This is a genomic window from Streptomyces sp. DH10 (genome assembly GCF_029813805.1).
GTDB classification, from domain to species: Bacteria; Actinomycetota; Actinomycetes; order Streptomycetales; family Streptomycetaceae; genus Streptomyces; species Streptomyces coeruleofuscus.
In genome coordinates this window covers 1-57,671 of the sequence record NZ_JARVKU010000009.1, presented here as the reverse complement: position 1 = coordinate 57,671, position 57,671 = coordinate 1, and the positions used below count along the sequence as shown (strand labels likewise).

Here is a 57,671-nt window from a genome sequence, read left to right as displayed (position 1 = left end):
CACTGGCGCACTCCGCGGCGAACCGCCCGTCCTGACCCTTCGCACCGCCCGAGCGGGTGCGGGACCCGTGCCCTGTCCGGCAGCCGGCCCTCCCGCCGGCCGTCGGTGGTCCGACAAGACAAGGAGCCCCGCCGTGACTTACACCGAGGCATCGATGGACGCCCTGCGGCACGCGGGTGACGAACTCGCCGATGCCACCGTCGCCGCCCTCTTCGAGCGCGGCCAGGTGGGCACGTTCAACACCCTGATGCGCTACGTCTCCACCGCCGGCGCTCCCCTGCCGGCCGGGCTGCCCGACGTCGCCCGGGAGTACCTGGAGGCCACGGCCGCTCCGCCCTCCTGGGTCGGCTGGGCGGAGATGGAAAAGGCCCGGCTGTTCTTCATCGACAACAACGTGCACATCTCCACCGCGCTGTCGTTCGCCTCCATGCCCGCCTGCTACGTCGTCCCGCACGTGGCGAAGCTGTTGTCGGCCACCCACGGACTGAAGTACCCGTCCAAACGGATGGCGGAGACGGGTCAGTTCACCGTCTACCTGATGCAGCCCGACGCCTTCGAGGCCGGCAGCCGCTTCATCCCCGCCGCCCAGAAGGTGCGCCTCCTGCACGCCTCCATCCGCCACCACCTCGAGCGGGAGGACCGGTGGGACACCACCGCGCTGGGCACGCCGATCTGCCAGGAGGACATGATCGGCGGGCAGATGTTCTTCTCCCTGCTCGTCCTGGACAGCCTGCACCGCCTCGGCATCCACATGTCCCAGGAAGGCGCCGAAGCCTACTACTACGCCTGGCGCGTGGTCGGTGCCATGCTCGGCGTCGACCAGGACGCCGTCCCCGAGACGCTGGAGGAGGCCCGTACCTTCCTCGACCTGTACATGGTCCGGCACATGGGGCCCTCCGAGGAGGGTGCGCACCTGACCCGGCAGCTCATCGACCTCTACGAGGACGTGGTGCCCGGCACCTTCTTCGACCCGATCGTCTCCGCTCTCATCCGCCACCTCGTCGGCGACACCTGCGCCGACTGGCTCGACGTGCCGCAGACCCCGTGGGACACCGTCGTCAAGGCCGTACCCCACCTCCTCGGTGTTCTCGAAACCATCGAAGACCGCTCCCCGTTCGGCGCCTGGGCCCTGGACCGCCTCGGCCACCTCACCACCGTCCTGGAGCTGTCCTCCCTGACCCGAGGACGCGTCATGCACTACGCCATCCCCGAACAGCTCAAGAAGGACTACGGCATCTCCAGCACGGCACACCGCGGCCACCGATGGACACCACCGGCCGCCACGGTCTCCTGATCGCCGCTCCGCCGCTGTCCCGCGCCTACAGGGAGCAGTTGTTCGCGAGGGTCACGGGGTTCGTCCCGGCGGGCAGGGCGACCGTGCGGGAGGCGGGCGGCCGTGGGCCGGACCCGAGCCACACCTCCAGCGCCGTGAAGGCCCTACGGTGGCACGGCGTCAGCGGACGGAGCCGGTCCGGGTACGTGTCGGCCAGGGCGTCGGTGTGGGTGCCGCCCTCGATGCGGTAGTAGCGGTGCAGGTGGCCGCGGCCGGACTGGCCCACCATGCGGGCGTAGACGTCAGAGTCCCGGCTGATCGGAAGCAGGACGTCCAGGGTGCCGTGCAGGGTGATCAGCGGCTTGCCGATCCGCCCGGTCAGTCCGATCTTCTTCACGGCCCTTTTGACCTCGGCGGGACGGGACGCGTAGTCGTAGTCGGCGTCGCAGGCCGGTGTGCCCGTCGCACAGAAGGGCGTGCCCGCCTCGGTCGGCCCGTCGAAGCCGGGATCCAGTTCCTCGCGGTAGATGCGCTGGGTCAGATCCCAGTAGACCTTGTGGTGGTACGGCCAGAGGAACTCGGACCCGGCCGGGAAGCCGGCGGCGTGCAGGGCTTGGCGCGCCTTGCCGGCTCCCTCGCCCCCGGCCGCGTACACGGGGTGGTTGCGCAGCGCCTCGGGCAGGAAGTCCAGCAGGGTGGGGCCGCCGGAGCGCCACAGGGTGCCCTCCCAGTCGACTCCCCCGTCGTAGAGCTCGGGGTGGTTCTCCAGCTGCCAGCGCACCAGGTATCCGCCGTTGGACATGCCGGTCACCAGAGTGCGTGACGGAGGCCGGTCGTAGCGCCGGGCGACCGTCGCCCGGGCGGCTCGGGTGAGCTCGGTGAGACGGGCGTTCCACTCGGCGACGGCGTCGCCCGGCGTCCTGCCGTCCCGGTAGAAGGCGAGGCCGGTGTTGCCCTTGTCGGTGGCGGCGTAGGCGTAGCCGCGGGACAGCACCCAGTCGGCGACGGCCCGGTCGTTGGCGTACTGCTCGCGGTTGCCGGGGGTGCCCGCGACCACCAGACCGCCGTTCCACCGGTCGGGCAGGCGGACGACGAACTGGGCGTCGTGCCCCCAGCCGTGGTTGGTGTTGGTGGTGGACGTGTCGGGGAAGTAGCCGTCGATCTGGATGCCGGGGACCCCGCTGGGGACGGTCAGGTCCTTCGGCGTCAGCCCTGCCCAGTCGGCCGGGTCGGTGTGTCCCGAGGCGATCGTGCCGGCCGTGGTCAACTCGTCCAGGCAGACGGCCTGCTGGTGCCGGGCTCCCGGCACGCGCACCTCGGCCAGGCGTTCGCAGTGGCCGCCCGGGTTGGCCGGTGCCGGCATGGCGGGCGCGGAGGTGAGTGTGAGGGCGGCCAGGGCGAGGGCCGCTGGAGCGCTTCGCCGCCAGGAGCGCGGCAGGGAACGGACGGTGGGACGCATGGGGTGCCTCCGCGACGGCGTACAAGGACGCGCCGGAGGCTATGACGCTTGTTCGCCGCGACATATGGGCCCGGGGACCACCATCCGCCGCTTGGCGGTGGCTGCCGACACCACCGGGTCGGCTGGGCCGGGCGAGGCCTCGTCCGGTGGCCTCCGGCCTTACCGACCCCTCACGAACGGGGCCATGTAGCGCCGTCACACTGCTCGTCGCCAAGCGTGGCCGTCCCACCCATGCCAACGCCGGCGGGCGCACCCCGATGATGCTCGCCACGCCGGTCGCCGGGCCCCCGTCCGGCGTCGGCGACACGAAGCATTCCTCCCCCACATCAGGAGGCATTCGTCATGGGACAGTCGCACCCTCCGTTCCGCCGCACGAGGAGCCGCGGCCTCCTCGGAGGCATCCGCCGCTGGGTCACCGCCGCCGCGGGGGCGCTGGCCCTCACCGGTGGCCTGATCACCGCGAGCCCCCCGGCATCCGCCGCGGGTCTGACCCAGGTCACCGGCTTCGGCACCAACCCCGGCAACCTGTCCATGTACGCCTACGCGCCCGAAGCGCTGCCGGCCGACGCCCCGCTCGTGATCGCCCTGCACGGCTGCACGCAGAACGCGAGTGACTACTACGCGCACTCCGGCTGGCCGAAGTTCGCCGACACCTACGGTTTCGCCCTGGTCTTCCCCCAGACGAGCAGCGCCAACAACGCCAACTCCTGCTTCAACTGGTTCGAACCGGGCGACAGTGCGCGCGGTCAGGGCGAGGCACTGTCGATCAAGCAGATGGTCGACAAAGCCGTCTCCCTGTACGGCAGCGACACCCGGCGGGTCCACATCACCGGCTTGTCCGCCGGCGGCGCCATGACCGCGAACATGCTCGCCGCCTACCCGGACGTCTTCGCGGGCGGCGCCATCGCCTCCGGACTGCCCGCGAGTTGCGCGAACAGCGTGGCCGCGGCCTACACCTGTATGTACAGCCCGCCGGACAGGAGCCCTTCCTCATGGGGGGACCTGGTGCGTTCCGCCGCTCCGGCCGGCACGACCTCCTGGCCGCGCGTCGCGATCTGGCAGGGCACCGCCGACACCACCGTCAAGCCCGCCAACGCCACGGAGTTGCGCGACCAGTGGACGAACGTCTGGGGCATCGGCCAGACACCGTCCCGGACCGAGACCCTGGGCGGGGGCACCACACGGAGCGTCTACGACGACGCCTCCGGCAGGCCCGCCGTCGAGATCTACTCCGTCTCCGGGATGGGGCACGGGCTGGCCGTCGACCCGGGCAACGGCCCCGAACAGTGCGGCAGTACGGGCACCTACTACCTCGACACCGTCTGCTCCAGCTACCACACCGCCCGCTTCTGGGGGCTCCACGACGACGACAGCACCGGCTCCCTGCCCGCGCCCACAGGGCTGACGGTCACCGGGACCACCGACACCACCGTCTCCCTGAGCTGGAAGGCGGTCGCCGGCGCGGCCTCGTACATCGTCCACCGCGGCGGCGCCAAGGTGGGCACCACGACGTCGCCCGCCTACACCGACACCGGCCTGGCGACGGGCACGACGTACACCTACACCGCGGCGGCCGTGGACCCGGCGGGCGCGGCAGGCGTCGTCTCGTCACCCGCGACCGCGACCACCACCGGGTTCACGCCCACGTGCCATACGGACAGCAACTACGACCACACGGTCGCCGGACGCGCCTACCAGAGCGGCGGTCACACCTACGCCAAGGGCTCCGGTCAGGCGATGGGGCTGTGGAACACGTTCACCACCAGCACCATCAAGCAGACCGCGCCCGCCTACTACGTGATCGCCGACTCCGGCTGCCCGGCCTGAGCCTGCCCGCCTCGAACTCGTCGGGTCAGGAGCTGCGGTAGATCTTCTCTTCTCGCAGCAGTTCCTCCAGTTCCTCGTCCGAGAGCGGGTGAAGCGTGTTCAGGAGACGACGCAGCCCGGGTTCGCCGAGGGTCTGGCTGGTCACCTCGACCTCCGCCTTCCGGTGCCGGCGGACGAGGGTGACGGCGTGCTCGCCACTGGGGAGGGCGCGGACCACGCGCATCTCACCGCGCGCGTCCACCGTGCAGGTCATGCCCTTCTCCCGGTGGCCGGGGCACCGGGGCGTGGGTGTGAGCGGCGAGCGCACCGTGAGCGCCGCGTAGGAGAACACGTCCTCCCGGACACCGCGGTACTCGACGCTGAACGAGGCGGGTCCGGCCTCGGCGCGAGACACCCGCATCCCGGGCGGCGTAGCGCCCAGGTACAGCACTTCCGCATGCTCCCGGTACCGCACGACCTCCGCTTCGCGCTGGCGCTGCTGGGCCTGCGCCGGCCCCACGAAACCTCCGTAGACCACCCCGGCCGCCAGCACGGTCACCGCCCCCAGCCGCACCCACCGGTTCGGCACGAAGAACGCCGCGGCCACGGCGTACGGCACCCCCGTCAGCGCGATCCGGGTTCTGGCGCCGCCCAGGTCGACGCCTCCGTCGTAGGCGGCCAGACCCGCCAGAACGCCCAGCGTGCCGAGGACGAAGACCGACGCCGCCCAGCCGAGCCGCTGCGGCACGGAGCCGCACAGCGGCACCAGGGTCCGCACGGGTGCGGCCGTTGTGGCCAGCAGACCCACCGTCAGCGGCACGCCCAGCAGGAGCACCGGCGCCGTCGCCCCTTCCCCGCCACCCCAGGCCGCCATCACCAGCCCGAAGCCGAGCACCGGCACCGCGGCCGCCATCATCGCCCAGACCAGGAGGAGGTGCAGTGCCGTCAGGGCCCGTCTGCCACTCGTCATGCCGGGGATCTTGTCAGCCGGAGCCCGGGGGTACATGAGTACGCGTACTCATCACCGGTCGAGCGGCCGGGGCCGCTCGCCGTGGACGATTTCAAGGGCACCCGAGTGGTGCCGCACGCGTCAGTCCACGATCACCTCGGCACGCGCCGCCGGGGCCCGCCCGGCCCGTACGTCGCCGAAGTTCCCCTCGACCTCCGCCTTTTCCGCGGCGTTCGGATACGGGTTCGTGCACGCGGTGCCCGCGCTCGAACCGGACATCAGGCTCGAGCACGGTCCGGGCTTGCGATCGGGCAGCCCCAGGATGTGGCCGAGCTCGTGGGCGGAGATACGCACCGTGTTGTAGCCCTGGTTCACGGCCTGACGCCCGATGTACACGGTTCCGTTGCCCAGGGTCGTGGGCAGGGCGCGCGGCCAGCCGTTGTCCGCCAGTACCCGTATGTTCGCGCGTTGCCCGGCCGCGGCCGGCCGCAGCTCGACGGCGTCGACACTCTCGTTCCAGATCGCCGCGCCCCGGTCGACGGCGCTTCTGAACTCCGCGGAGCCGCCGGCGTCGTAGGTGAGGACACTGGCGGCCAGGGGGGCCGCCGTTTGCGGGGCGGCAACCGCGGCCTGGCCACCGGTCAGGGACAAGGACACCAGACAGGCAGCGGCCAGGCCGCCGCTCAGCATGCGGACGTGCATGATCGACCTCCTTGTGGGGGAAGGACAGTCGTGCAGTCGTGCTCATGACATTCTCTGGAGCCTTGCCCAACCTCGGGCGAAATGAATCCGTCAGTCAGGCGCTGGCGTGGCGACGCCAGGCCGTCCTCCGCGGGGCGGCATGGTGCACGGGCTCACCCGAACAGGCTGCCTGCTGACGCCACAGCCACAGGGACGTCATGGACAGCAGGGCGGCGAAGACCACCAGGAGGACGACCGATACCCACATCTGCCGGCTTCCGGGGTCGTCCCATCCCGCCGATGCGGCCACCACACCCCACAGGACCGAACCCCCGGCGTAGAAGGTGCGCATCCTGCGCAGCTGCCGCAGGGCTCGGACGGACTCAGCGTGATCATTTTCCGGTGCCATGCCGACGCAGGTACCCCGGTACGCGCACTCCATCACGGGATCATTCAGTGCGCCGGGGACGTGGATGGTCGGGAGTCCAGGTCAGATCGCCCGGCGCCTTATACGGAAGGGGCAGCTTGATGAAGCGAGGACGTACCGAGAACGGACTGCGCTGGATAGCCGACACCTACGACACCGGCTTCACGCTCACACTCAGCGAGGGGCTCTCGCCGTACGAGCTGCTGCGCGGCATCGGCGCCGAGGAGCACCGCCTCGTCCCGCTTTCCCGCTCCGCGGCGTACGAGCTGCTGCTCCGGAGCGAGGACGACCACATCAGTGACCTGGACTTTCTGGACTGGGAGGACGAAGCGGCGGTCACCCGGCTGACGCGCGCGGGCTTTCTGCCTGTTCCGCCGGACGTCATCGTCAGGGCCGGCTCGGTCGCGGGCTGGGCGTACGCGCTGGAGCAATTCAGCTCCTACACGGGGAACCACCTTGCCGCGCTGTCCGAGCGGGGACGCGCCTTCTGCGTGCATCGCAACGCGAAGGGCTTCAGCAGCGTCGACTATGCCGTCCGCGGCGCAACGGTGACATCCTTCGAGCCTGGCCTGCCGCATCTCACGAACGGGATACCGGCCGAAGAGGCGCTCGGCTTTGTTCCTGGTGACGACGAGGTGGCCGATGTGGCGTTCCTTCGATTCCTGGAGCGCGAGCTCGACATCTACCTCCCTTGGGAGGAGACCGAGGCGGAGCTACCCGCAGCCGCATTCGCCTGACGCCGTTCGCGACCCGTCGTCTCCACCGGGACCGGTGACAGCGGCGTCACCTGCCCGCCGACCGGCGCTCTGCCCCTGTCCTGGTGACAGGGCGGCAGCAACCGCCCCCGGACGACAGACATACTGTCGGCCGGGGGCACACGCACACTTCGACGTGTCGATGCTCCGGGAACCGAGCGGGACGACCGGTCGCTGATCCCTCCTACGAGGTCCGCGAGGAGAGGTACTCCTTGACGCCCGGCGCGGTGTGCGCCTCCTCCACGTTCACCGCGGCGCCGACCGCCTTGGCGTCCGGCTTGTGCACGTAGGTCAAGGTGCTGGCCGGCTGTGCCTTGTCGGAGAAGTTCTGCGCGGTGCCGAGGCCGACGTCGACGTTGGACTGGGAGCGGTGGGCCTTGACGACGTCCTCGCGAGCGAGGCTGCCGTTCTCGCAGGCCCGCTTCAGGCCGGTGCCCATCAACTGGGCGGCGTTGTAGCCGGAGAGCACACCGGAGTCGATCAGGGACCCGGGGTACTTCTTCTTGTAGGAGGCGACCATCTTGCGCACCCCGGCCAGGTCGGAGCTGACCGCGGGCGCGGCACTGACCACGTTCAGCATGGCGGCGAGGGCGGGTGCGGCCGGCGTCTTCATCAGCTGCGGGGCGTAGCCGGGGGCGTTGCTGACGACGGGTACCTTCAGGCCGCGAGAGGCCGCGACCCCGACCAGGGAGGCGGTCTGGGCCGGTCCGGCGCTGATCAGGATCGCCTTGACACCCTCCTTGCGCAGCGCCGAGACCTGCGCGGACAGGTCGGTGTCGGTGGCCTTGATCTTCTGTCCGACGACCTTCAGACCGGCCTTCTTCGCGGCCCACCGCGAGCCCTCGAGCGCGTTCGCGCCGTAGTCGCCCTCGAAGTAGACGTGGCCGATCGTGTCGCCCTTGTCCAGGCCCTTGGTGCGGGTGAGGAAGTCGACCGCGGCGATCATGTCGATGTCGTAGGTGGTGCCGACGACCTGCACGGAGTCCCGGTCGAGCAGGGAGGCGGCCCAGGCCTGAGGGAAGGTCAGCACCTTGTCCCGCTCGATGTCGTCGAGCAGTGCGGCCATCACGGGCGAGCCGATGACCTGGGGCAGCGCCACGACGTCCGCCGAGATGTCGGCGTAGGCGGTGACGGCCTTCTGGACGTCGTAGCCGTGGTCCTTGACGACGATCTCGACGCGCCGGTCGCAGATGCCGCCGCGGGCGTTGACCTCGTCCGCCCACATCTGCTGGGCCTGCACGATGCTCTTGCCCAGGGTCGCGTAGGGGCCGGTCAGGTCGGTCAGGGCGCCGAGCTTGATGGTCTTGTCGGTCACCCCGGGCCCGGTCTTGACGCCGTCGGCGCCCTCGCCGGCGCTCCCGGAGGAGTCGGCCTTGGAGCTACAGCCGGTGCCCGCGAGCAGCAGGGCCGCGACGGCCGCGGCCAGGAGTGACGTGGTGCGCGGGGCACGGGGCGTGTGGTGCGTGTGGTGCGAGGACTTCACGGGGTGGGCTCCTTGGCTCGTACGGCTGACGCGGGTGGTTGGGACGGGGAGGCGGCGTCGGCGGGTGGTGGGGCGGTCCGTCGGCGGCGCAGGCGGGCGCGCAGGCGCCGGACCAGACCGTGCAGTCCGTCGGGGGCGAACAGCAGGATCAGGACGATCGCCGCTCCGTAGAGGTAGCGGGCCGCCTCGGTGGGACCGACCGCGCCGTCGGTGGTGCCGGGGGCGGCCACCAGCGGCAGTTGGTCGGCGTAGCGGGTCATCAGCAGGGGCAGAGCGGTGACGAAGACGGCACCGGCGGTGGCTCCGGCCACCGACCCCAGCCCGCCGATGACGATCATGGCCAGATAGTCGACCGACAGGACGAGACCGAAGTAGTCGGGCACGACGCGGCGGAAGGCGAGGGCGAGCATCACCCCGGCGAGGCCCGCGTACATCGACGAGACCACGAAGGCCGCCGAGCGGTAGCGGGAGACGTCGACGCCCATCACCGCGGCCGCTGTCTCGCTGTCGCGCAGGGCCACCAGAGCGCGTCCGGGACGGCCGCGGAGCAGTCCGCGGGCGGTGAACCAGGTGAACGCGAACAGTGCGAGCCCCAGGTACCACAGCCGTTCCTCGGCACCGAACGGCACGCCCAGCAGGGTCAGTTCGGAGTCGGCGGAGAAGGAGAAACCGCCCACTTCCAGGGGCGGCACCGAGCGGCCGTTGAAGCCGCCGGTGACCGAGTCCGCAGTGAGCAGGACGTGGTGCCCGAGGAAGACCAGGGCCAGGGTGGCGACGCCGAGGTAGACACCGCGCACCCGCCCGGCGACGGGGCTGAAGAGTCCGCCGGCCGCCCCGGCGAGCAGGACCGCGAGCACGGCGGCGACGCCGGTCGGCAGCCCGGGTCCGGGCTCACCGGCCAGCCATACGTAGCCGTAGGCACCCACGGCCAGGAAGAAGGCGTGGCCGAGGGAGAGTTGGCCGGCGGTGCCGGACAGCAGGCCCAGGCCCACCGCACCGACGGCCGCCGCCATCGAGAACAGTCCGATGCGCAGCCAGAACGCGTCGAGGTAGAAGGGCAGGGCGCACAGGACGAGGACGGCCGCGAGGGTCCAGCCCTGGCGGATCGCGCGGGGGCGGGAGAGTCGCTCAGACACGGACCGCCGCCTTTCCGCCGAACAGTCCGGTGGGCCGCACGAGCAGTACGAGCACCATCACCGCGTAGGGCGCGACGTCACCGAACCCCTCCCCCAGGATGTGCAGGTCGGACTGGTAGCCCGCGACGAGGGCCTCGGTGAGACCGATCAGCAGGCTGCCGGCGAGGGCGCCGGGCGGGGAGGCCATCCCGCCGAGGATCGCCGCCGGGAACGCCTTCAGGGCGATCTGCCCCGTCGTGCGTTCCAGGCCGGGCGCGGGGAACGCGGCGAGGAAGACCGCCGCGAGGGCCGCGAGCGCCCCGGCCAGGCACCATGCGAGGGTGCGGATGCGCACCAGCCGTACGCCCATCAGGGCGGCGGCCTCGACGTCCTCTGCCGAGGCGCGCAGCGACAGGCCCCAGGACGTGTACCGGAACAGGGCGAAGACACCGGCGATGACCACGGTGGAGACGACGATCGCGGCGATCCGGCTGTCGGCGACGGTCACCGGCCCCAGTCCGCTGACCGAGTCGCCCCAGGGGTCGCCGAGCGAGAGCAGGTCGCCGCCGATGCGCCGCGAGAGGTCGGTGAGGATGACGATGTCGACGCCGATGGTGACGATGGTCTGCACGTGTGCGGCGTGCGGGTCGGTCCCGCCGGCGTGGAGCAGGAAGCGGTCCATGGCGCCGGCCACGGCCGCGGTGACCAGGACGGCCACGGCGAGGGCTCCGGCGAAGCCGAGGTCGTCGTGGAGTACGGCCGTGAGGTAGCCGCCGAGCAGCAGCAGCGAGCCGTGGGCGAAGTTCATGACGCCGGACGCCTTGAAGATGATGACGAAGCCGAGGGCGACGAGGGCGTAGACCGCGCCCAGGGCGAGGCCGTTGAAGATGTTGTCCAGGAAGGTGGTCATGCCGCGTCCTCCGCTTCGGCCCCGGTGCCCAGGTAGGCGCGCAGCACCTCCGGGTCGCGGCGGACCTCGTCCGGGGTGCCGTGCGCGATGACACGGCCGAAGTCGAGGACGGTGACCTCGTCGGCCAGGCGCATCACCAGCCCCATGTCGTGCTCCACCAGCACCACGGACAGGCCGAGTTCCGCGCGTACGGTGTGCACGACCTCGACCGTGCGGGCGCGTTCGGCCGCGTTCATCCCGGCGACCGGTTCGTCCAGCAGCAGGACGCTGGGTTCCAGGCACAGGGCGCGGGCGAACTCCACGCGCTTGCGGTCGCCGTAGGAGAGCAGGGCGACGGGGCTGTCGAAGTGCGGACCCAGGCCGGTGAGTTCGGCAGCCTCACGGGCCCGGGCGAGTTGTTCGCGCTGTTCGCGCCGCGCGTGCGGCAGGCGCAGCGCGCTGGCGGTGAAGCCGGCCCGGGACAGGGCGTGGCGGCCGAGCAGCAGGTTGTCGGCGACCGTGCCCTGGGTGGTGACGATGTTCTGGAAGGTGCGGGCGACGCCGAGGGCGGCGATGCGATGGGGGGCGAGCCGGGTGAGGTCGGCGTCCCCGAGCCGTACGGTGCCCGTGGCCGGGCGGCACAGCCCCGACAGGACGTTGAAGCAGGTGGACTTGCCCGCTCCGTTGGGTCCGATGAGCGCGTGGACGGAGCCCGGGGTGACGGTGAAGGACACCGCGTCCAGGGCGGTGAGTCCGGCGAACCGGACGGTCACGTCCGTCACGGTGAGCGGAGGTGGTGCGGTGGTGCGGGTGGTCACGCGGCTCCCTGCCCCTCGGTGGTTCCGGCGGCTCTGGTGCTCTCGCCGGCGGCCGTGGTCTCTGTGGTGGTCTCTGGGGTCTCTGTGGTGGTCTCTGGGGTCTCTGCGGTGGTCTCTGTCGTCTCGCCCAGGTACAGGCGCCGTACGGCGTCCGTGCGGGCCAGTTCGTCGGCGGGCCCGGAGAGCCGGACCTCGCCGACCTCCAGGACGTGGGCGGTGTCGGCGAGGGACAGCGCCATGCCCGCGTTCTGCTCGACGAGCAGGACGGCGGTGCCCTGGGCGTTGATCTCGCGGACGACCTCGGCGATCCGGTAGACCATCTGCGGGGCGAGGCCGAGGGAGGGTTCGTCGAGCAGGAGCAGGCGGGGTGCGGCCATCAGGGCCCGGCCTATTGCGAGCATCTGCTGCTCACCGCCGGAGAGGAGCCCGGCGGCCTGCCTGGTGCGTTCGGCCAGGCGCGGGAAGAGCGTGAAGACCCGGTCCCGGGCCTCGGCGACCTGGGCCGGGCGGCGCCGTCCGAGGCCGAGGCCACCGGAGCGCAGGTTCTCGTCGACGGTGAGCCCGGCGAAGACCCGGCGGCCCTCGGGGACCTGGACGACCCCGGCGCGCACCGCGGCGACCGGATCGCGCCCGTCGAGCTCTGTGGCGCCGTAGCGGATACGGCCGGCCGTGATCGCGCCGCGGTGCAGGCGCAAGGTGCCCGACACCGCCCGCAGCAGGGTCGTCTTGCCCGCGCCGTTGGCGCCGAGCAGGGCGACGACCGAGCCGTGCGGGACGGTCAGGGACACGGAACGAAGGGCGGACAGGGCGCGGCCGTAGGTCACGTCGAGGCCCTCCACGCGCAGGGCGCGCTCCTCGTCCGGTGGTGCTTCGGGCATCACGGCTCCTCGGGTCCGTGCCTGGGGCACGGGGGCTTCGGGGGAAGGGCAGCTCACGACAGCACGGGCGCGGGCGCGAGGTACAGGTGTTCGGGCGGGGTGGCTGCGTGGTCCCAACGCGGGTCGGCGGGCATTGTGCGGCTGCCCAGCTGGAGCGGCCGGGCGCGGCGCCGGGGACGGACTGCCGGCCAGTGGGTGGCGACGCTGGGCACCGCTATGAGGAGGGGTGTGTCCCGCCATGCGGAAGAGGGCTCCGCCATGTGGAAGGGGCTCCGCCATGTGGAAGGGAGGTGTCCCGCTACGCGGAGTGGTGTGCGCGGTGCCGGTTGTTCCGGGAGCGCTGTCAGGTGGGCACGGGGACCGTACGTGGCGTGTGCCGTGGCCCGGGCGGGGCGCGGAAGCCGGGAGGCCCCGCGGCCCGCGCGGCAGCGGTGGCGGGATGCCGGTCCGCCGCGCGGCAGCGGTTGCGGGATCCCGGTCAGCCGCGCGGCAGCCGGCGCGCCGTCAGGGCGAGGCTGATCTCCACCACGTCGAGCGGGCGCGCCAGGGAGCGGCCGATGAGCTGCTCGCAGCGGCGCAGCCGGTTCAGGACGGTGTTGCGGTGGCAGTAGAGCCGTTCGCCGGCACGCTGGGCCGACCCCTCGGACGCGAACCAGGCGACCAAGGTGTCCAGCAGTACGTCCCGGTCGGCCGGTTCCAGCCGCAGCAAGGGGCCGAGCACCTGCTCGGTGAGGGACGCCCCGAGCTCCGGGCAGGAGGCGACCAGCGCCTCGGGCAGGTGCTCGGTGAGCCGGACCGTGCCGCCCTCGGGCGGGCAGATGCTCAGGGCCAGGTCGGCCAGGCGGCGGGCGTCGCCGACGGCGGCGAGCCCCGTCACGGCGCTGCCGACGCCGATCCGGTACCCGGCCGCGCCGTCGGCGGGCAGGGCCGGCGCTGCCACGGCGTCCTCGTCCTCGTCGCCGACCAGGACGATGCCGTAGTCCACTTCCGCTCCTGAGTGCCAGTACGCGGTCGTGCCGGACGGGACGGTGGTGGGCCGGAGGCCCGTGGAGTCCTCCGGGCGGCCGCCGGCGACCGCGACGACCACGTACCGGCCGTGCTCCGGCAGGCGCAGTCCCTCGGCGGTCTCCGGCAGGTCGGCGATCCGGCTCGTGCCGTCCAGGAGGGCCGCCGCGAGCAGCCGCACCCGGTTCTCGCGCCGCCACGCCAGCTGCCGCTCGGCCTGCCGGTAGGCGTCCGCGACGAGGGTGCAGTGCTCGTCGACGAAGTTCCACACGTCGGTGGCCACGTGCACCAGGAGCCGGACGTCCTCGGGCTCCGAGCGGGAGGTCTCCTCGACCAGCCGCTGCCACACCAGGGACCCGCCCAGCCGGAACGCGTGGAGCAGGGCGTCCAGCGGCAGGCCCTGCTCGGCCCGGGCGACGCCGATCCGCCAGGTGCAGCGGTGGGCGGCTTCGCGGGTGCCGCGCGGGTCGAGCAGCGAGGTCACGCTGTGCCGCAGCGAGCGGTACACCTCCTGCCAGGTGCCCGCGTGGTCGTTCTCCAGCACGCTCCGGTACGCCGGCTCCTGCTCGCGCAGGACCGCCAGCAGCCGGTCGGTCAGCTCCGGCAGGTCCTCGAGCAGGATGCGGGCCGCCCGGTGCAGGACGCGCAGCGCGTCGGCGTCGATCAGCGACCGGATGCGTCGTGTCCGCGGTCGCGGAACGGGCATCGGCCCGGTGCGGAACGTCGCGCGTGCGCGTGCGGCAGGATGCATCGCGGTCCTTCCCCAACTCGGCTTCCCGGCTGTGCTCCGACGCCGGGTGGCCTCGGCGGCGCCCGGCGGGTGCGCTGCCCGTGCGGCCCTCGCCACCCAAATCGTCCTGCACCGAAGAATGACATACCGTCCGGTCGGTCCCCAGAGTCGTGCGCCGCTCTTTTCCGTGCGGACCGCTGGGAACATCTCCGGGCGGACTCCCCGAGGCTCCCTCCGGGCGGACCACCAGGGCTCCCTTCGGGCGCACCGCCAAGATCCCGCCGGGCGCACCGCCAAGATCCCGCTGGGCGGACCAGCAGGGGACGTCTCCGGGCGACCACCTGAACCCCCGCCCGGCAGACCACCGAGGTCCCCGCCGGGCGGACCACCGGCGCCCTTCCGGGCCGGCCACCGGTAACACTCCCAGGCAGAGCACCAAGACCCCCGCCAGGCGGACCCCGGGATTCCCCAGGGCGGGCCACCGGCCCCCGGCACGCCACCGGGACCTCCTCAGCACGGACCGCTGAGCCCCTCCCGGCGGACCCCGCAAAGGCCCCCACCCGGCAAACCACTGAGGCCTCCGCCAGACAGACGACACTGTTGGCGAATCCTGGGACTGAACGTGACGTCGGCCTTCACGACCCGTTGTGGTCGTGAAGGCCGACGTTGTGTTGGGGGAGGGTGTCGGTGTCGTTGCACGCCAGGAAGATCGACGGGGTCCCCGAGGGGACGGCTCGGGTGGTGCGGGCTGCGTTTCCGAAGGGCAGTTTGGCGATGCGGATCCGTGACGAGTTGGGCGGGCTGTTCTCGGACGCGGACTTCGCCGGGCTGTATCCGAGCAGGGGGAAGCCGGCGTGGTCACCGGGCAGGCTGGCGCTCGTCTCAGTCATGCAGTTCGCCGAGGGCCTGTCGGACCGACAGGCCGCGGACGCGGTGCGCGGGCGGCTGGACTGGAAGTACTTGCTGGGGCTGGAGCTGGCCGACCCGGGCTTCGACCACTCAGTGCTCACCGAGTTCAGGGACCGGCTGATCGCGGGAGACGCCGGGTCGAGCTCTTGGACCGTGTCCTTGAGGCCGCTGCGGAGCACGGCTTGCTCAAGGCCGGTGGCCGTGCGCGCACGGACTCCACGATCGTGTTGTCCGCCGCCCGGCAGATCAACGGGCTGGTGCGGCTCGGTGAAACCCTGCGGGCCGCGTTGAACAGCGTGGCAGCCCACGAGCCGGAGTGGCTGGCTGAGTGGGTTCCGCCTGGATGGTTCAACCGGTACGCAATCCGGTTCGAGGACACCCGGTTGCCCAAGGGCGAAGGCCAAGCAGACCGACCTGATCGAGCAGATCGGCGCCGACGGCCTGAGACTGCTTGCCGCCCTGCACGCGCCCGACGCCCCCGCGTCCCTGCAGCTGCTTGGCCGGGTCCAGACCCTTCGGAGGATGTGGATTCAGCAGTACTTCGTCGATAACGGACATGTTCGTCGCCGGGACCTCAAGGACCGGCGGCCGGGCGCGGAGCGGCTGGTCACGCCCTATGACACCGACGCGCGGGGCAGCGTGAAGCGCGGCGTTTTCTGGGACGGCTACAAGGTCCACCTCACCGAGACCTGCGAGCCGGACCGTCCGAACCTGATCACCCACGTCGCCACGACCGACTCCACGGTCCCGGACGTGCGGCTGGTCGCCCCGATCCACGCCCACCTCGCCGAGCGCGGCCTTCTGCCCGATTGCCACCTGGTCGACGCGGGCTACGCAACGGCCAGGGAAGTGGTCGCTGCCCGCCAAAGGCACAAAGTGAACCTGGTGGGCCCGATCCTCGCCTCTACCAGCTGGCAGACCAGGGACGGCGGCTTCTCCCAGGCCGACTTCGCCGTCGACTGGGTGAACCGACAGGTGACCTGTCCCAAGGGCGTGATCAGCAGTCGTTGGATCACCCTCCGCCCGCAAGCGGAGTATGAGGCGATCCAGCAGGCACGAGCACAGGAAGACACTCAGGAGTGGAAGGAGCAGTACGCCCACCGGGCTGGTGTCGAAGGCACCATCTCCCAGGGTGTTCGAGCCTTCGGTCTGCGGCGATGCCGGTATCACGGCCTGGCCAAGACGCGGCTACAGCATCAGCTCACCGCGGCCGCGATGAACTTCCACCGCCTCAATGCATGGTGGAACGACACCCCCAGAGCCCGCACTCGCACATCTCACCTGGCAACCCTCCGGCCTGCCCAGTAGAACGATGTGCGTGCCGTCCCGATCGCTGATCGTGGCGCTGTGGAAATTCTGCGGGTACTCCTGACACAGCGGCGTCTCGTGCGCCGTCGGGCACCGCGAGCCCGTTCAGGCAGCCGTCCATGGAACACGGCAGATGTGCGTCGCCATGCCCTCTGGACACAGGGTCTTGATCACTGTCTTGCGGATCGCCCGCCACGTCCGCAAGGAGCACAGTAAGTGGACGCGCAGCTCTATGGGTTCCCGTGCGCCGCTGCTCTGGGCAGGATGTTCCACGGCCCACTGTTCCGCCAGGTGGTCGTACACGTCAGCGGTCGACAGCTCGCTGCCGGGAAAAGTGCGGACGATGGTCTCATCGACGATCCGGGCGCTCCGGGATCCCACAGCCTCCTCGACGAGTTTGGTGACCCATGCCAACCCCTGCTCGTCTGCGTACAAGCCAAATTTCAGGACGCGCGTCCTCATTGCATCAGGCCTTCGTGATCGTCGTTCTCGCCTCATGGCAGAAGGCGGTGGCGAACCAGGTGTAAACGGGAGCGAGTGTTGGTGATGCGGGCCATCCATTGATCGTCGCCACGAGTTGCCAGTAGCGCTCGGTGTGTGGGTCGGCGGTTGTCTGCAGGCGGGCGAGGAGCCAGCGGCGCAGATCGCCGTCGTCAGCACGCTCGAACGCGTAGCCGTAGAGGCCGCCCAGTGACTCGGCACGGGGTGCATCTTTGGCAAAAGCCGGGAGGATGCCGGCGGATACGGCTTCGTCGAATCGTTCACGCATCGCGTGGTTGAGAGCGTCCTGCAGGGCGCTGACGTCCTGCTGGGAAGGCTCTTGCGCTTGGTCCGCGGCTGTGCGGCGTAACGCGATACGGAAGTCCGCGTTCTGGCAGAGTTCGGCGAGTTCCACCCAGGCCTCGGCTTGTTCGGGCGCAGGATCATCGGGGAGCTCGGGAATGGCGGATCGCATCAGGGTCACGAACTCGGGGTTGTCGTCAAGGTCCCTGAACGCGTCGTCGATGAAGTCGGATACCAACTGGTGCCGTTCGGCCCGGCAAAGCGTGGCGAGTCGGTGCATGAGGTCCATCTCCTTGGTAGTGGGGCCGCGCCTGGCGACTGCTCGCAGTATTGCCCGGCGCAGGCGGAGAGTCTGGATCTGTACGTCCAGAGCGTTGGCGTGTACTTCCGCGACTTCCGATATGGATGCCTCCCGATCCAGCACCTTGCGCACGGTCGCCAGGTCCAGCCCGAGATCGCGAAGGGTGCGGGCCAGGTCCAGGCGTGCGAGTGCGTCGAGGCCGTACAGCCGGTAGCCCGCGGGACTCCGGTCGGTTGGCGGGACGATGCCCTTGTCGGAGTAGAACCGGATGGTCTTCACCGTCAGGCCGGTCCTGCGGGACAACTCCCCGATGGAATAGAGCGTGTCGCGGTCCATGCCCCCAGCTTGCTGTCTCCCCCCACAGGAGACTCAACCGGGGCGCCAGGACTTCCTGCGGGGTAAAGGGCTCTGTACACCTTGTTGACCATGTGCCGGGCGGTGTCGCCCGCGACCACGGCGTCTCGGGATGGTCCCGGCGCTGCCCGACTCGCTTTCAGCCAGATCCGTCGTCCAGCGCCGCACCCTGGCACGCTCGTCCAGCGGAGGGCGTCGATCGCCTCGAAGCGTTCGGCATCGTCCGGTATGAAGGCGAGGACGCAGTGGATCTTGTGGGAGACGCCCTCAAACCGCCGGCGGCGGAACCGGCGGTAGGCGGCAAACGGGTAGCTGCGGACCCCGCTCAGGGACAGCCTCAGGTCATCGGCATGGATCTGTAACGAGACATCGACGCCGAACAGGTCCTCGCCGGAGCCGGATGGGCGCCGCCCATCTGCTGCATCGGTTCGATCGAGCCGACACCGCCGGGCGACAACAGGGCAAACGTTGCTTGATACAGCACTAGTGATCACCAGCCTCCGTTGGCGCAGGAAATTCGCCAACGGTGTCGGTGAACCACCGGGGGTCCTCCGGGCGGACCACCGGGAACTCCTCAGCGCGGGCCGCCGGGGCCTCCCCCTGGCGAGGGCTCAGCGGCTCTCCTGGTCGACCATGCGGGCCAGTTCCATGCGGGAGCGCACGCCGAGGGCGGCGAAGACATTGCGTAGGTGGTAGTCGACCGTGCGGGTGCTGACGGCCAGCCGCTGGGCCACCTCCCTATTGGTGGCGCCCTCGGCCACGTAGCGCGCGATACGCAGCTGCTGAGGCGTCAGCCGCGACAGCCCTCCCGCCGTCTCCGTCACGGACGCGGCTCCGTTGGCGCGCAGCTCGCCCCGCGTCTGGTCGGCCCACGCGCCCGCGCCGCAGCGCTCGAAGCCGACCAGGGCGGCTCCGAGCCGGCTCCGGGCCTCCCGCAAGCGGCGGCGGCGCCGCAGCCACCGGCCGTAGGGGAGCTCGGTGCGGGCACGTTCGAAGTCGCCGCCCCTTTCGTCGTGCAGGGCCAGCGCCCGCAGGTAGAGGTCGTCGGCGCGGTCATCGGGGGCCAGCAGGGCGCGGCAGCGGGCGAGCTGGGCCGGCGCGTGCGGGTCGACCCCGAAGGCCGCCCACTGGGCGAGGTCGGCGAGGACCGTACTCGCGTCCTGGGGGTGTCCGGCCAGCACCGCGGCCTCCACGTAGCAGGGGAGGGCCAGCATCCACACGGCGAAGTGGCCGCGCCGGGGGCCGGGCCCGACGAGCGGGCCGAGCCGGTCGTAGGCGTCGAGGGGACGGCCGCGGGCCAGGTCGGCGCGGGCGGTGGCCCACTCCGCGAGGGTCGCCGTCTGGGCCAGGCCGTGACGGCGGGCGGTGGTCAGGGCCGCCGAGGCGTGGCGCGCGACCGTGGCGGTGTCCCCTTCGATGGAGGCCGCCAGGGCGAGCATCGCGTGGTGGCTCGCGGCCGTGTTGCGGTACCCGGCCGCCAGCGCGGCCCGGACACCCTCCTCGGCATGGGTGCGTGCCTGTGCGTGGCAGCCGGCACGCAGTTCGCCGTAGGCCAGGTATTCGAGGGCCCGGGCCTCGGCCGCGGAGCAGTCCGCGTCCCGGGCGGCGGCGAGGGCGCGGGCCCCGGCGGCGCGGGCCGCGCGGACGTCCCCGAGCAGCAGGGCAGCCGCCGCGGCGCGCAGCAGGCGGTCGGTCCGGCCGTCGGTGCGCGCCTGGTCCAGCACGCGCCGCAGCGGTCCGGAGGCACGGTCAGGGGTCCGGGCGAGCAGGGCTCGCATGCCGTCGCGGTAGTCCCGGATGAACGCGTCGCGGGCCCACCCCGGACCCGGCCCGCCGGACGGCTCGGGCCGACCGCTCTCAGTCTGAGGAACAGTGGCGTCCGTGGTGCCGGGTGATGGCCGGCGGTCGGTGCCTCGTCCGGTCGTCGGAGCACCGTCCTGGTCGGCGGCGACCTTGTCGGTGGCGGCGACCTTGTTGGTGGCGGCGCCCCTGTCGGTGGCGGCGGCGGTGACCAGTCCGGCATACCCGCCTGCGCGCCCTGCGGTGTCCGTGCCGTCGAGGGTGGTCAGACAGAGCGTGACGTCGCCCGCCGCCCAGGCGGCGTCCACGGCGGCGAGGCGTGCGGCCTCGGCCCCGTCCGGGGCGTCGGCGGCCAGCAGGGACGCGGCCAGCAGCAGGGACGCGCGGGCGTCACCCACCGGCCCGTCGAACAGCTGCCGCCTCCCGCGCGCGAGCGCGGCACGGCCGCGGTCCGCGGCGGCCGGCTCGGCGCTGTCTCCTCCGTTCCGGCCCCCTGCGGGGGGAGCCGTCCGCACCCGGCTTCCGTCTCCGTTCATTCCCGGGAGGTTACTTGCGCGTACTGAAGACCGGAAGGCTGACGTCCGCGCAGCCTCGCGCACACATCCGCGGATTCACCTGCGCGTTGACCGGGCACGGCGGGTGGACGGATTGTGCCGGCGCCCAACGGCCGGTCGTCTCGGCCGTGCCCCGGCACCGGCGGCGGACGCGTCGCACGCGCCCGCCGCCGGTCCCCTCGTTGCCGCGGACGCGCAACCGGGGGCTCGGCGCGTCAGGAACCGTGCGGGCAGTTGCCCCGGTACTCCTCGATGGTCAGGCTCGGCCGGGGCAGGGGGCACAGGAACTGCTCGTAGCGGGTGTCGTTGTCGATGAACCGCTTGAGCCAGGAAATGCTGTACTTCGCGATCGTCGTGTTCGACGAGTTGGGCGTGAAGTGCGTCGCCGAGTTCAGCTCCAGATAGCCCCGGTCGAGCGAGGAGGACAGGCTCGAGTAGAAGGGTTCGGCATGGGACGCGACGGGGGCGATGGAGTCACCGTCGGCTCCGAAGATCAGGGTCGGTGTGGTGACCTCGGGCCAGGTCTTGTCGAGGTTCCAAGGGGTCAGCGGGATCGCCGCCTGGAGGCCGGGACGCGACTTGGCGGCCTCCAGGCTGCCGCCACCGCCCATCGAGTGGCCCATCACGCCGAGGCGGGAGGCGTCGACGCGGCCGCGCACCGAGCTGCGCTGGGTGAGGTGGTCCAGCGCGGCCAGGAGCTGACGTCCGCGGGAGTCGGGCTGGTCGCCCGTGGTGAGCGTGTCGATGGTGAACACCACGAAGCCCTGCGAGGCCAGGCGCGGTCCCAGCCAGGCGATCGACGACTCGTAGGCGGTGTAGCCGGGCGAGATGGCCACCGCGCCGAACGTGCCGTCGCTGGTGCTCGTCGGGTAGTAGATGGTGCCGCCGCCGAATCCCGTGACGGACAGCGCGGAGACGGACGTCTGCGACACGGCGTACGGGCCGCGCAGCGCCTCGATGCTGGATGTGGTGGGGGCCGGGCCGCGCTCGTAGGGGTTGTCCGCGGCGTGGGCCCCCGGGCCGGCCAGGGGTCCCAGACCGACGAGGACGGCGAGCGCCGCGGCGGCGCCGACCAGTCGCCCGGTCCGGTGCCGGAGGGAGCCGGAGGCATGGGCTGGTGAGCCGGAGAGATGGGCGGGTGAGCCGGAGGGATGGGCGGCTGAGTCGGTGTGAGGGTGGAGTCGCACGACGAGTCCTCTCTGTCGTGGCGGCGACTCGTGTCACGGGCACGCGGGACCTGGGGAGTCCGCAGCGTGCCCGCCGAGGGCACCGCCATCGGGCTGGCCGTGCCACTGTCGGGGACCGGCACCCGCGCGCGGACCGGCAATGTCACCGGTCACCTCGGGCCACGGGGGGTCACCTCGGGCCGCGAGGGGTCACCCCGTTGCCCGGCCTGGTCGCGAGGGACTCCCGGAAACGCTCTGGCTCACGGCCACGTCGGTGTGCAGCAGATGGTGGTCCGAGTACGCGCTGGGTTGGACGCGGTGCCTGAGCGGGGCGAAGCCTCGCAGGAAGACGTAGTCGAACTTGAGGTGCCAGTCGGTGGTCACCTCACACGTGCCGGCGGGCGAGGGACGGCACTGCGGGTCCGCATCCGTGGCCAGTGCCCACATCCGGGCGAGTTCGGGAGCATCCGGCACGGCGTTGAAATCGCCGAGCACGATCGCGCGGTCGTGCCGGGCGACCTCGGTCGCCAGTACCGTCGTCTGGTCCGCGCGGACTTCTTCCTGACGTCGTTGGGCGAGGTGTGTGTTGAAGACGCGGACCCGCTGGCCGCCCACCGTGGTCGTGACCGCCATGTACCCACGGTCCTCGGATCCGCCGTCGGGGTATTCCACGTGGACGCGGTCCGTCATCGGTGCCGCCGAGAGAACCGCCTGGCCGAAGGACCCCGGATTCCACGGCAGTCCTCCGCAGCGGCCCCAGTCCTGAAGAACCATCCCGTACCGCACGTGGTAAACGAGTCCGTGAAGGCTTTCCAGGTAGTCCCGGATCCTCTCGACGTCACGCACGCACGCTTCCTGAAGACCGATGACCTGCGGCGCGTACGCGGCGATCTCCGCCGCCCGGTCGACGTTGCTCACCTCGCAGGGATTGCAGATGTTCCACGTCATGACCCGGTTCGGTACGGCATCCCTGGCGGCAGCGACGGGCAGTGACCTGCCGAAGACGGGACCGCCTGGTGCGCTGGGGCCGAGGAGCATCATGCAGACCACGGTCATGGCGCCCGCGAACAACCGCGTGGCCCTTCCGAACACCATCGCCTCCCCAGTGTCCCTGCACATGGCATCTGACGTCCCCCAGGCACGAGGTTATGGGACGGGAGCGACAGCAGTACATGCTTCACCCACTTCAGGCCGCAGGCACGAACTCATATCCGCTTACTGCCGCGTTGGCACCCTGACACCAACACATCGGGGCCGACGGCGGGCGCCTGACACAACACGGTGCGAACAACCGGCTCGACCTGTCCGTACTATCTCTACACGAAGGCACCCTGCGGCACGCGCGATGTCCTGCCAGGCCGGCCGAGACCTCGCCCCCCGGAGAAAGCTTCGCCCGCAGTACGGCCACACGCCGAGGAAAGGTCAGCACCATGCCCGAGACAACAACTCCCGCCACCGAACTGGCATCCCAGTACATCGCCCAGGTGACCGGCGACCTGGAGGCCAACCTCAAGGAGCAGGAACGGATCAGTGCGGAGATCGCCTCACTGCAGGAGCAGCTCGTCGCCCTGCAGCGTGACCACTCCGTGCTGGTGAACATGCGCCAGGCACTCGGCATCGAAGCGGCCCCGGCCGAGTCCGCTGCCGAGAATCAGAGCGCCACGGTGCCCTCGCCACGGCGGAGGAAGGCCGGCGCCACGCCCGACGGGAAGCAGAAGGCACGCAAGTCCACCGCCACCCGTCCTCGGAAGAAGGCAGCCGGAAAGCCCGAGGCCAAGGCTGCGGGTGCCACGAAGGCAGCCGGAAAGCCCGAAGCCAAGGCCGCTGGGGCCACCAAGGCAGCCGGAAAGCCCGAGACCAAGACCGCGGGTGCCACCACGGCGGCCCAGCCCACCCTGGTCGAACTCATTCGCCTCCACCTCGCGGAGCAGAAGGAACCGCGCTCCGCCACGGAGATCTCCGCAGCGCTCAACCAGGCTCACCCCGATCGCGACATCGCGACCAAGGTCGTGCGCGTCACGCTCGAAGCACTGGTCGCCAAGAGCCAGGCCGAGCGCACCAAGCAGGGCCGGTCCGTCTTCTACACCGCCTCCGCGCCGGAGCCGACGGCCGCGTCCGACGCAGAGGCACAGCCGGAGAACGCCGGCAGCTGACGATGCGTCATCAGTGTGGCAGCACACACTGAATGACATCGCGGCGATGCCGGGGAGTCAGTGCGGCCGGCGGCCCGGTCAGGCCGACATGGCCTGCCTGCCGACGCAGGACGCGGTGGACGACCGTCGGCGCCTCTGGGTGCCGACGGCGTCGCACAACTCGCTCTCGCTCGCTGCCTGGCCGGCCACCCCCTCGCGGAGGCGCCGGGATCAGCTGCTGCGGGTGAAGAGCTTGTCCTGGGTGGAGCCGGTGGTGCACAGCTTCTTTTCCTCGGTCGTCATCTTGCGGGACTTGACCACGACCGCGCTGTGCTTGCCGTCCGTGCCGTTCGGGGCCGGGCCGGTGACCACGTCGGGGACGAACCAGTAGTAGTGGCCCCACTTGGGGTCGTCGTAGTGGGTCTGCCACGTGCCGGTTATCCGCTGCATCACCTGGGCGCGGGAGATCCAGCCGACTTCTCCGGGCCGGACGTTCACGGTGAAGGAACTCGTCTCCGTGTGCGTGCTCTGCCACGTGTAGTTGTACGTCGCGGTCACACTGGCCGTGATGATGCCCTCGATGCCTCCGCCCGCCGTGACCGAGCCGCCCACCGAGTGGGAGGAGCCCACGGTGTCGGCCCAGGACATCGACTGGGAGGCGGACGAGTCGGTGCAGTTGTAGAGCAGTTCGGAGACCTGGCGGGGCTCGCCGAGGTAAGCCTGGCCGACAGCCGGGGAGTTGAAGGTGCACTTGCCTTCCCCGGACGCGCAGTCGGCCATGATCTGCTCCGCGGTGGGCTGCTCCTCGGCCGCGGCGGGCACGGCCGTCGCGATCACCCCGAGAGCGGTCGCCGTCAACGCCAGCGTGCGGCTGCCGTAACGCAGTGTGCGGTTCTTCGTCATGGTGGTGCCTCTCACCCTTGCATGGGGGGACAGTGACCACACCCTCCCTGTTACAGGAGGGTGTTTAGTCACCGCCTGGTGCCCATGAGGCTCACGTAAACCGCAGTTCATCTACACCAAGGGAAAGCAAAGTTGTAATTGATTTCCAGAAATGATGAAGAGTCAACAGAGCGGACGGAGCCCGGAGTTGGGGAGCGCCGACCAGGTCAGTTGAGGGGGTCGAGGGTGAGGTAGGCCTGGCGCGGGTTGCCGTCGTGCACGAGGGACTCGTGGTGGCCCACGTCGTCGAAGGCGAAGGCGTACGCCTTGCCGTCGGCCATCTGGGCGTGGATCTTGCGGGCGTAGTGGTTGGTGACGTTGTCCTTGTAGAAGGCGTCGGCGCTGGTGTCGGGCTGGTTGGGGTTGGCCAGCAGGGTGGAGCGGTTGAAGCCGGCGCACAGGGTGCGTGAGATCGGCCCGCGGACCTGGTCGTTCGGCGCGTCGAGCTTTCTGTGGCAGCCGAAGACCGAGGAGGCGTCCGGTTTCTCGAAGCTGGTGACGGTGGCGCCGGCGCCGTCGGTGAAGCGCATGACGTTGCCGGAGACGCGGCCGAAGTACCTGATGTCCGGCCGGTCGGCGAACGGGGTGACCGTCAGGGTCGAGGCGGAGTACTTCTGCCAGACGCGGTTGACGTAGTCGTCCATGACGGTGGCCGGCAGTGCGCCGGTCTCCAGGCCGTACAGCGGGGACAGGGCGCGCAGTACGGTGCCGTCGGGGCGGGTCTGGATCAGGTTGGCCCAGCCTCCGGGCTGTCCTCTGAGCGCGTTGAAGAAGCCGTGGTAGCCGCCGGGCTTGAGGCGGCCGGTGGATGCCGTGGTTCCGTCGGCTCGCTGCACTCCCACCGCGTACGGTGCGGAGAACATGTCGACCTGTGTGCTGTTGATCCACAGGCCCGCGTCGTTGAGGGTGTACTCCGACCAGTTGAACAGGATGTTCCGGTTGGGGTCGGCCGGGTTCTGCACGGCGGGCTGGACCAGGCCGCCGGTGGTGAGTCTGAACACCAGTTTCTGGCCGTAGGAGAAGTACACGCGGCCGGAGAACTTCGGCATGCGGATCGTTGTCGACTGGCCCGCCGCCGGGCCCGGGATCGACGCGTCGGGGGCGGGAGTCGGCGGGTTGCCACCCGCCGGCCAGGGGTGGAAGGTGCCGTTGGCGTCGGCCCAGCCCTGCCGCCCGGTCGACAGTTCGGTGCCGAGGTTGTAGATGTACACCTGCTCGCCGCGGGCCGAGTTGTTGGTGATCTTCAGGGGGATCGTCGCCGGGACGGCGGCGTGGGCCGGCGTACTCGCTCCGGTCGCGAGAAGTGAGCCGGTCAGGACCGTCGCGAGGGACAGCCCGACAGCCGTGAGGCTGCGTCTGAAAGTGCGTAGCATGCTCTGTCTCCGTTCGACAGGTGGCCGATCCGGGAAGGGGTGAGAGCGCTCTCAGAGCGTGCCGCTTTGGTCCGGACCTGTCAATGCGTCGGTACGGATGCCCAGTTGTGTGTCCCCTGGCCGGGCGTGGCTGTCCGTGACGCCGACCGCCTGGGGGCGGCTGGGGGCGGCGTCACGGACAGGGAGTCAGTGCCCGAGTGCCCGGTCGGTCTCCTCGCGCAGGAGGCCGACGTAGTCGCGGGTCCAGGCCTCGATCGTGGTGCGGTCCCACAGGTCGGCCGAGTACTCGACGAAGCCCTTCAGTTCGTCGCCGGCCGGGACGAGGCCGAAGGTCAGCAGCGTGCGGGACGCCGCGGGGGCCAGGTCCTCCACCGCTGTGGTCAGGCCGGGCAGTTCCACCTCGGCGTCCAGGGAGCTCTGGTACGCGAAGCCGACGTCCAGCCGGTCCGGTACGTCGACGCCCGTGCGCTCCTGCAACGCGGGGGCGATCCGGCGCACCGGCATGGCCTGGTCCATGCACTCCACCGCCGTACGGGCGACGCGGTCCGTCAGGGCGGCGAAGGCACCGGCCGCGCCGCCCCGCACCGGCAGCGCGAAGCCGGAGATCGTGCAGGCCAGCAGGGATTCGAATGCGCGGCGCTCACGGTTGGCGTAGGAGATGTTGAACACCACGTCGGACTGCCCGGACTTCTGCGCGAGCAGCCGGCCCAGGGCGGCCGCGGTGACCACGAACGGCGTCGTGCCCCGCTGCCGCGCGAGGCGTTCGACGGCAGTGCGCACTTCGGCGGGGACGGTGAACATCACGGCGCCGCCCCGGCCGCTGGGGTGCTCGGGCCTGGGCCGGTCCAGGGGCAGGCCGACCGTGAACGGCACGCCGTCCAGCTCGCGCAGCCAGAAGTCCAGCTTGCGTTCGTCGCCGGCCCCGTCGGCCTGTTCCCGCTGCCAACGGGCGTACTGGGCGGGCTGGCACTGCACGGGCGGCAGGGCGTGGGGTTCGCCCCGCAGGGCGGAGCCGTAGAGCGCGGCCAGTTCCTTCAGCAGCAGGCTGACGGACCATCCGTCGCACGCGGAGTGGTGCAGGACGAGGAGCAGCACCCAGGTGTGCTCGCCGGTGCGCAGCAGCCGCTGGGACATCGGTGTTCCGCGAGTGGGGTCGACGGGTGTTTCGGCGGCCCGGGTGCTCGCCTGGTCCAGGGCCCGTTGCCGCTCGTGCTCGGGGCGGGCGGTGAGGTCCTCGATCGGCAGCTGGACCGGGCCTGGCCGCAGTACCTGTTGTTCCCAGCCTTTCCCGCTGCGGGACAGGCGCGTCCGCAGTCCCTCGTGCCGTTCGGCGAGCTGGGTCAGGGCGGTGCGCAGGGCCGCGGTGTCCAGGTCTCCGGAGAGGGTGATCCGCAGGGCGACGTTGAAGACCTGCGGGAGGGGGTGTTCGGCGTGCACCGTGGCGAAGCGGGTCTGCTGGGCGGTGGCGGGTGCGCTGTGCTCCACCGTGCCGGGGACGTCGTCGGCCTCGGCGGCCGGGCTCGGGGTCATCTCCGTGAGCGTTTCGGCCAGGTGGGTCGTCATGGCCCGCAGGGTCGGCTCCTGGTAGAAGCTCAGCATCGGGTACTCGGTGCCGAACTCCTCCCGTACCTGGTTGACCAGCCGCATCGCGGTGATCGAGTGGCCGCCCAGGTCGAAGAAGGAGGCGTCGGCCGTGACGGTGTCGGCGTCGATGCCGAACTCGGCTGCCCACAGGCGTCGTACGCGCCGTTCGATGTCCGTGCGACGGCCGGACGCCGGGTCCCCGCCGGTGCCGCTCGGCCTGTGGCCCGGTGCCGTGGTGACGAGGTCGGGCGCCGGCAGCGCGGTGCGGTCCAGCTTGCCGTTGCCCGTCAGGGGCAGGGCGACCGGGATCCGCCAGGCGCGCGGCACCAGGTACTCCGGGAGCCGGGCGGCCAGTTCCTCGGCCAGGAGGTCGGCGAACGCCTGCCGGTCCTCGGCCGAGGCGCCGATCGGGTCGACGGGGACGGCGTAGGCCGCCAGATACGCCTCTCCCCGGTCGTTGCGCCGGGCCAGCACGGCCGCCTCGCGCACGCCGTCCAGGGCGTTGAGCACGCGGGACACCTCCTCGGGCTCGACCCGGAAGCCACGGATCTTGACCTGGTCGTCGGCCCGGCCGCAGAACTCCAGTTTTCCGTCGTCCCTCCAGCGGACCAGGTCGCCGGTGCGGTACGTGCGGGCGTCCGGGCCGCCATCGGGGTCGGGCAGGAAGCGCTCCCCGGTCAGTTCGGGGCGGTGCAGATAGCCGCGCGCGACCCCGGGGCCGCCGACGTACAACTCCCCCGTCGTGCCCACGGCCACCGGGCTGCCGACGGCGTCGAGCACGCTCAGCGTCACGTTGTCGACGGGGCGCCCCAGCGCGATGGGGCGGGCGGGGTCCTGCTCGCGCGGGGACACGGTCTCGGTGGTGCACAGGACGGTGACCTCGGTGGGCCCGTACACGTTCACCGTCTCGTACGGCGCCTCGGGCCGCGGGCGTGTGCGCAGGGCGTCGCCGCCGAGCAGCAGGTGACGCAGTGGTGGCTGGTCCGCCGGAGGCAGGCGGAGTACTTGTTCGCCCAGGGCGGTGGGGAGGATGGAGAAGGTGACGCCCTGCTCGGCGTACCACCGGGCCAGGGCGAGCGGATCCCTGCGCAGTTCCTCGCCGGCGATCGTGACCGACGCTCCCGCGGTCAGCGCCGGCCAGATCTCCAGCACCGAGGCGTCGAAGCTCTGGCTGCACACCACGGCACTGCGGTCGGCCGGGGTGAAGGCGAAACGCCGGTGCTGCCACTCGCACAGGTCGACCACGCCGTGGTGCGTCAGCACGACGCCCTTGGGGGTGCCGGTGCTGCCCGACGTGTACAGGACGCAGCACGCGGACCGGGTATCGAGGGCGGGCGGGGTGGAGGGGTGCGGGGCGGTGCGGCCGGTCGCGTCGGGCGGTACGACAGTCACGTGCCCGGGCAGGTTCAGCGCTGCGGCCTCGTCGAGCGCGGACACCACAGTCCCGGCCCCGCACTCGGCGATGACCTGCTCGGCGCGTGCCCGCCCCAGGGACGGGTCGAGCGGCACGTAGGCGCGGCCCGCCTTGAGCGCGGCGAGCATGGCGACGACGAGGTCGACGGAGCGTGGCAGCCACAGCGCGACGACGTCCGTGTCACCATCCGCCGTGGTGTGCCGGTCGCGCAGTACTGCGGCCAAGTGCCCGGCACGCTCGTCCAGTTCGCGGTAGGTGAGCCGGTTGTCGCCGCTGATCACGGCCGTACTGTCCGGTCGCGCGGCTGCCTGCCGGGCGACGAGCGCGTGGACGGTGGTGTCCGTGGGCGGGCGGGCCGGGCCGCGTTGCCAGGACCGTGGTACGGGCTCCCCCGCGGCGGCGGCCTCGACGGCGGCCGGGACGAGCCGCGACAGGGGGGCCTCGGGAGTGTCGACCGCGACGGTGAGCAGGTCCCGGAAGGTGGCGAAGAAGCCCTCGACGGTGTGCTGGTCGAACAGGTCGGTGTTGTACTCCAGATGGCAGCGGATGCCCTGCGGCTGGTCGGTGAAGTAGACGGTGAGGTCCGTCAGCGCCTTGTCAGGACCCGCGTCCAGCGGTGTGGCCTCGATGCCGGGCAGCTCGAAACGGAACGGCTCGGCACGCTGGAACTCGGCGAACGTCTGGAACACCGGTGTCCGGTCGACCGCCCTGGCCGGGGCGAGTTCCCGCACGACCTTCTCGAACGGCACCCGCGCGTGGTCGTACGCGTCGAGGGCGACCGAGCGCACCCGGTCCAGCAGCGCGGTGAACGCCGGGTCGCCGGACAGGTCGAAGCGCAGCGCGAGGGTGTTCACGAAGAATCCGAGCACGTGCTCGGCCCGCTCGGTCCGGTCCGAGAACGGGGTGCCGACGACGATGTCCGTCTGCCCGGTGATCCTGTGCAGCGTCGCCGCGTATCCGGCGAGCAGCGTCATGAACAGGGTGGTGCGGCGGCCCCGGCTCAACTCGCGGAGCATGCGGGAGAGTTCGGGGTCGAGCGTGTGGAACGCCGCCCGGCCGTTGGAGGTCATCGGCGACGGGCGCGGCCGGTCGGTGGGCAGGGCGAGGACGGGCAGGTCGCCGCCGAGGGTACGGCGCCAGTGGGCCAGGTCCGCTTCGGCCTCGGGGCTGTTCGCCGACGCCGCCTGTTCCCTCGCGTGCTGGGCACAGCTCCAGGTGAGGACTGGAAGGTCGGGGGTGGTGCCGTCGCGTTCGGCCCGGTAGAGGGCGGACAGGTCGCGGGCGAGAATGGTGGCCGAGGCCGCGTCGACCACGATGTGGTGCAGGGACAGGACGAGGACGTGCTCCGCCTCGGCGAGCCTGACGAGCCGCGTGACGAACAACGGGCCTTCCGCCAGGTCGAAGCGGCGAGCGCTCTCGGCCGCCAGGACGTCCTGGAGCGTGGTCCGGGCGTTGCCGGTGCCGTCCACGACCTCGAAGTCGGGTTCGGCGGACGCCCGTACCAGCTGACGCGGCTCACCGCCGGTCTCCCGGAAAACGGTGCGCAGGCCCTCGTGCCGGGCGACGAGGCCGCGTAGTGCCGCGTGCAGGGCGGATACGTCGAGGGGGCCGTCGAGGCGGACCGCCTTGACCTCGTTGTAGGCGGTACGCCCGGGGAGCAGGCGCTCCAGGAACCAGATCCGCTCCTGGCCGGGCGACAAGGGGGCGGCAGTGAGGACTGGTCCGGCAGTGGACGGCCGGCGGTAGTGGCGGCGTAGCGCGTCCAGGCGGGGCAGGCCCGAACGCAGCTCGTCGGGTGCGACACCGAAGTCGACGAGCGCCACGATCTCGTCGGCACCCGCCGCGGTCACCGCGTCCACGACCGGGCGGACCGTGTCCACCGTGCCGATCAGGGCCCGCTGGTCGCAGTAGCGGCCGTAGGCCCGGTGGAACACGGCCTCCAGATCGTCCTCGCTGAGCGCGGCCAGATCGACGCTGTGCCCGAGGCTGTTGGTGACGCCGCTGAACAGGGACAGGGACGCGCGCATGTAGCGGGACAGCGGTCCGTACGCCTCCGTCCTCGCGGTGTCGTGGTCCTCCGCGAGGTAGGTGTGCAGCAGGACGGCCACCCGCCCGGCGTCCGGGTCCAGGCCGTGCCGGGCCCGTGCGCTCCGGTAGCGGGCGATGTTCTCCCCGAGCTGTTCGACGCTCTGGGTCATCAGGTTGGTGACGATGCCCAGGCCGTGACGGGCGGCCAGTTCGTACGAGGCGGGGTTGCCGACCACCGCGGTGTACATGGGCGGATCGTCCTGCACCGGCCGCGGGAAGAGCCGCAGGTCGGCGGCCTCGCCGTCACCGGTGGTGCGGCGCACCGCCTCTCCGCGCCAGAACCTGCGCACCTCCTCCAGCTGTTCGAACATCAGCTCCTTGTGCCGGCCGAAACGGTCCGGGAAGAAGGCGAAGTCCTTGGAGCTCCAGCCGCTGGCGACACCGATACCGACGCGCCCGCCGGAGAGGTTGTCGACCATCGACCACTCCTCCGCGACCCGGATCGGGTCGTGGAGGGGCAGGACGACGGAGCCGGCGTTGAGACGGATGCGCTCGGTCTCACGGGACAGCGCGGCCGCGAGCACCGCCGGGTTGGGGAACAGGCCGCCGAAGGAGTGGAAGTGGCGCTCGGGCATCCACAGCGCGTGGAAGCCGTGCCGGTCCGCGAACCGGGCGACCTCCATCAGGAGTTCGTACTGGCCGTGTCGGGGGGCCGAGGCGTCCTGCGGGTAGTCGCCGAAGAAGTAGACGCTGAAGTCGGTGGTACGTGGGGCGGCTTCGGCTGTGCGTGGGGCGGCTTCGGCCACGCGTGCCGTGCGGGAGCCGGTGACCGCCGCGGTGTTCCAGGCCATGGACGCCACGGGGGCGGCGGATGCCGGCGTCGGCGCGGCGGCGGATGCCGGGTGCAGTACAGGTGCCGGGTCCGGAGACGGAGTCGGTGCCGGAGCCGGAGGCGCGGCCTTCGGGACCACGGACCGCCCGCCCGGGAAGAACCCCGCCGACCGCAGTTCACGCAGCGAGTCCCGTACGGCGTCGGCCACGAATTCGATGTCACCGTCCGAATGGGCCGTGGACAGGAAGAAGTTGCGCCACTCCCAGACGTGCACGCCGCGCAGCATCAGGTGGTGGTACAGGAGCTCCATGTCAGCCCGGTGCTCGAAGCGGAACTGGGAGCCGAAGTGGGTCATCCGCAGCGGGTACTCCTCGGCCTCGAAGAAGCCGTTGAGCGTCGCGGCCAGTTCCGCGGTACGCGCGTTCAGGCGCTCCTGGAGGCGCGGACTGTGCTCCTTGAGGTGCGTGAGGACGGCGCGGGCGGCGACCATCGACACCGGGTGCTGGATGTAGGTACCACCGAAGAACGTCGTGTCGGCGGGCGGGTAACTGTCGTCGCCGTACGACCAGTAGCCGCCGTCGACGCCGTCCATGATGTCGGCGCGGCCCGCGATGGCGCCGATGGGAAAGCCGCCGCCGAGGAGCTTGCCGTAGGTGGCGAGGTCCGGGGTCACGCCGTACAGCTCCTGCGCGCCGCGCTGGGCGGGGCGGAAACCGGTCAGCATCTCGTCGAAGAGCAGCACGATGCCGTGGCGGCGGGTCAGCTCCCTCAACTTGCGGACGAACTCGGCCGGCTGAAGCGAGGGGTGCCTGCTCTGCACCGGCTCCACGACGACCGCCGCGATGTCGTCGGCGTGCCGGGTGATCGCCTCCAGGGCGGAGTCGCTGCCGTAGTCGAGGACCAGCAGATCCGAGACGGAGGCCTGCGGGATGCCCCTGGAGACGGGCACGGTGATCTGGTCGGCGCCGCTGCCCGAGGCACGGCCGAGGACGTTGTCGGCGTGGCCGTGGTACGCACCCAGGAAGGTGACGATCTTGTCGCGGCCGGTGGCGGCGCGGGCCAGACGGATGGCCGCCGAGTTCGCCTCCGTGCCGGAGTTGGCGAAGGCCACGCGCTCCAGCCCGGTGAGTCCGGCGAGGAGTTCTGCCGCCTCGCCGGTCTCGATGGCGCGGGGGCCGAGCTGGATACCGCGGGACAGGTGCTCGCGCACGGCCTCGGTCACGAAGTCCGGCTCGTGGCCGAAGAGGAGGACGCCGAAACCCATGGTGATGTCGACGTACTCGTTGCCGTCGACGTCCTCCAGCCGCGCCCCGCTCGCCCGGCGGCCCGCGATCGGGTACAGCATCTCCTTCGTGCCGCTGCGGAAGCCGACCACGGCACGGCTGTCGGCCAGGACGCGGCGGTAGCGCTGGGCGATCTGCTTGGAGGTGGGCGTCCTGGCGGTGTAGCGGCGGACCAGGTCGTCCAGGTGCTCCTGCTGGGTGTGCGGGGAGGCGTCCCGCACCATGCCGGAGTTCCTCGCGACCGACACCCGGGGGCCGTGGACGCGGGCCGGTTCCGGGAATCGCTGCTCCTGGTCGGGGGTTCCGTCGCCGATCTGCCGGGCGATCCGCTGGGAGAGCTCCTCCATCGCGGCCAGGTCACGGTCCAGTGCGGCGGATATGCCGTTCAGCCCGCTCACTTGGCCACCCTGCCGTTGAGCCGATCCGTCACCGAGGCCGTCTGGAGCGCGAGCAGCTGGGAGAGCTGGGACATCATCTGGAGCTGTATCCGGGACATCTGCTGGATCTTGTCGGCCAGGTCCTCCAGCTCCTCGCGGGTCGCGTACTCCGGAGCCGGGGCGCCGGCGGCCGGGGCGGGAGCGGGAGCCGGTGCGGGCGCCGGTTCGAAAGTCGGTTCGGGAGCCGGGGCGGGTGCGGGAGGCGTGGCGGAAGCCGCTGCGGGCGCCGGAGCCGGCGGGGCAACCGCGGGCCCGGGGTCGGCAGCGGCGCGTGGCAGCGATGCGCCCACCCCGGTGGAGCCCACTTCGGTGGAACCCGCCCCGGTGGAGCCCACCGCCGTGCTGCCCACGTCCGGCATACGGGCCACGATGAACTCCGCGAGCCGCCGCGGCGTGCCCGTCTCCTCCAGCAGCTGCCGCATGGTCACCCTGACCTGGTGCTCCTGTTCCAGTTCCCGCAGCACGCTGATCATCTGCAAGGAGTCGGCGCCGAGTTCGAAGAAGTTCGCGTCACCGGCGATCGCCGACGGATCCCCGCCGAGATGCCGGGCGGTCGCCTCGACGATGCTGTGCAGTACTCGTGCGACCGCTGCCTCTTGCTGAACCACTTCGGCTCCCTTGCTCGCTGATGTTCCCGTGCTGAGGGCCGTCGGCGCCGGCCCCGTCCAGTGGTCCTGGTGCTGGAATCGGTATCCGGGCAGCGGGATGCGTCTGCCGCCGCTGCCGGCCAGGAGCGTCTCCCAGGCGACGTCCGCTCCCGCGCAGTGCAGCCCCGCGGCCGCACCCCAGAGGGCGCCGAGCCCGGTGCCGCGCCGCAGGGACGGCAGGGCCCGTACGTCGGGCAGCGCCCGGCGCGCCAGGGCGCTGAGGGTGGTGTGCGGCCCGGCCTCCAGCAGTACGTCGGGCTGCTCGGCGCCGATGGCGCGCAACGCCTCGTCGAAGCGGACGGGCTCGCGGGTGTGCCGGAGGAGGTGGTCCGTGTCGGGGATCCAGCCGGGCGGGCGGGTGACACCGTCCAGGGCGCTGACGAACGGGACCCGAACGGGCCGGAAGTCCATGTCGTCGAGGACTTTCCGGAACTCCTCCAGCATCGGTTCCATCAAGGCGGTGTGGAAGGCGCGGGTCACCGGCAGCCGCTGCCCGGGTGTGCCGCGGTCGTCCAGCAGTTCGCACGCCCGGTCGACGGCGGCCACGGGACCGGCGAGGACGTGGGCACGGTCCCCGTTGGACACGGCCGCCTCCAGTCCGGGAACCTCCGCGGCCAGGGCGAGGGCGCTCGCCCGGTCGAGCGGAGCGGCCACCATCGCGCCGGGCGCGCAGCGCTGCCGCATCAGCCGGCCGCGTTCGGCGGTCAGGCGCAGACCGTCCTCGAGCGGCAGGGCTCCGGCCGCGTACAGGGCGGCGTACTCCCCGACGCTGTGCCCGGTCACGGCGTACGGTTCGACGCCGCAGTCGCGCCACAGCCGGACGAGGGCGCACTGCAGGGCGAACAGCGCGGGCTGAGCGGTGTCCGTGCCCACGAGTGGCGCCTCCCCCGGGTCCTCCTCACACAGCGCCGCGAGCAGGGAGTCGCCGGTGAGGTCGCGGTAGTGCTGTTCGCAGGTGTCGAGCACTTCGCGCACTGCGGGGAAACGCGCGTAGAGGGCGGCGGCCATGCCGGGGTGGTGGCTGCCCTGGCCGGTGAACTGGAACGCCACGCGCGGGGTGCCCTCCCCTGGAGTCGTCCCCGTGGTCACCGCCGCTGTGGGGGTTCCGGCGAGCCAGGCGTCGAGGGCGTCGGCGAGGGCTGCCGGAGTGGAGCCGCGGGCCGCGAGGCGGTGGCGGCCGTGGGTGCGGCCGAGGGCGGCGGTGGTGACGAGGTCCGACAGGTGGGGCGCGGGTGGCTGCCGTAACCGGTCGCGCAAGGCCCGGGCGTTGTCCGCGAGGGCCTGGGGGCTGCTTCCGGAGACGAGCAGCACGTCGGGAGGCGCGGCCGAGCCGGTCCTGGGTGCGGGTTCCGGGGCCTGTTCCAGGATCAGGTGGACGTTGGTGCCGCCGACGCCGAGGGAGGTGAGGCCCGCGCGGCGGGGTGTGCCGCTCGCGGGCCAGGGCCGGGCGGTCCGGGGGATGTAGAAGGGGCTGCGGTCGAGGTCGATGAGGGGGTTGGGCTCGCTGAAGTTCGCCATCGGCGGGATCACGCCGTGTCGCAGGACCAGCAGGGTCTTGACGAGGCCGGCCAGTCCGGATGCGGCGTCGAGGTGGCCGATGTTGGCCTTGGCCGAGCCGAGGGCGCAGTAGCCGTCGCGGTCGGTGTCCTCGCGGTAGGCACCGGCCGCGCCTTCGAACTCGATGGGGTCGCCCTTGAGCGTGCCGGTGCCGTGCGTCTCCAGGTAGCCGATGGTGTCCGCGCCGACGTCCGCGCGTCGCAGCGCCTGGCGGATGGCGGCGTGCTGTCCCTGGGCGCTCGGCGCGGTGAACGCCGACTTGCCCGCGCCGTCGTTGCTGATGCCCCAGCCGCGGATGACGCCGTGGATCGTGTCGCCGTCGGCGACGGCCCGGGCCAGCCGCTTGAGTACGACGGCCAGGACGCCGGTGCCTCCCACGGTGCCGTCGGCGCCCGCGTCGAAGGCCCGCAGGCGGCCGGACCTGGACAGGATCGAGCCCTTGACGTGGCGGTAGCCCAGGACCTGCGGCACGTGGACGGCGGTGGCACCGACGAGGGCGATGTCGCAGTCGCCCATGAGCAGCGACTGCGCGGCCGCCTGCACGCCGACCAGCGAACTGGAGCAGCCGGTCTGGAGGTTGACGGCGGGGCCGGTCAGGCCCAGCCGGTAGGCGACGCGGGTGGCGGCGAAGTCGGCGTAGTTGCCGACGGTGATCTGCATGTTCGCCGCCCAGTCGGACGTGGGATGGCTGGGCAGGACGTTGTTGAGCAGGTAGTTCTGGAAGGTGTACAGGTGGTATCCGGTGCTGGCGTAGACGCCGACGCGGGCACCGCCGCGTTCGTCCGGGTAGCCGGCGTTCTCCAGGGCGTGCTGGGCGCACTCCAGGAACATGCGTTGCTGCGGGTCGGTGAGCCGGGCCTCGCGGGGGCTCATCCCGAAGTGCTGTGCGTCAAAACCGGCGATGTCGTCCAGCAGGCCGGAGGCGCCGACGAAGTCCTCCGCCTCGTACTCCTCGGCGGGGACACCGGCGGCGGCGAGTTCCCCGTCGGTGAAGCGGGTGATGCGGTCGGTGCCGTCCCGGATGATGCGCCAGAAGTCCTCGGGCGTGTCGGCGCCGGGCAGCCGGAAGGCCATGCCGATGACGGCCATCCGCGGGTCCGGGTCGCTGGCGTCCATCAGCCGCGTTCCTCCGTCATGGTCGGTGTGTCGCGGCCGGCGGCTTCTGCCGCGGGCGGGGCGGGTGTCGTCCGGCCCCGGCTGACCAGCCACAGGAGCAGTGCCGCGCACAGGGCGATCGCGAGACCGTGGAAGGCGGCCACCACCTGGAGCGGCGAGAAGGTCTCGAGGAGCGCGCCGCTGACCAGCATGCCCAGTCCGAAGCCGGTGTTCTCGGCCGAGGCCGTGAGCCCGAAGAGGCGGCCGCGCTGGTCGTCGGGGGCGGTCTGGAGTCTCGACACGTAGACGATCTCGGTGAATCCGTCGGCGGCTCCGGCGACGAGCGCGGCGATGACGGCCGGCACGGTCGGCAGCCCGCTGAAGACCACGATGAACCCGGCGGACATCACACAGGCGCCGAGCGCGAACGCCCGCTCCCCCGGTGTCCGCCCGGTCTTCTTGGTGACCCGGCCGATCACCTGCTGGGCGACGATGTTGCCGATGGCCCAGGTGGCCCAGAACTGGCTGATGAACGTGGCCGGATGGTCGGGGTCCAGGCCGCTGGAGTAGATGGGGAGGGCGACGTTGTGGGACGACGAGCCCAGCCCGTCGACCGCCCGGATGGCGATCATCGCCATCAGCAGCGGCGCCGTGCCCAGCAGCATCCGGGCCGTCCAGCGCGCGGCGCCGGAGTCCTTCGCGGAGCCGCCGCCCGCGGCCTCGGTGGCCGCCCTGGTGCGGATCGGAAGCAGGGACAGCACGGTCGCGGAGACCAGGAAGGTCCCGGCGTCCAGCGCGAACGCCGCCGCGTAGCCGAACTCCGCGACCACCACGCCCGAGGAGGCGAACCCGGCGATCATGGCGAGGGAACGCCCCGTCACCAGCAGCCCGTTGGCCCGGACCCGGTGCTCGGCGCCGACGATCTCGGGGATGCTGCTGCGCAGGGCCACCTGGGAGAGCGTCGAGCAGCCGCCCGTGACCACGGCCAGGACGTACAGCAGCCCCGGGCGCGTGCCGTCGGGGGCGAGCAGCAGCGACAGCAGGGCCACGGCCTGGCACAGGTCGGCGCCGACCATCAGGCGCTTGCGGTCGTGGACGGAGACGAGCCGCCCGCTCACCCAGCCGGAGACGACACTGGTCGCCAGGCGTACGGCCATGAAGAGGCCGGCGGCCAGCGCGCTGCCGGTGGCGTCGTAGACGAAGACGTTCAGCGCCACCATGTTCAGGTAACTGCCGTACGCCGAGATGCCGTTGCCCAGGACGAGCAGACGGAAGTACCTCATGCACCTTCCCCTGGTCTGCATGAAGGGTGTGACTGGAGTGAGACCGGGATGCCCTGCCCGCCTGCTCGGCGGCGCTATGGGATCCGGGCGGACGGCGGTCGCCGACGCGGTCGCCCCCCGCGACCGCCGGTCATGCCCCCTCGCAGGCCCAGCACAGAAACCATTCCCCCCAAGAGGCCGCCGGACGGCGGCCATCGGTCCGCAACCCAAGCAGATCCGGACAGGCGCGTTCAAGACTCCGAGACTGGTCTAGACGACTTTCGGTCCGGATTTGGCGATTTCGGAGCGCTCGGGAGCGGACCTGGGCCCCACCTGGCGTTCAGCGTCGCAGGTCCGCCTCGTTCGCCGCCGCGATGACGCGGTCGTGTTCGGTGCGGGTCAGCAGGTTCTCGGACAGCCATCGGCCCGCGAGGGTGCGTACGGCCCGTACGAAGTGGGCGGAGGTCGGGAAGGGGGCCTGCTGCCACAGGACGTCGAGGAAGGTCCGGCCGTCGGGGCGGGCGTGGTTCGGTACGCCCGAGTCGGACCCGCCGAACACGATCGCGGGTTCGGAGCGTCTGAAGTAGGCGTGGTAGGGGGCGTCGTCGCCGATGTGGAAGGGGGCGAGGGTCAGGTTGTGGGTGGTGAAGTGCAGGGGGCGGGTCGTGGGTCTGACCGCGTCGGCCAGGTCGCCGCGGAGGGTGAAGTCCTTGTAGAACGAGAAGGTGCGGAACTGTTGTTCCGGGCTCCGGGCTGTCAGGAGGAGCGGGCCGTAGAACAGTGACTGCACGGTCGGGTCGTCCAGGGCGCGTTCGATGCGCAGGCGGTAGGGCGTCGAGATGCGGACGCGATCGCCCCGGCGCCAGTTCCTGTTCAGGGTGAGGTAGGTGCCGGGCTCGGCTTCGGCCCGGTGCGGGGCTCCGTTGACGGTGACCGTGACGCCTGCCGTGGCCCAGGACGGGACGCGGAGTTTCAGGGCGAGCGGGCCTCCGCCCTCGCGGAAGGTCAGGGTGCGTACGCCCTCCGCGGGATAGTCGCTCGTCTGCTCGATGACGAGGCCGCGTTCCGGCCAGCGCAGAGTGGAGGCCAGGTAGAGGTTGACGTACAGGGCGTTGCCGTCGGCGGAGCGGAAGTAGACCGAGTCCTGGTACTTGGTGTGGTTCTCCATGCCGGTGCCGCCGCAGCAGGTGCCGGTGTTGCCGTACTGGCGTCGTACGCCCGGGCCCATGCCGACGAAGTAGGTGACCTCGGGGCTGTCGGTGCCGGGGGCGTCCCGGCGCGAGGCGAGGATGTGATTGGTCAGGCCCCGCTCGTAGTAGTCCATGTAGGCGGGGTCGGGGTCGTGGAAGAAGAGCTGCCGGCTCAGCTTGAGCATGTTGTACGTCGCGCAGGTCTCGGCGTTCTTGTCGTCCAGGGTGGCCGCGATGGCGCCGCGGGCGCGGAACATCTCGCCCTGCCCCGTGCCGCCCAGGGCGTACATGCGGGGGCCCGCGACCATGCCCCAGAAGTTGCGGGCCGCGGCGGCGTAGCTCTCCTCGCCGGTGTGGTCGAACAGGCGGAGGTAGCCGGTGAACTGAGGGATGTGCTGGTTGGCGTGTCTGCCCTCCAGGATGTCGCGGTTCTCCGCGCAGGCGGTCAGCAGCGCGGTGTTGTCGAAGCAGCGGGCGGCGGCGAGGTGTTCCGCCCGGCCGGTGAGGGCGTACAGGTCCGTCATGACCTCGTTCATGCCGCCGTACTCACCGGCGATGTAGATCGACCACATGCGTTCCAGCTGGGACTTGGGGAGGTGGCCCAGCCGGCTGTGCACCCAGTCGCCCATCTTCGCGGCGATGGTCAGCGCCTGTCGGCTGCCGCCCAGGGTGTGGGCGTCCAGGAGGCCGCGCATGATCTTGTGGCAGGTGTAGTACGGCGCCCAGATGGTGGGGTACGTCGTGTAGCTCTCCAGCAGGATGAACTGGGTTTCCGGGTAGGCCGCCAGATAGCCGGGGTGGCTGGGTTTCGGGGAGCCGTGTTCGGCGAGGGCCTGCTGGCATTCGCCGAGGGCGGTGACCAGGTGGTCGAGCTTGGACTTGAGGGCGGCCTCGCGTGTGTCGGCGTATGCCTGGGCGACGAGGGTGAGGAAGTGGCCGCCGTAGTGGCCGCGCAGGTTGCCGTCGGCCGTTTCCCAGCCGCCCGGCGGCCGCGCGCCGCGGGTGTCGAGTCCGGCGTTGGCGCGGAAGACCGCCAGGACGCGGTCGGCCGGGTACGCGCGGGCGTAGTCGAGCATCAGGTCGCGCTTGGTGCGGAAGACACCTCCGCCGAGGCTGACCTCGTGCAGGGCGAAGGGCCGCACCGGCCATTCGGGCGGGGCGGGCAGCGCTCCCCCGGCCTTCGCCGTCGCCGGGGCGGCGTGGGCGGCTTCGGCAAGGGGCCCGGAGGCCAGGAGCGGGGTGGCCGCGGCACCGGCGGTCAGGCTCAGCACGCGGCGCCGGGTGGGGGGCTGGGACATGGCGCACTCCGATCGTCGTGGATGGTCAGCGGATGGGAGGGGGCCCCTCCGGGGCGAGGGTCATCCGGAGGGCGTCACGGTGACCGTGGCCGTGGCGCGGTGCGAGGTGCCCGGCACGGTTCCCCCGACCTCGAAGGTTCCGGGACCGGCGTACTGGTCCGGGTCCACCGGGTCCCAGGTCACCTGTGTGCGGCTGTCCTTGGATCCGTCGTTGTAGGTGGCGACCACCGTGGCGGGGAGCGTCGGGGGCTTGCCCGGGCGGGTGGTGACACGTTCTCCGGCGATGCCGGTGATCTCCACCGCGCCGGTGAGCCGTACCCACACGGTGGCGGTGACCGGCCGCGCTGTGCGGTCGGCGAGACCGGTGACCGTCACGCTGGTGCCGCCCTCGGCGACCTGGTCCTCGGTCAGCGCCGGCCAGGCCACCGGGGAGCGGGCGGTGGAGCCGTCGGCGTACACCAGCGTCACCTGCCCGGGCAGGTCGGGGACGGTGCCGCGGAGGGTGGGGATGTGAGTCTCGCGTACCGACTCCGGTGTCTCGGCGTAGACCTTCCACTCCTGTACGCCGAGGGCGAGGTTCGGATGGCCGGTGAGCTTCGCCCGCAGCGCGGTCGTGGTGACCGGCGTGAAGGTGGTCCGGTTGTAGCGGTCCTCGGCGGTGCCGTAGCCGCTGGGGCCGGGGACCTCGCGCCAGGTGTCGCCGTCGCGGTACTCGATGACCCAGGACTCGGGCACGCCCACGCCGTCGGCCGCGCCGGGCTGCGCGTCGCGGAAGAAGTACAGGTCGGAGCCGGCCACGCGGACGGGGTCGTCCCACGTGTACTGGACCCACTGGGTGCCTTTCTGCGGCCAGCTGCCCCAGCGCGGCGCGTCGGAGGACGAGGCGGGTTCGCGGCCGTCGTTGACCGCGGTCACCGACTCCCAGCCGGAGGTGTAGGACGCGGTGGGGGTCGCGGACGGTGCCAGGTTCACCTGGCCGTCCCCCAGCTCCCCGACCTTCACCACGACCCGCTTCGACGACGTCGACCGGCCGTCGTCGGCGGTGAGTTCGAGGGCGTAGGTGCCCGCCTCGGTGAACCGGGCGACGGTCGTGGCGGCGCGCGGGTCGTCGAAGATGACGGTGCCGCCGTCCGGGCCGTCGGCCGCCTTCCAGGAGGCGGAGAGTGTGCCCTGCGGAAGTCCGTCGTCCTCGACGATGCCCGTGAGCCTGACCTGGCCCGGGCGGGTGTACGTCGTGTCCCGCCAGGCCTCGACGTAGGGCGGCCGGTTGCGTTCCGTCGGCGGACGCGCGCCGGTGTCGTGTACCTGGATCTCCTTCAGGCCGCTGGTGTGGCCGTCGCGGTGGCGCAGCAGGACCCGCAGCTTGGCCGTGGTCACTTCCTTGAAGCGCACCTGGTTGAGGTTGGCCCGCGGGTAGGGCGGTGACTTGGCGGGCCCTGGTGCGGCCTGCCACTCGCCGTTCCCGTCCTGGTACTGCACGGTGTAGTGGGCCGGTTCGGCGTATCCGCCGGGCCGTTTGTCGCTGTAGAAGTGGAGCCGGACGTCGTCGACCGTGCGTTTGCGGCCGAAGTCGAGCTCGTACCAGTCCTCGGTGTTGCCCGACCCGCGGGCGCCCCAGTAGGGCTCGTTGACGGTGAAGCCGTCGACGGCACCGGCCACGCCGTGGCCGTCGGCCTCGTGGGAGGCGCGGGCGGTGGCGTCGGCGGCGAGGTTGTCCCCGGCCCTGCCGGTGAGGTCCCGGCCGGCCTTGGCGAACAGGTCGGTGACGCGGTCCTTCGGGCCGTAGGTGACGTCCTGCGGGCTCGCGAGCGCCGTACGCAGGCCGGTGGTCTTCGCCTTGGCCCCTCCCCCGTCGGGGAAGGTGACCTTGCGGGTGGCGGGGTCGTAGACGAGGTGGGCGAGGCGGTCGGCGGTGAGGGCCAGCTTCCCGTCGAGGTAGACGGAGTACCCCTCGGGGACCTGGCGGCCGTACGGCCGTTTCCCGTCGCCCGGTTCGTCCCACACGACGGCGACGTCCGTGCCTCGGTAGTTGATGTCGGTGACCGCGAAGTGCGGCCAGTCGACGTCGATCGGCCACAGCTCGATCTTCCGGTCGGTGCGCGGCCGGAAGCCCATCGCGTCCTCGATGACCGTCCAGTTGGTGGTGCCGAGGATGGTGTGGTGGATCCAGGAGCGGTAGCCGATCTTCTGCGGGTCGGCGGTGCCGTCGGCCCAGAACTCGTTCTGGTCGGGCCAGCGGTTGTCGCCGTCGATGTAGTGGGCCCAGGCGTTCCAGGACAGCAACTTCTTGTACCAGGTGCTGTCGATGTACTTGTTCGGGTACGTCCGCAGCACCGAGGACAGGAAGCGGAAGGTGACGGTGGAGTTGATGACGGAGAAGTTGTTGCTCCCCGGGTGCCCTTGCTCGGCCGCCTCCGCCTTGTCCGCCTGGTTGGCCGTGAAGAACGGGAAGACGGGGTACTGCTTCGCGTCCGCCCACAGGCGCAGCGCTTCGAGGTACTGCGGGTCCTCGTCCGGGGTGGGCATCAGGCCCACGCTGAACGGGTAGTAGTTGTTGATCTCCTTCCAGGGCACCAGGCTGTCGCTGGCGACGTGCCGGTGCTTGAGCAGCTTGTCCTCCGGGTCCCAGAGGTGTTCGAGGACGGCCTTCCGCACGCGTTTCGCCGTCGCGCGCATGTCGTCGGCCTTGGCCCTCTCACCGAGGAGGTCGTATGCCCGGGCCGCCGCTGTCGCGTTGCTGTAGACGTACGCGGATTCGGCGCGGTCCAGGTTCCCGGGCTTCCAGTCGAACGACACCGCGTCGGCGTCGTTGCCGGTCATGGCGCCCCAGTCGTACTCGATCAGGCCGTTGCCGTCCTCGTCGTAGGCCTCCAGCTGGCCGCGGACGTCCTTCTCCGCGTAGCGGGCGAGGTTGCGCACGATGCCGTCGGGGCCGCCGTGCACCTGGTAGGAGCGCCAGGCCGCCTCGGAGATGTACTGGGTGTAGCTGTTGGACCAGTTCTCCGGGTCGCCGGGGTTGTCGGTGTACTTGCCGTTCTTCGAGACCTCTCCGGCGGACACCCACGGGCCGTAGGAGTAGGCCGGGTCGCGCAGGTACTTGAGGTCGTCGACGAACATGCCGACCGTCAGGGCGATCGCGTTGTTGTAGCCGAGCACGCCCTCCATGGAGGTGGGGAACTGGTAGTCGTTGCCCGGGATGTCGGCGTCGAGGTAGTTGTAACGCAGCAGCCACCAGCGGTAGTACAGGGTCTTCTCGATGTTGTCGTCGGGGATGTCGAGGTGCGGCAGGTTCTCGGCCCACCAGCGGTTGTACGTCTGCACGTGCCGGCGGAAGGCCGTGGCCGGTGAGGCGGTGCGCGCGGAGTCGTACGCGGGCCGGGAGTCGGCGATCTCCTCGGTGACGAAGCCGAGTTGGACCTTGGTGGTGAGCGTGCGGCCCGCGGGCAGGGTGAGCGTGCGCGTCAGGGACTCGTCCTCGGGGGTGAAGCCGTCACCGCTGAGGCGGGGGAAGACGGTCGTGAGGTTGTTCTTCGCGGGCACCGCGCCGGTGAGCTCCCGGCCCTCGGCGGTCGTCGCGTACGGGGACGTGGCGCGCAGCCGGACCTCGCGGCTCTCGGACCCGGTGTTGGTGAGGGCCAGGTTCGTGACGGCGACGTTGGCCTCGGTGATGAACTTGGTCTGCGTCACCTTCAGGCCGGTGGCCTCGTGCGTGAACTCGCCGCGCCAGTGGCTGGGCGTCTGTGTGCGGGCGCCGGTGTCCTCCCGGAGGGTGAGGTTCTCGCCGTCGGCGTTCACGGTGAGCGTGTACGCGGAGCGGTTGTCGATGCTCTCCCAGTAGGCGACCTTGCCTGCGAAGCCGAGCCTGGCGGGGTCATGTTCCTTCATGAACACGGCGCGGCCCCGGGTGAACAGCCAGTCGCCTGCCGGGTCCTGGCCCTTGCGGGCCAGCATCCGGTCCATCCAGAAGTCGGTTCCGTCCCCCGCCTTCCGGTCGGCCTCGTACTGGGCGCGCATAGTGCGGTGGACGGTGAAGCCGGCCGGGAGGGCGGGCACGGGGTCGTCCGAGCCGGAGTAGACCGGGTAGCCGATCGCCGAGTTGTCCGCCGCGGCCGGGGTGGTCGCGGCGAGCGGGGCGAGCAGGCCCAGGGCCAGCGCTGCGGCCAGGGCGCCGCGGCGGTGCCGTCTTCGCGGTGCGGGCACGACTACCTCCGGGTGGGCGTCGTCGGGGGCGGGGGCGTGGTCGGGGACTGGGTGGTCGGGGACTGGGTGGTCGGCAGCCACACGCGCATGGTCGAGGGGCCGCGGTTCGCCCAGGAGTGGTACGGGACGAGCGTGACCCCCGTGCGGTCGGCCGTCGGTGCGGTGGCCCCGTCGAGCGGGCGGTACGGCCATGCGGTGTCGTGCGGGTCGGCGGGTGCGGCGAGTTCGCCGGGGGCGACGACCGTGCCGTCCGGGCCGTCCTCCGGTTCGGCGGACGGATCCACCCGGAGCGCGTCGACGTCGTGTCCGTCGGGCAGGTCGGTGGACTCGGCGCAGTAGACGAGGGGGCCGCGCTGGACGGCCAGGGTGCCGCGAGTCGCGTCGATGCGGGGGTCGGACCCGATCCAGCGCGGCGTGACGGGCAGTTCGAGGCGTATCTCGTCGCCGGGCCGGAAGATCCGGGTGAGCCGCGCCGTGCCCGGGGCGACCGTACGGCGCCGCCCGTCCGGGTCGACCAGCCAGGCGGTCGCGCCCGCCGCCCACGCGGGGATGCGCAGGGACAGGGTCCAGGGGCGGGCCGGGGAGCGGCTGATCCGCACGGCGACGGTCCCGCCGGACGGGTAGTCGGTGCGGACCCGCAGCGCCACCTCCTGCCCGTCGGCGAGGGAGGTGGCGAGCTCCGCGTCGGCGTACTGGTGCAGCTGAACGCCGCTGTCGTCTGTCGTCGCCAGGTACGCGGGCAGTTGGGCGAGGACGCGCGCCACGTTGGTCGGGCAGCACGACACCGCGAACCAGGGGGCGCGCAGGCCCGAGTCGGCGCGGGCGCTGACGCGGTGCGCGGGAGGCATGGTGCCGCGGTGGCGGCGGTGCAGGGTGTTGGCGTAGAAGAAGGCCCGGCCGTCCTGGGACGGGGACGTGGCGATCACGTTGAACAGGGTCCGCTCGGCCAGGTCGGCGAAACGCGGTTCGCCGGTGGCGAGCAGCAGCCGCCAGGCGAGCAGCACGGAGGCGACACCGGCGCAGGTCTCCGAGTAGGCGCGGTCCGGGGGCAGGACGAAGTCGTCGCCGAAGGACTCGTCGCGGTGGTGCGAGCCCATCCCGCCGGTCAGATAGGTACGCCGGGCGACCGTGGCCTCCCACTGCCGTACGACGGCGGCGAGCAGGGCGTCGTCGCCGGTCTCCACGGCCACGTCGACGGCGCCGGCCGCGAGGTAGAGGGCGCGGACGGCGTGGCCGCGCAGTACGTCGGCCCGGCGGACGGGCAGGTCGTCCTGGAAGTAGGCGCGGCCGAACTCGATGTCGGCGAGGGTGCCGTGGCCGCGCCGGTCGACGAACAGCGCCGCCTGGTCGAGGTAGCGCTGCTCCCCGGTCAGCCTGGCGAGTTCCACCAGGGCCGTCTCGATCTCCGGGTGTCCGCAGATGCCCGGGTTGCCGCCCGGGCCGAACGAGGCGCAGACATGGTCGGCGGCCCGGCGGGCGATCTTCACCAGCTCCCCCTCGCCCCGGGCGCGGGCCTGGGCGACACCCGCCTGTATGAGGTGCCCATGACAGTAAAGTTCGTGTCCCCATTCGAGGTCGCTGTAGCGGGACTGCTGCCCGGGGCGGCCGAAGGCGGTGTTCAGATAGCCGTCCGGGTCCTGGGCGGGGGAGATCACGTCGGTGAGTGCGGTGATCTCCGCATCGTGGGAACCGCCCTCCCACGCCATGGCTTCGAGCAGCTTGTAGATCTCGGAGTCGGCGAACTCCCGGCCGCGCCGGTCGCGGTGGATCCGGCCCTCGGCGGCGGCCCGGAAGTTGCCGGTCCAGCCCTCGCGTTCCATCCAGTCGCGGCAGTGTCCGAGCGTCGCGGTCGCGTTGGTGTGGCGGCGCCGGGCCCAGAAGCCCCCGGTGATCCTCACCTCGTCGAGGCCAAGCGGGCTCAGCCGGCCGCGGGTCGGCGCCACCGGCACGACGGTCGAGTGTGCCGTGTTCCCCTTCACCGGTTCATGCCTTCGGTACGTCCCTTCGGTCATGGTCTGGTTCCCTGCGCTTCAGCCCTTGAGCGCGCCGGACATGAAGCCCCTGATGTAGTGCCGTTGCAGGAGCAGGAACAGCAGCAGGCAGGGCACGGCGAGGACCACCACGCCCGCCTCGGTCGCGCCGTAGTCGACGGCTCCCATGCTCTGCTGCCGCAGGTTGGCGACGGCCAGGGGCAGGGGCGCCTTGTCGCTGTCGGAGATGAGGATCAGCGGTGCGATGAAGTCGTTCCAGGCCGCGAGGAACGCGAAGAGCCCCACGGTGATCAGCCCCGGCCGCACCGCCGGGAGCAGGATCCGCCGCAGCGCGCCCGCCGTGCCGCAGCCGTCGACGAGTGCCGACTCCTCCAGTTCGCGCGGCACGGCCTCGAAGGAGATCCGCATCATGAAGGTGGCGAACGGCAGTTGGAACATGGCGAGGACCAGGCTCAGCCCGATCAGCGAGTTCTCCAGGTGGAGCCTGCCCAGCAGGACGTACAGGGGGATGAGCAGCGTGGCGTACGGGACCATGAGGATGGCCAGGGTGAGCAGGAACAGCAGGTTCTTGCCGGGGAAGTCGAAGCGGGCGAAGGCGTAGCCGCCCAGCAGGGACACACCGAGGGTCAGCGCGACGGTCAGGGCCGACACGATGGTGCTGTTGAGGAGGTACCGCCACAGGCCCGCGTCGTAGTCGAGCAGGGTCCGGTAGTTGCCGAGGCCGTAGCCGGACTGCTGGGCAGTGCCGGGCTGGCCGCTGACCGACGCCCAGGCGTTCCACAGCAGGGGGAAGAGGAAGATGACGGCGAGGCTCGCGGCGACGACGTAGTAGGGCGTGCGGCCGAGGGCGCGGGTGAGCACCGTGGTGTCCCTTCTGCGTGCGGCGGGGTTCATGAGTCGTCGGCGTTGCGCAGACCGCGGAACTGCAAGGCGTTCAGCAGGAGCAGCACGGCCAGGACGACGATCGACAGGGCGGCCGCGGTGCCGAGGTTCAGCCGCTGGAAGGCCTCCCGGTAGATCAACTGGACGACGGTGACGGTGCTGTTGTCCGGCCCGCCCTTGGTGAGGATGAAGAACTGGTCGAAGGCGAGCAGGGAGCCGGTCACGCACAGCAGCAGGCACAGGGCGAGGGAGGGCCGCAGCAGCGGCAGGGTGATGGAGCGGAAGATCTGGCCGCGGCCGGCGCCGTCCATCCGGGCCGCCTCGTACACCTCGTGCGGGATGCGCTGGAGGCCGACGAGCAGGATCAGCATGTAGAAGCCGGCGAACTTCCAGACGATGAGGAAGACCGTCGACAGCAGGGCCGAGTTCGGGGTGCCGAGGAAGGACACCGGGTCGTCGACCAGGCCGAGCCTCTCCAGCAGGCGGCTGAGGGGGCCGGTGGTGGGGCTGTAAAGGCCCCAGAACAGCAGGGAGGCGGAGGCCAGCCCGAGGGCGCTGGGCAGGAAGTAGACCGTACGGAAGAAGCCGGCTCCGGGGCGGGATTCCTGCACGAGCAGGGCGAGGCCCAGCGCCAGGGCGAGGAGTACGGCCGTGACGATGACGGTGTAGAGGAGGGTGAAGCGGATCGCGGGCCAGAACAGCGTGCTGCCGGTGATGTCGCTGTAGTTCTCGGGGGCGTTGACGCCGCGGTCTCCCGCCAGCAGCGGCCAGTCGCTGAGCGACATCTGCCCCACCAGCAGCAGCGGCAGCAGGAAGAAGACGGTGACGAAGACGGCCGTGGGGGCCGCGTAGGCCAGGCCCTTGGCCCTGCGGGACCGCCACCAGGGCGGGGCGGCGGCCGGGGACGGGCGTCGGGGTGGCACTCGGGGCTCGGCGGCCGTTCGGTCGGGCGCCTTGACCTGCATGGCTCTCCTCTGCCTGACGACGTGGGAGGGGCGGGGCCTGTCGCTCAGTCGGCGAGGGAGGCGGTGACCGCCTCGTTGTCCTTCCCGACGGACGTTCCGTCGCCGAAGACCGCGCCCCGCATCAGGGTCAGCCAGGGCCCGTTGGGGTCGTTGAAGGTCTGGCCGAACTTCAGGGCGTACGGGGTGCGGCCGTGGGCGACGAGTTCGTTGATGGTGACCAGACGCGGGTCGGACTTCGAGTGCTTGTTGGACGCGAGGTCGGTGCGGGCCACCACGTCCTTGTGCGCGGCGACCACGTCGACCTGGGCCTTGTCGCCCAGGGACCAGGCGAGGAAGTTCCAGGCCTGGTCGGCCGATTCGCTGGTGGCGGAGATGCCGATGGCGTCGCCGCCGACGAAGGTGGACTTGCCGCCGTCGGGTCCGGGGATGGGCGCGACACCGAGGTCCAGGCCCTTCGGCATGAGCCCGAGCGTGGTGGACGGCATGGGCATCACGCCGACCTTGCCCTTGGGGAAGACGCCGGTCCAAGTCGTGCCGGTCTCATCACGAGCGCCGGGGGCGACGATGTCGTCGCGTACCCAGCCGCGGTAGGTGTCGTAGACCTTCTTGGCGGCGCCGGAGGCGAGATTCGCCTCGGTGCCCTGCTCGTTCAGGACGTCCTCGCCGGCGGCCCAGACGGACGGCCACCAGGTGAAGACGCCGCAGCCGCCGCAGTTGCCGCCGAAGAAGGTGCCGTCGACGCCGCCGCCCAGCGCGTCCACGGCGCGGGCCTGCCGGTCCCACTCACGCAGGGTGGTGGGCGGCTTCTCGGGGTCGAGCTTGGCCTTGCGGTAGAGGTCCTTGTTGTAGAAGAGCACCGACAGGTCGAGGGTGTGCGGGACGACGTACTTCTTGTCCTCGTACGTGCCGGCCTTGATGTGCGACTGGGCGAGGTGCGCGGCGAAAGGCAGGGCGTCGACGCGCTCGGTGAGGTCGGCGAAGAGGCCGCTGGAGGTGTAGTTGGGCACGAAGACGACGTCGGAGGCGAACAGGTCGGGCAGGTCCTTGGATCCGGCTGCCGCGCCGACCTTGGCCTGGTAGTCGTCGGTGGGGACGACGGTCAGCTCGATCTTGTTCTTGTGGCTCGCGTTGTACGCCTCGACCAGGGCCTCGCTCTGGGGCCGGGTCGCCGCACGCGTCCACATCGTCAGCTTCGTGCCGTCGTCGACACCCGTGGCGTCCGCCGCTCCCCCTCCTCCCCCGCCGCCCGAGCCGCCGTCCCCCGACCCGCAGGCCGTCACCAGGCTCGCGGCGGCGAGCAGTGCGGTGACGCCGGTGACAAGGCGGCGCAGATGTCCACGTGGTCCGGCCGTGCTCCCCATGGTCGATCCCCCTCGTGTCGCGGCGGACCGTGCGCGGGCCTGCCGGTCGGGACGATGGCTGTGGTGGCACTGAACTTGGCGACGGAAAGAAACAGAAAAGGCTTTCTGAGACGCTAGGACTCGACTCACCACCCGTCAATCCCCTTGTAGCGAAAGGCGCTTGGCCAATCACCGAAACCGCTGAGAGGCTCTCCACCGAAACGCTTCGCGTAGTGTGTGACGGGAGACGAGACAGGAGAACTCTCATGGCAGAGGCCACCCGCCCCGCTCGTTCGCAGCCCGCCACGCTCAGCGATGTCGCCCGGCTGGCAGGCGTGTCGATCGCCACGGCGTCCAAGGCTCTCAACGGCCGCAGCCAGGTACGGGCGGAGACCAGAGAGCGGGTCATCGAGGCGGCCGAGCGGCTGGCGTTCCGGCCCAACCAGGTGGCCCGGGGCCTGCTGGCCGGGCGTACGGGCACGGTGGGGCTGCTCACCAGCGACCTGGAGGGCCGGTTCGGCATCCCGATACTGATGGGTGCCGAGGACGCCTTCGGAGCGGGTGAGGTCGCGGTGTTCCTGTGCGACGCCCGGGGGGACGCGATCCGCGAGCAGCACCATGTCCGCGCGTTGCTGGGCCGCCGGGTCGACGGCCTCATCGTGGTCGGCAGCCGGACCGATCCGCGTCCGTCCCTGGGGCGCGAGCTGCCCGTCCCCGTCGTCTACGCGTACGCCCCGTCTCAGGATCCGGAGGACCTGTCCATCGTCCCGGACAGCGTCGGCGCGGGCCGTATCGCGGTGGAGCATCTGCTGGCCTGCGGCCGCACCCGCATCGCGCACATCACCGGTGACCCCGGCTACGGCGCGGCGCGGGACCGGGCCGAGGGCGCCCGGGCCGCGCTCGCCGACGCCGGCCTGGCGCTGGTCGGCGAGCCGCGGTTCGGGGCGTGGTCGGAGGGCTGGGGCAGGGCGGCCACGGCGATGCTGCTCGACCGGCACCCGGACGTGGACGCGGTGCTGTGCGGCAGCGACCAGATCGCCCGGGGTGCCATGGACGTCCTGCGCGAGCGCGGCCACCGGGTGCCCGAGGACGTGGCGGTGATGGGCTTCGACAACTGGCGGGTCCTGACGTCGGCGTCCCGGCCGCCGCTGACCAGCGTCGACATGAACCTCGAACAGGTCGGCCGCGCGGCGGCGCACGCCCTGTTCACGGCGATCGCCGGCACGCGGCGGTCGGGAATCGAGACCCTGCCCTGCCGAGTGGTGATCAGGGGGTCGACGGCGCCGCTGTCGTGAGCCGGTCGTCGCCGGTCACGGCGCGAGACGCTCGAGCGCGGCCAGCACCGGTGCCACGCCGTCCTCCTGGGCCAGTCGGCCTGCCAGGGCCTGGGCGCGGTGGCGGTATGCGGGGTCGTTCGTGGCGCGGCGCAGGGCGGGGGCGAGGGTCCCGGCGGTGAGACGGCGCAGCGGGACGGCGCGGGGCGCGGTGCCCAGTGCGACGAGACGGGACCCCCAGAAGCCGCCGTCGAACTGCACGGGCACCGGCACGGTGGGGACTCCCGCGCGCAGTACGGCGGCGGTGGTGCCGGCCCCGGCGTGGTGGACCACGGCGGCCGTCCGGGGAAACAGCGACGCGTGCGGCACGTCGCCGACCGTGATCACATCGTCGGCGTCGGCGGCGAGGCCGGCCCACCCCTGCTGGATGACGCCGCGCAGCCCCGCCGCGCGCAGGGCGCGCACGATCTCGCCGCTGAGGTGTTCCGGGTCCGGCACGGTGGCGCTGCCCAGTCCGACGAAGACCGGGGCGGGCCCGGCGGCGAGGAACTCCTCCAGCTCCCCGGGCAGCGGACGGGTGTCGTACGGCCACCAGTACCCGGCGATCTCCAGCCCGGGCCGCCAGTCCCGGGGGCGGGGCACCACCAGCTCGCTGAAGCCGTGCAGCACGGGCCACCGCGCCCGCTCGTGGGCCCGGCGGAGCGCGGACGCGCCGGGCAGAGTCATCCCGTGCCGGGTGCGCAGCCGGCGCAGGGCCTGTGTGAAGACCCGGTCGACTGCGGCGGTGACGGCCACTCCACCCATGCGGTTGCCTACGGTGCCGAGCGAGCGTCCGCCGAGCATGGGCGCCCCGAACTCGCGTGTCGGATGCTGGGGTTGGAGGAACAGCCCCAGGCTGGGCAGGGCCAGGCCCGCGGCGATGGCGCGGCCCAGCGGGGCCACGGCACCGGCGGCCAGGACGGCGTCCGCGCCGCGGGCCGCCTGTACCAGGGCGTCGGTCATCTCCTCGGCCGCGAACCGTGCCATCGACACCGCGCGCAGCAGTTTGCCGAGTCCCGTGGTGCTGGCGTGCAGGTTGCGGCCGCTGTCGGAGCGCGACACGGCGTACGGGTCGACCGGGGTCGGACGGAACAGCACCCCGGAACCGGCGGTCAGCGGCTCGAACAGGCCGTGTGTGACGAGCGTGACCTCGTGCCCGCTCCGCGCCAGCCCCGCGCCCAGTCCGGTGTAGGGCGCGACGTCGCCGCGCGACCCCGCCGTCATGATCACCACGCGCATGGGTTCCAGTGTGGACCGGCCGGGCGGACGACACGCGGTGTACGGCGGCCGGTGTCCGGGAATCGCCGGTGCGGGTGATGCCTGGGACGTGGGCGAAGGGGCTTGTGTGCCGGAGGAGTCAGTCGGTGTCCAGTGCTTCGAGCAGGCCGGCGGCGGCGTGGCGCAGCCGATGGGAGGCGTCGTTGGTGAGGGCGGTCAGCCGGCTGTGGGCTTTCCCGCTTCCGGGTGGCAGCGTTCCGGTCGCCGCGACCCAGCGTCCGAGACCGAGCACGGCCTCGTAGCGGACCGGCTCGTGCGGGTCGTCCAGGCCGCGCAGGAAGCGCCGTACGTCGTCGTGGGTGTGCTCGTCGGTCTCGTCGTCCCCGTCGAGCAGCGACAGGGCGGCGGCCCGGACCTCTCCGGAGGCGGCACCGTCCGCGAGGCGGCGTAGGGCGGGCAGGGCCTGGGTGAGGCCGTCGAGGGCGTTGCGTGCGCGCCAGGTGTGCGGTCCGCCGGCGGCGAGGCGGGCGACCAGGGCCCGGGCGACGGGGCGGCGTTCCCAGGGGCGCAGCCCGTTCTCCGCGAGTTCTCCGAGACCGTCGATCGCGCCGGCGCGCACCTCGTCGTCGGGGTCGTCCAGCAGGGGCAGCAGCAGCCAGACGGCGTCCCATCCTCCGCCGGCTCCGACGGCCGTGGCCGCGGCGGCCCGGGGGCGGGGGTGGACCGTGCGGTCGGCCATGACCGTGCGCAGGTGTGCGGCGGCCGTCGACGGGTCCGCTTCCGCCAAGGCGCGTGCGGCCGATGCTCCGGCCTCGGGGTCGCGCAGCCATCGCACCGCCGGTCCGGTCACCCGCGCGTCGCCCAGGCCTCCGAGGCGGCGCAGCAGGTATGCGGCCACCCCGGGATCCCGCTCGGTCCGCAGTGCCGCGGCCAGCGCGTCCCGCGTCTCCGGCCGTGCCACGTCGAACAACCTCCGGGCCACGGCTTCCCGGACCTCGGCGGAGGGATCGCCCAGTCCCGTGAGCAGCGAGTCCAGGAGCTGCTCGGCGCAGCGGTCCGGCAGCAGGTCCAGGGCACGCACGCGGGCGGCGCCCGGGCCCTGGCGGGCTGTACGGATCACCTCCGCCCGTACAGCCGCGTCGTCCCTGAAACGGTGCACCAGACTCCGGGCCCGCCCCGACACGGTGAAGTCCGGGTCACCGAGCAGCCCGACCAGGGCCGTGGCGTCCCCGGGCACGCCCAGGGCCCCCAAGCCGTCCAGGGCGTTGATCCGCAGGTGGTGGTCCGGGTCGGACAGCAGCCGTGCGAAGGCCTGTGTGACCGCGGGTCCTTGGAGTCCCAGTCGGATGGCGGCGACCGAGGCCCTGCGCCGTACCCGAGGGTCCGGGTCCTCCATCAGCGGGACGAGTGCCTCGCCGCCCTCCTCGGGGTTCCCGAGCCGGCCGAGGGCCAGGGCGGCGGCCGCGCGCACGGTGGGCGCGGGGTCGCCGGCCGCCTCGGTGAGGACGCGGACGTACCTGGCCCCGCCCGTCCTCCCGAGCCCCTTCACCGCCGCCGCACGCCGCTCAGGGTCCGGCGCCTGCGACTCGCGCAGGAGGAAAGCGATCTGATGGTCCGCCCCCATGGCCACCTCCGGGAAGGAAGACCTCCGAGCCGGGACAAGGTTGCGGTGGGGGGACGAACGATCGATGCATGCCCACGGCGTGGTGATGGAACTCCCTCGCTCGGTGATCAGTGCGTCACATCCGGTTCGCGGAACATCGGGTGGGTAGGTGCTCCCCCGCTGATTGACCGGAGGTGGAGATGGACATCGGTATAGGCCTTCCCAACACGGTTCCCGGGACCGAGGGTTCGGTTCTCGTGGAGTGGGCCCGGCGGGCCGAGGAGGCGGGGTTCAGTACGCTCGGGACGATCGGGCGGCTGGTCTACCCGGGGTACGAGGAGCTGGTCGCGCTGAGTGCGGCCGCCGCGGTCACCAGCCGGATCCGGCTGACGACGAGTGTGCTGCTGGGGCCGCTGTACACGAACAGCGCGCTGCTGGCGAAGCAGGCCGCCTCTGTCGACCGGCTCTCCGGGGGGCGGTTCGTGCTCGGAGTGGGCCTGGGCGGGCGTGACGACGACTTCGCCGCGAGTGGTCTGCCCACCGAGGGGAGGGGGCGCCGGCTGGAGGAACAGCTGACGGAGATGAAACGCGTCTGGTCGGGCGAGGAGCGGGGGTTCGCCGGTGCGATCGGGCCGGCACCCGTGCGCGAGGGTGGTCCCGAACTCGTCCTGGGCGGGTCGACGCCGGCCAGTTTCCGGCGGGTGGCCCGGCTGGCCGACGGCTGGATCATGGGCGGTGGTACGCCGGAGATGTTCGCGGAGGCGTCGGCCGGCGTCGATGCCGCGTGGAAGGAGGCGGGGCGTACCGGTGCGCCGCGCAAGCTGGCGCTGGTGTACTTCGCGCTCGGCCCGGACGCCCGGGCGCACGCGGACGGCTATCTCCAGGACTACTACGGCTTCCTCGGCGACGCCGCCGCGCAGATCGCTGCGAGTGCCGCGGTGAGCGCGGAGATGGTGACGTCGTACGCCGACTCGTTCGCCGCGGCCGGCTGTGACGAGCTCATCTTCGTGCCCGCGGCGTCGGGGCTGGAACAGGTGGGGCTGCTCGCCGAGGCCACCGCCTGAACGGTCGGCGCTCCGCGACTCAGTGCTCGGCGGTGCCCGGTTCGGGGAGCGTGATTCCGGCCTGCTCGGCGCGGAGTTCGGAACGGACGAGTTCCAGGAGGCGGCCCGTCCAGTTCCGGCCGCGGCCGCCGTTGTCACCCCAGAAGCCGGAGTCGGAGTCGTCGTAGACGAGTGTCGCGTCGTGCGTGTCCAGGAGGATCCGGGCGAGGGCCGGGTGCCGCGTGTACTTGGCCCTCAGCAGGGCGGTCATGACGGCGGTCCGGGCCTGTTCCCACCCGTCGCGACGGGGAGCGGCCGCTGCGACGTTCCCGGCGGCGTAGGCCGTCTTCGCGTCCCTGATGGCGGCCCGGGCGTCGGGGTCCGTGGTGGACAGGGCCCAGTACGCGTGTCCGACGGAGGGGTAGGTGACACCGTCGGCCGGGACGGGGGCGGGGAAGTCGTTGCGGAGGGCTTTCGTGCCCGGGTCGTCCGAGGGCTCGCGGGAATAGCTCTGGTACAGGTGGATCGCGGGGGCCATCGGGGTCGCGGGCCCGTCTGCCGGGACTCGGGCGGGCCGTTCCGCGATCCACTTCGCCCGCTCCTCGAAGTAGGCGATCGCGTAGTCGTAATCCTCCCGCGTGACCGTTTCGCCGGCCGGCGTGCCGTCCAGGTGCTCGCCGGGTCCCGCCACCAGGACCCGGAGCGGCCGGTCCTTGCGGTCCATGTCGCCGAGCGCGTAGCGGCGTTGGGTCTCGGGGATGGCCAGGTAGGCGGCCCGGGCCGCGGCCCGGTTCTCCTCGGTCCGGTCGGCGAGAAACACGTCGACGGCGGCCAGGCAGCGGCCCGTGGAGTCCGGGCGTCCGTTGAGCTGGTCGATGGTGTCGCGGACCTCGGCCAGCAGCAGCTCGGGCGTGAGCCAGGTGCGCGGCTCGCTGAACCGCCACGCGGCCAGCTCATGGGCGGACGCCCTCGCCCCGTCGGGGAGTTCGGTGGCGACCCACCCGCGGCGCAGCTTCTCCGCGAGCTCCTCCAGGGTGACCAGGCCCCAGCAGTCGATCAGCCCGTCCGCGTAGATGAACAGGTCGGTCAGGAAGTAGTCGCCGTTGCGGATGAAGGCGTGTCGCCAGGTCCCGGGGACGCGGACGCCGTCCGCCGTGCGGTAGGTGATGCGGTTGCCGGTCATCCCGGCATTCTGTCGGAACCGCTGGTCGGCGCAACGTGTTTGCGGCCTGCCGACGACGCCCGGACCCCTTGGCGGCGACGCCGGGGGGCCTTCGCGGCGACACCGGGGGTCCCTCGGCGCGACGCCGGGGGTTGTTCCCGGCGACAGCAGGAACCGGGTCCTCCCCCGCCGTCCGGAGGAGGACCCGGCTCCCGGTCGGCCGGTGGCTCAGGACGACTGGGCGCTCTGGTACAGGTTCTGTGCGTCCGCGCCGAAGTACGGGCCGTACATGGCGTTGGGCAGGAAGTTGTACTTGAAGCTGTTCACCGAGGACTGCAGCCCGGTCCCGGTGGCCTCGTTGAACTGGGTGAACCACGGGCCGCCGCTGGAACCGCCGGTCATGTTGCAGGTCAGACCGTGGTCGCTGGAGAGCAGGAAGTCGCGGTAGGTGGTGCCGCTGCAGTAGATGAACTTCTCGCCGTCGTAGGGAGCGGCGGCGGGGAAGCCGAAGGCGTACATGGCCTTGCTGTAGCCGGTGTTGAAGGCCAGGCCCTGGCCGCCGACGACGTCGGTCAGCTTCTTGCCGTCCAGCGGGGCCACCACGGCGGCACCGACGTCGTAGTTGATGTCCTCACTGGCCGTCCACTGCGGCGTGGAGAGGATCTTGGACGCGGTCCAGGTGCCGTACGGGCGCTGCCCGTCGTGGTAGCCGGGCACGAACACCCAGTTGGTGTGCCAGGCGCCCTCCATCTTCACGCAGTGACCCGCGGTGATCACGGTGCTCTTGTTGGCGCTGGTGACGGCGTTGCCGGAGCAGGAGGCGGTGCGCCCCTGGAAGGTGAAGAACACCCGCCCGGCGGTCTTGGTCACCGCTCCGCCCCCGGTCCAGGGGCCGCCGCCGTTGGGGATCGCCAGGGGGCCGGTCTCGGAGGCGGGCGTGCTGGGTGCCACGACGGTCGCCTTGCCCTTGCGGATGTCCGAGGCCCGCACGTCGGAGCGGTCGACGGACAGGACGTCGAGCGGGGTGGCCGCGCGCATCCGCTGGGGGGTCCAGAAGTCGAGGGCGCGTTCCTGCGCCGAGGGCGCCACCGTTCCCGGGTCGGGCGCGGCGCTCGCCGGTGTGGCGGTGACACCGGTCGCCAGCAGTGCGGCGACGCCGGCGAGTGCGCCGAGGACGGTGCGACGAACGCGGGTGCCGCTGCCGGAGGAGCGAAGGCTACGAGGTGTGCCTGTCACGCGGTCTCCTTCTGCTGTGGGGGCCGGGTGGTGGGGCATCCACCCGGTCAGGCAGTGGTGTCGCTGCGAACCAGAGGGCAGCGTGCCACCAGGAGAGCGATATGGACAGGTGCATGTCACCGAGATGACCGAAACACCACACATTCCCCGCGTCGGGGACACGGACGCTTCAGGAACACGGGCCGGCGGAGAAGGGCCGGA

General features: G+C 71.7%; 36 protein-coding genes and 3 pseudogenes (1 of these 39 running past the window's edge). 8 read left to right on the top strand and 31 right to left on the bottom strand.

Going from position 1 to position 57,671, the window contains the following annotated elements:
- Both QC385_RS19890 and QC385_RS19885 read left to right on the top strand, forming a co-directional pair.
- Window positions 1-35 (top strand): annotated as a pseudogene (locus QC385_RS19890) (polyprenyl synthetase family protein) (it extends 1,008 nt beyond the left edge of the window).
- Between the two features lie 98 nt (window positions 36-133).
- Window positions 134-1,294 (top strand): oxygenase MpaB family protein, encoded by a 1,161-nt coding sequence (locus QC385_RS19885; RefSeq protein ID WP_279542662.1) that lies wholly within the window; start codon window positions 134-136, stop codon window positions 1,292-1,294.
- Window positions 1,295-1,319: 25 nt separating this feature from the next.
- On the opposite strand, the gene QC385_RS19880 is transcribed toward QC385_RS19885, so the two are convergent.
- Complete coding sequence (locus QC385_RS19880) at window positions 1,320-2,732, bottom strand: tannase/feruloyl esterase family alpha/beta hydrolase (protein ID WP_279542661.1); 1,413 nt, start codon at window positions 2,730-2,732, stop codon at window positions 1,320-1,322.
- A 342-nt stretch (window positions 2,733-3,074) separates the two neighbouring features.
- Between QC385_RS19880 and QC385_RS19875 the strand changes: the two genes are divergently transcribed.
- Window positions 3,075-4,559 carry an extracellular catalytic domain type 1 short-chain-length polyhydroxyalkanoate depolymerase gene (locus QC385_RS19875; protein WP_279542660.1) on the top strand — a complete coding sequence of 495 codons (1,485 nt, stop codon included), beginning with the start codon at window positions 3,075-3,077 and terminating at the stop codon, window positions 4,557-4,559.
- Between the two features lie 25 nt (window positions 4,560-4,584).
- Here QC385_RS19875 and QC385_RS19870 read toward each other — a convergent pair whose 3' ends face one another.
- From QC385_RS19870 to QC385_RS19860, 3 genes are all read right to left on the bottom strand, one after another.
- On the bottom strand, window positions 4,585-5,508 hold the full coding sequence (locus QC385_RS19870) for a hypothetical protein (protein WP_279542659.1): 924 nt from the start codon (window positions 5,506-5,508) through the stop codon (window positions 4,585-4,587).
- A gap of 120 nt (window positions 5,509-5,628) precedes the next feature.
- Window positions 5,629-6,189 (bottom strand): snapalysin family zinc-dependent metalloprotease, encoded by a 561-nt coding sequence (locus QC385_RS19865; protein WP_279542658.1) that lies wholly within the window; start codon window positions 6,187-6,189, stop codon window positions 5,629-5,631.
- A gap of 94 nt (window positions 6,190-6,283) precedes the next feature.
- On the bottom strand, window positions 6,284-6,520 hold the full coding sequence (locus QC385_RS19860) for a hypothetical protein (protein ID WP_279542657.1): 237 nt from the start codon (window positions 6,518-6,520) through the stop codon (window positions 6,284-6,286).
- A 176-nt stretch (window positions 6,521-6,696) separates the two neighbouring features.
- Between QC385_RS19860 and QC385_RS19855 the strand changes: the two genes are divergently transcribed.
- Window positions 6,697-7,332, top strand: a complete 636-nt coding sequence (locus tag QC385_RS19855; RefSeq protein ID WP_279542656.1) for a DUF6461 domain-containing protein — start codon at window positions 6,697-6,699, stop codon at window positions 7,330-7,332.
- A 202-nt stretch (window positions 7,333-7,534) separates the two neighbouring features.
- Here QC385_RS19855 and QC385_RS19850 read toward each other — a convergent pair whose 3' ends face one another.
- From QC385_RS19850 to QC385_RS19820, 7 genes are all read right to left on the bottom strand, one after another.
- Window positions 7,535-8,833, bottom strand: a complete 1,299-nt coding sequence (locus tag QC385_RS19850) for an ABC transporter substrate-binding protein (RefSeq protein ID WP_443032944.1) — start codon at window positions 8,831-8,833, stop codon at window positions 7,535-7,537.
- On the bottom strand, window positions 8,830-9,969 hold the full coding sequence (locus QC385_RS19845; RefSeq protein ID WP_279542655.1) for a branched-chain amino acid ABC transporter permease: 1,140 nt from the start codon (window positions 9,967-9,969) through the stop codon (window positions 8,830-8,832). Before QC385_RS19845 ends, QC385_RS19850 begins: the two co-directional genes overlap by 4 nt.
- On the bottom strand, window positions 9,962-10,858 hold the full coding sequence (locus tag QC385_RS19840; RefSeq protein ID WP_086851593.1) for an ABC transporter permease subunit: 897 nt from the start codon (window positions 10,856-10,858) through the stop codon (window positions 9,962-9,964). The genes QC385_RS19845 and QC385_RS19840 overlap by 8 nt, the downstream gene beginning before the upstream one ends.
- A complete protein-coding gene (locus QC385_RS19835) occupies window positions 10,855-11,655 on the bottom strand; it encodes an ABC transporter ATP-binding protein (RefSeq protein ID WP_279542654.1) in 801 nt (266 codons plus the stop codon). Before QC385_RS19835 ends, QC385_RS19840 begins: the two co-directional genes overlap by 4 nt.
- A complete protein-coding gene (locus QC385_RS19830; RefSeq protein WP_279542653.1) occupies window positions 11,652-12,533 on the bottom strand; it encodes an ABC transporter ATP-binding protein in 882 nt (293 codons plus the stop codon). The genes QC385_RS19835 and QC385_RS19830 overlap by 4 nt, the downstream gene beginning before the upstream one ends.
- A gap of 53 nt (window positions 12,534-12,586) precedes the next feature.
- The gene (locus QC385_RS19825; RefSeq protein ID WP_279542652.1) at window positions 12,587-12,793 is read right to left on the bottom strand and encodes a hypothetical protein; all 207 of its coding nucleotides are present in this window, start codon (window positions 12,791-12,793) and stop codon (window positions 12,587-12,589) included.
- A gap of 218 nt (window positions 12,794-13,011) precedes the next feature.
- Window positions 13,012-14,289 (bottom strand): PucR family transcriptional regulator, encoded by a 1,278-nt coding sequence (locus QC385_RS19820; protein WP_279542651.1) that lies wholly within the window; start codon window positions 14,287-14,289, stop codon window positions 13,012-13,014.
- A 666-nt stretch (window positions 14,290-14,955) separates the two neighbouring features.
- Between QC385_RS19820 and QC385_RS19815 the strand changes: the two are divergent.
- Window positions 14,956-16,485: pseudogene (locus QC385_RS19815) on the top strand (IS1182 family transposase).
- 105 nt (window positions 16,486-16,590) lie between these two features.
- Here QC385_RS19815 and QC385_RS19810 read toward each other — a convergent pair.
- The 5 genes and pseudogenes from QC385_RS19810 to QC385_RS19790 all read right to left on the bottom strand — a co-directional run bounded on the left by QC385_RS19810 (window position 16,591) and on the right by QC385_RS19790 (window position 22,538).
- Window positions 16,591-16,947: a hypothetical protein gene (locus QC385_RS19810; protein WP_279542650.1), complete on the bottom strand. Its 357-nt coding sequence runs from the start codon at window positions 16,945-16,947 to the stop codon at window positions 16,591-16,593.
- 4 nt (window positions 16,948-16,951) lie between these two features.
- A complete protein-coding gene (locus QC385_RS19805) occupies window positions 16,952-17,905 on the bottom strand; it encodes a MerR family transcriptional regulator (protein WP_279542649.1) in 954 nt (317 codons plus the stop codon).
- 629 nt (window positions 17,906-18,534) lie between these two features.
- Window positions 18,535-20,175: pseudogene (locus QC385_RS19800) on the bottom strand (LuxR C-terminal-related transcriptional regulator); the annotation flags it as partial.
- A gap of 317 nt (window positions 20,176-20,492) precedes the next feature.
- Window positions 20,493-21,464 carry a bis(hydroxyethyl) terephthalate hydrolase gene (gene bdeA, locus QC385_RS19795; protein WP_443032943.1) on the bottom strand — a complete coding sequence of 324 codons (972 nt, stop codon included), beginning with the start codon at window positions 21,462-21,464 and terminating at the stop codon, window positions 20,493-20,495.
- Between the two features lie 189 nt (window positions 21,465-21,653).
- Window positions 21,654-22,538, bottom strand: coding sequence for an endonuclease/exonuclease/phosphatase family protein (locus QC385_RS19790; RefSeq protein ID WP_279542648.1), 885 nt, complete (start codon window positions 22,536-22,538; stop codon window positions 21,654-21,656).
- A gap of 335 nt (window positions 22,539-22,873) precedes the next feature.
- On the opposite strand from QC385_RS19790, the gene QC385_RS19785 reads away from it, so the two are divergent.
- The gene (locus QC385_RS19785; RefSeq protein ID WP_279542647.1) at window positions 22,874-23,596 is read left to right on the top strand and encodes a hypothetical protein; all 723 of its coding nucleotides are present in this window, start codon (window positions 22,874-22,876) and stop codon (window positions 23,594-23,596) included.
- Window positions 23,597-23,806: 210 nt separating this feature from the next.
- Here the strand turns inward: QC385_RS19785 and QC385_RS19780 are convergent, their stop codons facing one another.
- The 11 genes from QC385_RS19780 to QC385_RS19730 form a co-directional block, all read right to left on the bottom strand.
- Complete coding sequence (locus tag QC385_RS19780; RefSeq protein WP_279542646.1) at window positions 23,807-24,478, bottom strand: hypothetical protein; 672 nt, start codon at window positions 24,476-24,478, stop codon at window positions 23,807-23,809.
- 206 nt (window positions 24,479-24,684) lie between these two features.
- Window positions 24,685-25,890, bottom strand: coding sequence for a glycoside hydrolase family 64 protein (locus QC385_RS19775; protein WP_279542645.1), 1,206 nt, complete (start codon window positions 25,888-25,890; stop codon window positions 24,685-24,687).
- A 186-nt stretch (window positions 25,891-26,076) separates the two neighbouring features.
- On the bottom strand, window positions 26,077-33,429 hold the full coding sequence (locus tag QC385_RS19770; protein WP_279542644.1) for a MupA/Atu3671 family FMN-dependent luciferase-like monooxygenase: 7,353 nt from the start codon (window positions 33,427-33,429) through the stop codon (window positions 26,077-26,079).
- Window positions 33,426-36,788 (bottom strand): type I polyketide synthase, encoded by a 3,363-nt coding sequence (locus QC385_RS19765; protein WP_279542643.1) that lies wholly within the window; start codon window positions 36,786-36,788, stop codon window positions 33,426-33,428. The genes QC385_RS19770 and QC385_RS19765 overlap by 4 nt, the downstream gene beginning before the upstream one ends.
- Entirely contained in the window at window positions 36,788-38,050 is a 1,263-nt protein-coding gene (locus QC385_RS19760) for an MFS transporter (protein WP_279542642.1), read from the bottom strand. Before QC385_RS19760 ends, QC385_RS19765 begins: the two co-directional genes overlap by 1 nt.
- 319 nt (window positions 38,051-38,369) lie before the next feature.
- Complete coding sequence (locus QC385_RS19755) at window positions 38,370-40,517, bottom strand: glycoside hydrolase family 127 protein (protein ID WP_279542641.1); 2,148 nt, start codon at window positions 40,515-40,517, stop codon at window positions 38,370-38,372.
- A gap of 60 nt (window positions 40,518-40,577) precedes the next feature.
- Window positions 40,578-44,798, bottom strand: coding sequence for an Ig-like domain-containing protein (locus QC385_RS19750; protein ID WP_279542640.1), 4,221 nt, complete (start codon window positions 44,796-44,798; stop codon window positions 40,578-40,580).
- Complete coding sequence (locus tag QC385_RS19745) at window positions 44,720-46,729, bottom strand: glycoside hydrolase family 127 protein (RefSeq protein ID WP_279542639.1); 2,010 nt, start codon at window positions 46,727-46,729, stop codon at window positions 44,720-44,722. Before QC385_RS19745 ends, QC385_RS19750 begins: the two co-directional genes overlap by 79 nt.
- An 18-nt stretch (window positions 46,730-46,747) precedes the next feature.
- Window positions 46,748-47,569 carry a carbohydrate ABC transporter permease gene (locus QC385_RS19740; RefSeq protein WP_336621315.1) on the bottom strand — a complete coding sequence of 274 codons (822 nt, stop codon included), beginning with the start codon at window positions 47,567-47,569 and terminating at the stop codon, window positions 46,748-46,750.
- A gap of 29 nt (window positions 47,570-47,598) precedes the next feature.
- Window positions 47,599-48,555 (bottom strand): carbohydrate ABC transporter permease, encoded by a 957-nt coding sequence (locus QC385_RS19735; protein WP_279542637.1) that lies wholly within the window; start codon window positions 48,553-48,555, stop codon window positions 47,599-47,601.
- Between the two features lie 44 nt (window positions 48,556-48,599).
- Window positions 48,600-49,916 carry an ABC transporter substrate-binding protein gene (locus QC385_RS19730; RefSeq protein WP_279542636.1) on the bottom strand — a complete coding sequence of 439 codons (1,317 nt, stop codon included), beginning with the start codon at window positions 49,914-49,916 and terminating at the stop codon, window positions 48,600-48,602.
- Window positions 49,917-50,161: 245 nt separating this feature from the next.
- Here QC385_RS19730 and QC385_RS19725 point away from each other — a divergent pair, with 245 nt between their 5' ends.
- A complete protein-coding gene (locus QC385_RS19725) occupies window positions 50,162-51,190 on the top strand; it encodes a LacI family DNA-binding transcriptional regulator (protein WP_279542635.1) in 1,029 nt (342 codons plus the stop codon).
- A 15-nt stretch (window positions 51,191-51,205) separates the two neighbouring features.
- Here QC385_RS19725 and QC385_RS19720 read toward each other — a convergent pair whose 3' ends face one another.
- Entirely contained in the window at window positions 51,206-52,447 is a 1,242-nt protein-coding gene (locus QC385_RS19720) for a glycosyltransferase (RefSeq protein WP_279542634.1), read from the bottom strand.
- A 118-nt stretch (window positions 52,448-52,565) separates the two neighbouring features.
- Complete coding sequence (locus tag QC385_RS19715) at window positions 52,566-54,050, bottom strand: HEAT repeat domain-containing protein (protein WP_279542633.1); 1,485 nt, start codon at window positions 54,048-54,050, stop codon at window positions 52,566-52,568.
- A gap of 179 nt (window positions 54,051-54,229) precedes the next feature.
- On the opposite strand from QC385_RS19715, the gene QC385_RS19710 reads away from it, so the two are divergent.
- Window positions 54,230-55,093 carry an LLM class flavin-dependent oxidoreductase gene (locus QC385_RS19710; protein WP_279542632.1) on the top strand — a complete coding sequence of 288 codons (864 nt, stop codon included), beginning with the start codon at window positions 54,230-54,232 and terminating at the stop codon, window positions 55,091-55,093.
- 19 nt (window positions 55,094-55,112) lie between these two features.
- Here the strand turns inward: QC385_RS19710 and QC385_RS19705 are convergent, their stop codons facing one another.
- Window positions 55,113-56,255 carry an NADAR family protein gene (locus QC385_RS19705; RefSeq protein WP_279542631.1) on the bottom strand — a complete coding sequence of 381 codons (1,143 nt, stop codon included), beginning with the start codon at window positions 56,253-56,255 and terminating at the stop codon, window positions 55,113-55,115.
- 207 nt (window positions 56,256-56,462) lie between these two features.
- The gene (locus QC385_RS19700) at window positions 56,463-57,470 is read right to left on the bottom strand and encodes a trypsin-like serine peptidase (RefSeq protein WP_279542630.1); all 1,008 of its coding nucleotides are present in this window, start codon (window positions 57,468-57,470) and stop codon (window positions 56,463-56,465) included.
- Between the last annotated feature and the right edge of the window lie 201 nt (window positions 57,471-57,671).

Bases quoted from the DNA above. Each gene is read 5' to 3' on its own strand.
- QC385_RS19880 (WP_279542661.1), bottom strand. From the start codon at position 2,732: ATGCGTCCCACCGTCCGTTCCCTGCCGCGCTCCTGGCGGCGAAGCGCT.
- QC385_RS19875 (WP_279542660.1), top strand. From the start codon at position 3,075: ATGGGACAGTCGCACCCTCCGTTCCGCCGCACGAGGAGCCGCGGCCTC.
- QC385_RS19870 (WP_279542659.1), bottom strand. From the start codon at position 5,508: ATGACGAGTGGCAGACGGGCCCTGACGGCACTGCACCTCCTCCTGGTC.
- QC385_RS19865 (WP_279542658.1), bottom strand. From the start codon at position 6,189: ATGCACGTCCGCATGCTGAGCGGCGGCCTGGCCGCTGCCTGTCTGGTG.
- QC385_RS19860 (WP_279542657.1), bottom strand. From the start codon at position 6,520: ATGCGCACCTTCTACGCCGGGGGTTCGGTCCTGTGGGGTGTGGTGGCC.
- QC385_RS19855 (WP_279542656.1), top strand. From the start codon at position 6,697: ATGAAGCGAGGACGTACCGAGAACGGACTGCGCTGGATAGCCGACACC.
- QC385_RS19840 (WP_086851593.1), bottom strand. From the start codon at position 10,858: ATGACCACCTTCCTGGACAACATCTTCAACGGCCTCGCCCTGGGCGCG.
- QC385_RS19830 (WP_279542653.1), bottom strand. From the start codon at position 12,533: ATGCCCGAAGCACCACCGGACGAGGAGCGCGCCCTGCGCGTGGAGGGC.
- QC385_RS19825 (WP_279542652.1), bottom strand. From the start codon at position 12,793: ATGGCGGAGCCCTCTTCCGCATGGCGGGACACACCCCTCCTCATAGCG.
- QC385_RS19820 (WP_279542651.1), bottom strand. From the start codon at position 14,289: ATGCATCCTGCCGCACGCGCACGCGCGACGTTCCGCACCGGGCCGATG.
- QC385_RS19810 (WP_279542650.1), bottom strand. From the start codon at position 16,947: ATGAGGACGCGCGTCCTGAAATTTGGCTTGTACGCAGACGAGCAGGGG.
- QC385_RS19805 (WP_279542649.1), bottom strand. From the start codon at position 17,905: ATGGACCGCGACACGCTCTATTCCATCGGGGAGTTGTCCCGCAGGACC.
- QC385_RS19790 (WP_279542648.1), bottom strand. From the start codon at position 22,538: ATGGTGTTCGGAAGGGCCACGCGGTTGTTCGCGGGCGCCATGACCGTG.
- QC385_RS19785 (WP_279542647.1), top strand. From the start codon at position 22,874: ATGCCCGAGACAACAACTCCCGCCACCGAACTGGCATCCCAGTACATC.
- QC385_RS19780 (WP_279542646.1), bottom strand. From the start codon at position 24,478: ATGACGAAGAACCGCACACTGCGTTACGGCAGCCGCACGCTGGCGTTG.
- QC385_RS19775 (WP_279542645.1), bottom strand. From the start codon at position 25,890: ATGCTACGCACTTTCAGACGCAGCCTCACGGCTGTCGGGCTGTCCCTC.
- QC385_RS19765 (WP_279542643.1), bottom strand. From the start codon at position 36,788: ATGGACGCCAGCGACCCGGACCCGCGGATGGCCGTCATCGGCATGGCC.
- QC385_RS19760 (WP_279542642.1), bottom strand. From the start codon at position 38,050: ATGAGGTACTTCCGTCTGCTCGTCCTGGGCAACGGCATCTCGGCGTAC.
- QC385_RS19755 (WP_279542641.1), bottom strand. From the start codon at position 40,517: ATGTCCCAGCCCCCCACCCGGCGCCGCGTGCTGAGCCTGACCGCCGGT.
- QC385_RS19745 (WP_279542639.1), bottom strand. From the start codon at position 46,729: ATGACCGAAGGGACGTACCGAAGGCATGAACCGGTGAAGGGGAACACG.
- QC385_RS19735 (WP_279542637.1), bottom strand. From the start codon at position 48,555: ATGCAGGTCAAGGCGCCCGACCGAACGGCCGCCGAGCCCCGAGTGCCA.
- QC385_RS19730 (WP_279542636.1), bottom strand. From the start codon at position 49,916: ATGGGGAGCACGGCCGGACCACGTGGACATCTGCGCCGCCTTGTCACC.
- QC385_RS19725 (WP_279542635.1), top strand. From the start codon at position 50,162: ATGGCAGAGGCCACCCGCCCCGCTCGTTCGCAGCCCGCCACGCTCAGC.
- QC385_RS19720 (WP_279542634.1), bottom strand. From the start codon at position 52,447: ATGCGCGTGGTGATCATGACGGCGGGGTCGCGCGGCGACGTCGCGCCC.
- QC385_RS19715 (WP_279542633.1), bottom strand. From the start codon at position 54,050: ATGGGGGCGGACCATCAGATCGCTTTCCTCCTGCGCGAGTCGCAGGCG.
- QC385_RS19710 (WP_279542632.1), top strand. From the start codon at position 54,230: ATGGACATCGGTATAGGCCTTCCCAACACGGTTCCCGGGACCGAGGGT.
- QC385_RS19705 (WP_279542631.1), bottom strand. From the start codon at position 56,255: ATGACCGGCAACCGCATCACCTACCGCACGGCGGACGGCGTCCGCGTC.